The following is a 57671-nucleotide window of genomic DNA, read 5'->3' on the forward strand; positions in this document are numbered from 1 at the left end:
TTCAAAAAGGGGGATTTTTATGAATTTATTTGAAAAAATACTATTATATATTCTTAGTTTTATATTTTCCCCAATCGGGATTATCACTTGGATCATCTCGCTCTTCAGTAAAGATCCCGAAAAAAAGCAAGTTGGACGTATTTGTCTCTATATCGCTTTAATCTCATTTATCCTTTTAGCTGGTCTCGGTATTCTTAGTTTCTTCACGATGACTACCACCACTACTATACAATAGTTACAGAAAGGATGATTATTTTGGGAGAACATCCTATAAGTAAAGAACTTCGCTATATACGAATATGTTTAGTTGTTTTAGTAATCGTTCTTTTATTTTTCAACGGTGAAAGAGTTGTTGAAATTTCTACAAATCATGATGCCGTAGAAAACGTTTCAACCAGTAATATGACACAGATTGCTGAAAATACATTTGCTATTCAAGAATATAATCCATCACTAAGTAGCGAACGTACGGTCAAAATTTTCAAATATAATCCGGATACAAATCAACTTACTCTAGTCAAAGAGTTTAGCACTAACGATACTGAGTCTTATACGTATCAACTTAATAAGAGTGAATAAAGATAAGAGCGCTATATAGCTCTTATCTTTTTATTAGCATCTCTTTAAACAATGACTTATACGTTAATAATTCTCTAGGATCCCCGCATTCCACAATAATTCCATTCTTCATGACCACAATCCGATCCGCTATCATCGCCCTCTCGACATCATGTGTCGTCACAATTCTCGTTACATTCCCCTCTAGCCCTCTAAGCATATTCCAAACCACTTCTTGATTGCTCAGATCTAATCCCGCAGTCGGTTCATCTAGAATAATGAGATTCGGATTTGATACAATCGCTCGCAATAACGCAAGACGCTTTCTCTCTCCTCCTGAAAACTCTTCACCGCTTTTATGTAGTACAGTCTGAATCCCTTTAGATAAACTCCTAATAATTGACTTCGCATTTACAAGTTCAATATTTTTTTCTAACTGTTTTTCTAAGACCCCTTCCCCGAAATACATATTCTCTTTTACTGTCGTCCGAAAGAAACGAGGTTCTTGCCACACTGTAGTCATACGAGCCCCATTACCATAATAAACAATGCTACCGTTAGATGGTTTATACAAACCCGTTATTAATTTTAAAAGCGTTGTTTTTCCTGCCCCACTTTCCCCCACAATAATAACGAGTTCGCCAGGATTAATTTGTAAATGTATATTTTTAATTCTACATCTCTCTTCACCGTTCTCTTGAAATGAAACGTTTGTTAATTTCATTCCCATCGCTCTTTCTACATTTCTGTCGTCAGCTCCTATATTTAAAAAACAAAAAACTCGATTTGCCGAAGCAATAGCAACTTGTGTCATCATCAATAAATCACTCGCATAACGAACGGGGAAAAATAACATCTCAATTGTAGCTAATACCGCCACAAGCGAACCGACTTCCATATCCCCTTTTATTATTTTTTTTGCTCCTACAATAAGAACAACTATATATGCTCCTGTTTCTATTACCGTTCCAACTATCCCAATACAATGTTGTATCATCGTCTTCTTTACTTCCGTTTTATAAGATTGTGCCGTCACTCCTTTAAACAAATGAATTGCCCATTTTTCTTTTTGTAAACTACGTAAATCTTGTATACCTTTTACAAACTGTGACATCATCTCTACAACACTTGATTGATTTTTTTGAGCAATACTTGCAATATTTCTTACTTTCCCCCCCATAATCATTGGAACAATTGCACTTAAAAATAAAAACGGGGTTATCCACCATATGAACTGTACATCGATATGTTGTAGAGCTATGAACGCACCAATAAATTGTGCAATGGCGTGGATGTATTCTATTAATATAGATCCATATAACCTTACCCAATTCGGAATATCAGAAACGACTAATGTTTCTAACTCCCCTTGTTTTACCTTCTCACTTTCTTCAAACGGTAATAAGAAAAAATGACGTAATACATCTATACGCTTCTCTCGTAATATTCGCTGACTTACTTTTGAGCTTACATAATCAAATAACAGATTGTTCACCCACATCAAAAAGCGGCTCCCCGCAAACAAAGCAATATATACATACGTACCTTTTAAGTCCCGCTGAATAAGGTTATCTACAATTAGCCCCATAAATAGCGGACGGGATAAATTTAAAATGGCAGCTACTATTCCGCTACAAATCGCACTAATTAGCAATAGCTTTTCTTGCAACAGCGGCAACATTATTCTTCTATACTCATTCATTGTCATTCCTCCAATTTTGCATAATAAAAGGAAAGGGATGAAACCAAGTGGTTTCATCCCTTTCCCTCTGTACATAAAGTAAGAAAGCTAACAAATGTTAGCTTCCTTATCATTCATTTCAATTATTTAGTTTGATACTTTAGACTCTTCGATTTTCGAACGAAGAACCATTTGCAAGATACCACCGTGACGGTAGTAGTCAATTTCAACTTCACTATCAAAACGAGCCACTACTTCAAATTGCTTCTCTTTGCCTTCTGCATCGATTGCAACTACTTTTACAAGATCGCGTGGTCTAACCGTTTTGTCAATTTGAATTTCAAATGACTCATCACCAACAAGACCTAATGTTTCAGCACTGTCGCCATCTTTAAATTGTAATGGTAATACGCCCATTAATACTAAGTTACTGCGGTGAATACGCTCGAAGCTTTCTGCGATTACTGCTTTAATACCTAATAAGTTTGTACCTTTCGCAGCCCAGTCACGAGAACTTCCCATACCGTAGTCTTTACCAGCAACAACTAGAAGGCCTGTGCCATCTTCTTTATATTTCATAGCAGCATCATAGATAGATGTTACTTCACCAGTTGGCCAATATGTTGTATATCCGCCTTCTGTTCCTGGTGCGATTTGGTTTTTAATACGGATGTTTGCGAATGTACCACGCATCATAACTTCATGGTTACCACGACGAGAACCGTAAGAGTTAAAGTCAACTGGTTGTACGCCGTTTTCTAGTAAATAACGTCCAGCTGGCGTGTGCTTACCAATTGAACCTGCTGGTGAAATGTGGTCTGTTGTTACAGAATCACCAAATTTACCAACTATGCGTAAACCTGATAACGTTTCAACTTCACCCGGCTCTTTAGATAATCCTTCGAAGAACGGTGGGTTTTGAATGTATGTTGAATCATTATCCCAAGTATATAAAGCTTCATTTGAAGTTTGGATTTCATTCCAGCGTTCATTGCTGTTAAATACTTGTGCATATTCTTTTTTGAACAATTCAGATGTAACAACACTTTGAACTACATCTTCAATTTCTTTAGCTGATGGCCAAATATCATTAAAGTAAACAGCATTACCATTTACATCTTTACCGATTTCATCATTTTTCAGGTCAATATCAACAGTACCTGCAAGTGCATATGCCACAACAAGTGGTGGTGATGCTAAGTAGTTTGCCTTTACAAGTGGGTGAATACGACCTTCAAAGTTACGGTTACCAGATAAAACAGATGTTACTAATAAATCATTTGCTGCGATTGCTTCTTCTAATTCCTCTGCTAATGGACCAGAGTTACCGATACAAGTCGTACAGCCGTAACCAACTGTTTGGAAACCTAATTGATCTAAATACGTTGTTAAACCAGACTTATCTAGGTACTCTGTAACAACTTTAGATCCTGGTGCTAACGATGTTTTTACGTAACCAGGTACTTTAAGTCCTTTTTCAATTGCTTTCTTCGCAACTAACCCTGCTCCAATTAACACGTACGGATTTGACGTATTTGTACAGCTTGTAATTGCAGCGATTGCAATTCCACCTGTTTTCATCGTTACTTCTTGATCTTTCAATGTAACTTTCACTTCTTTATCGAACTCTTGCTCATTGAATCCAAGTCCTTGTGTTCCAACTGGTGCTACAACAGCTTTATGGAACTCCTCTTTCATATTTGAAAGTGGGATTAAATCTTGCGGACGTTTCGGTCCAGAAAGATTAGATTCAATTGTATTTAAATCAATTTCAACAAGATCAGTATAGATTGGATCTTTGCTGTCTGCTGTATAGAATAAGCCATTTGCTTTACAATATTCTTCAACAACGCGAATTTGCTCTTCATCTCTACCTGTTAAACGTAAGTATTCTAATGAAATGTCGTCGATTGGGAAGAATCCACAAGTTGCACCGTATTCTGGTGCCATATTTGAAATTGTTGCGCGGTCAGCTAAAGGCATGCTCTTTAGTCCATTACCGAAGAACTCAACAAATTTACCAACTACACCTTTTTGACGTAATACTTGTGTTACTTTTAATGCAACGTCAGTTGCTGTTGTACCACTTGGAAGTGTACCAGTTAATTTCACACCAATTACTTCAGGTACTGGGAAATATGAAGGCTGTCCAAGCATTCCTGCTTCTGCTTCAATACCACCAACGCCCCATCCAAGAACACCGATACCATTAATCATTGTTGTATGTGAGTCTGTTCCAACTAATGAATCTGGGTATGCAACTAAGTCACCTTCAGCATTTTTCACCGCATGAACAACCGGTGCTAAATATTCAAGATTTACTTGGTGTACAATACCTGTTGCTGGTGGAACTGCACGGTAGTTATCAAATGATTTCTGTGCCCAGCTTAAAAATTTATAACGTTCTTCATTACGTTTAAACTCTAAGTCCATGTTGAATGCAAGCGAGTCTGCCGTACCCGCTCTATCAACCTGTACAGAGTGGTCAATTACAAGGTCTACAGTAATTTCAGGATTAATTTTGTCAGGATCCCCACCCATGTCTGCCATTGCTTTACGAAGCGAAGCCAAATCTACAACAGCTGGAACACCTGTGAAGTCTTGTAAGATTACGCGAGATGGTTTAAACGGAACATCGATATCTTGAACATCTTTCGTTCCCCATTTCGCTAAATTTGTAACGTGTTCTTCTGTAATTACGCGTCCGTCTACTTGACGAAGTACAGATTCAAGTAAAACTTTCACGGAATATGGTAATTGAGATACGTTGCCAACCCCTGCGTTTTCAAGCGCTTTCAATTGATAATAATGATACGTCTTTCCATCTAGTTCAAAAGTTGCACGTGATTGAAATGGATTATGTTTGACCATTATGTTTCCCCCCTGTTAAACGTGACTAATTTGTCTGAATATAAAATGTAGACAAACTTTTCAATACCTTACGATAATATCTTATTACAACTTTCTAAATAAGTAAATAATAAGAAACTTATGGATTATAATAAGTTTTCTTTATCTTTCTAAATTTGAATAGTGTCCATGCTCCTTATAAATACTATTATTGTAAAGTAAAGCACTCTACTTTACGTTCATATATGTTATGAACAACTCATGATTCATCTATAAAAAATATTATAGAGGTGAGAAAAAATGGGTAAACGAAAAGCAAATCATACTATTTCAGGAATGAATGCTGCATCCGCACAAGGACAAGGAACTGGTTATAACGAAGAGTTCGCAAATGAACCTTTAACTCCGGCAGAGCGACAAAATAATAAAAAACGAAAAAAGAATCAGTAACGAAAAATCCCAAAAGGTATACCTTTTGGGATTTTCTCTAATGTTTATAACGTAACAACTCCGAAACTGTTACAAATCGATACCCCTGCTTTTTCAGCTCAGGTAAAATTTTTGCTAATGCCGCCACTGTTTGACTACGATCACTTCCTCCATCGTGCAACAGTACAATATCTCCACTTTTAGCATTTTTCACAACATGATTTACTATGGATTCTGTACCTGGATTCGCCCAATCACGAGGGTCTTGATGCCATGACCATAGAACAATTTGATACCCAGCTTTTTTTGCCGTAGTAAATACAGCATCATTAATATATCCACCTGGCGGACGGAACAATAAAGGTTCTTTCACCCATTTTTCAAAATATTTCTTTCCATTTAAAATATCATGTTCTAATTTTTCATCTGATGAATTACTCGCATACAAATGATTCATCGTATGATTTCCGATTTCATGCCCTTCTTTCAACACTTGCTTTACTAAGTACGGATTACGCTGAACTCGAAAGCCAATCATAAAAAAAGTCGCTTCCGCTTTATATTGACGTAATAACTCTAATACTTGCGGTGTATAAGTTGGGTCCGGTCCATCATCAAATGTAATTGCGATAATTTTTTCATTATTTGGTACTTCCCATGTTACATAGCCAGTTGGCTCTAGCTCTTTTCTTAACAACATTTTAGCTTCCACTTTGTCCACTTGAAATATATGTACTGCACAAATTAAAGAAAAAATTGATAGAATAATTTTTCGTTTCAGCATAGTAGCACTAAAAGTAATGAGATTGTTGAATTCACAACAACCTTTTCACTTTTCTATTTGATCTACATTTCGCATAATATTTTGGAGATTACTTTCATATTGCTCAAGTTGTGGACGCTGCGTTTCTGATGCTACTTCAAGTGCATTTTGAATTTGTTCGTACGCCTCTTGCACTTCTTGGCGTAACTCTTTTAAATCATGGCCGTAATTCGGGTCATTTTTCACAATATTATTGAATATATTTTCCGCTTGAACAACCCCTTGCTGCGCGGCCTGAAAAGCCTGTTGCTTATCTTTATGATATGGCATAACACTTTCCCCTTCCTATATGAGTTAGTCCTACTTATCTTTACCCGTTTCTCAAAAAACATTCTCGTATAAATTCGCAAACTTCTCTCATTCTAAATAGGGAGAGGAGGTGTAAAATACAATGGGTAAAAACAATAATCAATCTAATCGTCAAAACGAGAAAAAAGGGCAATCTTCTGGACAGCCCGAACCTTTAAGTGGATCTCACAAAGTTAAAAATCGTAATCATTCACGTCAAAAAAATCATGCACATCATGATATGTAAAGCAAAAGCATTCACACACACTGTATCTTTCACATAAAATGTTTATATTTTTCTATTTGTTCTTCACCTCTATTTCATTCATGCATAACATAGTATGAATTGAGATTTTACGGAGGGTGTCTTTCATGGGCAAGAAAAAGAAGGATTGTCTTTTTCATGTTGATGGTTTCGAAGAATGGATGGATCAATTTTGTTCTGATTCTTGTAGCAACTTTAGTTTTCCAAATCAAATTCATATTGACCTTTGTGAAACAGAACAAGAATACATTTTGGAAACAGATGTACCAAATGCAATTGCACAAAATGTACTCATTAAAAAGATGGAGACAGGCCTAAACATTTGTATACTTTATAAAAACACTTCTTTACAGCGGATTGTTCCTTTACCTACTAATATCATTTATAACAAGATGCTAGCCTGTTTAGAGAATGGATGTTTAGCCATTCATATTTCCAAAAACGAAGTTGCCAATAAACATGAAGAGAAAGTCTTTTTTCGAATTAATGATTGATATAAATATAAGCCCGAGCAACCTTTTAGTTTGCTCGGGCTCATGTTATTTCGCATGTATTTCTATTTTAGAATTTCTAATATATCTTTTTTTCATTAAACCTTTTGTCACTAAAAGAACTGGGAACGCTATGCTTGAAAATATAGCTAATATTAAAAATACTATAAAGCCATTTTGATATCCATAATGATCGAGAAGTATCCCGCCAAACCAAGGACCAATTACTACTCCAATTCCTGAAAATCCCATAGCTCCAAAATATGTCCCTTTCAAATGTGGAACAGCTATCTCATCAATAAATACATCTGTCATTGAAAACATTAATACTTCTCCGAATGTAAAAATAATTGTACATATAGCAGCCCCTAACATAGATTCTACTAGTCCAAATCCAAACAATCCCCCGCTCACAAATAACGTTCCAACCATAATAGATGCTAACGGCGTATACTTTTTACACATTTGAATAACAGGGTATTGAATAACTACTACTGTAATCGCATTTAAAGTTAGCATATATGAGAACAACTTTACTCCATCTTGAAATATATGTGCGTTTGCAAAATATTGAGATAGTGTCGTCGTTAAATGTGAAAAACCACTATTACTCAAAATGATTCCGACTAAAGCAACTAAAAATACTATGTCTTTTCGCAAAATCCGAACCGCACTTAACATTGTGACCGGATTTTCTGTAGCTACTTTCTTTTTATCAAGTGGATATTTCTTAAATTGAAACGCTAATATAACTGTATATAAAATGTACACTCCAGCGGCTACTAAAAAAGGAATCGTTGATTTTGCACTTCCAATCTGTAATCCAACAAGTGGACCCATCGCTACTCCAACATTTATCGCACCGTAACGCAAATTATATACGAGTAAACGATACTCTGGTTTCGTTAAATCTGATAATAAAGCTCTTGATGTCGGTTCAAAAAAAGAACGACATAAGCCATTCAAAGCGTTTAATAGAAAGAAACTCAAAACATGCTCTGCAACTGAAAATCCTATAAATACAAACACCCAAACAATCATGGACCATATTATAATCATCTTTCGACCAAATCGATCCGATAAATTGCCCCCAATAAAACTAGCAAACACTCCAACAAGCGCACTCGTTCCAATGATAGCACCGGTCATTCCAGCCGATACGTCTTTAACAGTCGTTAAATAAATCGCTAAAAAAGGAATGCTCATTGAAGTTGCAAACCTAGCAAATAATGTCCCTATAATGATACTCATTCCAAGTGGATGAATATTTTGTAACTTCCCCTTCATCTTTAAACCTACTCTCCCTTTTCCTACATAAAAAAAGAAAGCAAAGGATCTGCTTTCTTTTTCCTTTTTCTATACTTGAGATGTTTATACCCGAGCTGTTCTCGTTATTTCCATATCAATTCCATATGTAAACTGTAGTTCTTTACAAACATCTTTAATCAAAATAGCTACGTTATACTTTTCATTAAATTCTAAAACAATGCTTTCTACTTCTTCATATGTATACTTATATTCGCCAGTAATTACACTTTTTAAATCAAAGCATTCATTAATACAAAGCTGGACGAGTAATTGTTCATACTTCTCTATGACATCTTCTTTTTTCCAAAGTAACTCCTTTACATATAACCGATCAAATTTCACACTTTCTCGATTACAATCCGTTAAAATCCGGGTCATCTCATTTAATTCTCGATATAATTCGGAAATATTTCTGCTTAAACTAAGCAATTTATCTACGCCGTTTTCATATGGCATTTTCATTCCCCCCCGCATTTTCTTCTTATTATAGCAAGAAAATTCTAAAAATAGTTTCTTTCTTCTGAAATATTAGGAAACTAATTTCAATTGCTTTACAATGAAACTAGCTAACACGAAAGGGGAAAGAAAATTGGAGAAAAAATTATATTACATCGATGCTTATCAGCAAACCTTTACAACTAAAGTTATAAAACAAGCGCATGATACAGAAGGAAACTTATATGTTGTCTTAAATGAAACTGCATTTTATCCAACAGGCGGTGGGCAACCACACGACACTGGAACCTTAAATGGTATTCCGGTAAGTAACGTTGAAGAAGTAAATGGAGAAATTCGTCATTTCATAATAGAACAATTACATACAGAAGAAGTAGAGGGTAAAATAGATTGGGAGCGCCGTTTTGATCATATGCAGCAACATACGGCTCAGCACATTTTATCTGCTGCTTTTTGGGATTATTTTAACATACCGACGATCGGATTCCATCTTGGAAAAGAAACTATAACCATTGATTTAGAAACTGCTAACCTTTCTACAGAAACTGTTGAGAAGGCCGCACAAATTGCTAATCAAATTGTTTTTGAAAACCACCCTATTCGTATTAAATGGATGAACTTAGAAGAGGCCAAAGCATTACCCCTTCGCAAAGAACCGACTATGACAGAAAATATACGGGTTGTTATCATCGAAAACTATGACTACAACGGTTGTGGTGGAACACACCCGAAACATACAGGTGAAGTAGGCCCTATTCAAGTACTAGGATGGGAGCGCAATAAAGGTGGTATACGCTTAACATTTATTGCTGGTTGGCGTTCTCTTAAATTAATGGGACAACATCAACAAATATTAACAGATGTTTCTAAGCAATTGAACAGTAGCGAAACTGATATTCCAGTAAAAGTGGCACAACTTCTTACCTCTCAAAAAGAAAACGAAAAGGCAGTACAAGCAATGAATGAAAAACTATTATTTGTAGAAGCAAATGAACTATTGCAACAGCCTTTAGAAATACACGGTGGAATACTTATTTCTAAAGTATTTACAAACCGCCCTATGCAAGAAATTGCAAAACTGTCTGCTATTATTACAGAACAACAAGAACACGCAATTACATATTTCGTTATTGAAAATGAGGGGAAATTACAATGTATTCTTGCTTGTGGTAAAGCAGTGACACTCGATATGAATACACTTTTAAAAGATGCCCTCCCTTCTATTGAAGGAAAAGGCGGAGGAAATAAAAAGAGTGCTCGCGGCGGAGGAAAAGCGGTTATGACTGGGAACGAGTTTTTAAATCAACTTGTTTCTTCTTTACAGTCAGCAGTGTAAATTATTTTATGAATGGGATGTCATTGAACTGGATGATATCCTCTTTGCTGCTTTGCTTCATACATAGTAATACAGTAAATGAAATTATATTAACGATTTTTCAAATATATCTATCATAAATCAAAATATATCAACGATTCTATAAGAAATATCGATTTTCCAACAAAATACGAGAATAAACACAACTTATAGAGTAAGAGGAGGCTGTTCTAAAGTAACAGCCTCCTCTTATGTTTACAAACCAATATTTTGTTTTAATCCTTGATAACTTCCTGCGTTCAAGAACTTTTCAGATGCAAGTTTAATGAACTTCTCAGAAAAACCATATCTACTCAATTCTTCTATCGCTACCATTTGTACATCATGAATTGGATTAAGATCAAATTCATTAGACGGAAGCTTGATTTCACCTGCAATCCTTTCAAGCAGAAATGTAATATGCAATAAAGATGGGGTAGCATCTGGTTTATCACAAACATAGAGTAGTCTCTTAATCTTAACTTCTAATCCGGTTTCTTCTCTCATTTCTCGAATCATCGCTTCTTCTAACGTTTCACCGTTCTCTACTCTTCCCCCAGGTAAAGACCAATTCCGATTCACAACTTTTTGTTTTACTAGCAATACCTTTTCACCTTCAATTAAAATCCCAGTAACACGAACTTGCATTACATTTTCCATATGTAATCTCCTCTTCCTATTAAATTTATAAATTAATCCTTCCACAAAAAGAACATACGTTTTATAATTAAAGGAAATTATGGAAGAAAGAAGTTGTTATATGCATGCGCCCACCTTTAACAAAGCCTATATCCCTTGAAGATTTCCAAAACTATTATTGGTTAAAAACAGAACTGCAAACATTTTGTCGTGAGCATGATTTACCAGCTAGTGGCTCTAAAATCGAAATAACCGAGCGTATCTCACACTATTTAACTACAGGTAAAATATTAAAAAACTGTTCTCATCAAAAGGTAAGTAAAGCTTCCCTCTCTTATAAAGATCTTTCTCTTCAAACAATTATTACTGAAAATCACCGCTGTAGTGAAGATGTGCGTGCTTTTTTCAAAGAAAAAATTGGAGCAAACTTCCGCTTTACAGTAGCCCTTCAAAAATTTTTTAAAAAGAATACCGGAAAAACGTATGAAGACGCGATAACGTTTTGGTACGAAGAAAACGAACGTAAAAAAGAACCATCCTATAAAACAACTATCGGTACACAGTTTGAATACAATCGTTTTACTCGCGCTTTTTTCGAAGACCCATACAACAAAGGAAAATCAAAAACAGATGCTATCGCTGCTTGGAACAAAATAAAAGCAAAACCTGGTAACAACGTCTATATTCCTGAAAAAGTAGAAAACTAGTTATCTTGCTAGTTTTCTACTTTCTCAAATAATAGAGCAAGCCCTATCCCTCCCCCAATTCCTAATGTAGCAATTCCATATTTCATATACTCTCTTTTAGCCTGATAAAACAAGCGCGTTACAAGCATAGCTCCAGACGCACCGTACGGATGACCAAGTGCTATTGCACCACCATTTACATTTAACTTTTCATACGGAATTTGTAACGTTTGCGCACATGCAACAACTTTAGCGGCGAACGCTTCATTCATCTCAATACAATCAATATCTTCTATTACTAAATTCATTTCTCTAAGTAGTTTTTGTACGGCAAATATCGGACCAGTTCCTGGAAGATTTGGGTCAACTCCAACTACAGCACTATGAACGAAACGAAGAACTGGCTTGTACCCTAATTTCCGAGCTTGCCCCTCTTCCATTACAAGAACAGCACATGCCCCGTCATTTACACCACACGAATTCCCTGCTGTTACCGTTCCATTTTGTAAAAATACAGGTTTCGTTCTCTTAATCATTCTTTCATAATTCATTTCTCGCTTTATAGATTCATCTAATAATCCATTAAAATAATGAGGTAATATCTCTTCTTGTATATATCCTTTTTCTAATGCTTGCAGCGTTCTTTTATAGCTAAGACAAGCATATTCATCTTGCATCTCTTTTGTTATGTTATATTGCTCTGCAACATACTCAGCTGCCACTCCCATATCAGGATCCCCAATTGTTTCAGGCGAAAACCGCGCTCTATTTTGAAAAGGTGACGTACTTGTACTCTCTACGCCCCCAGCAATATAACAATTACCTGCATCCCCTTGAATAAAATGACACGCAGTACGAATTGCTTCCAATCCAGCGCCGCATTGCCGGTCAATCGTTACACCAGGAATATGATAACCAAGCCCAGCTTCTAAAGCAGATAATCTTGCAACATTACCTCCCGGTCCAACAACATTCCCTAATATAACATCGTCTATTTCTCTCTCAATTCCTTTACTTAAAAACGTAAGAAGTGTTGCTGCTAATTGCTGAACTTCATAATCTTTCAACATCCCATTTTTTTTACCAATAGGTGTTCTCTTCGCTTCTACAATAACCGCCCTATTCATATATCTTCTCCCGGTTTTCAATCATACTTTTTGCTGCATTGCGAGCTATTTTCCCGCTATTTGTATAAGGTATTTCATCAACAAAGTACCATTCTTTCGGTATTTTAAAAGATGATAATCGTTGTAAGCAAAAACTCTTTAATTGTTGCTTTGTAGCACTTCCTTTTACGATAGCGACAGGCTTTTCACCCCAGTAACTATCTTCTACACCAACCACAACTATTTCTTCAACAGCTGGATGCGTATATAACACACTTTCTATCTCTTCTGGGTAAATATTGATTCCTCCAAATAAAATCATATTCTTCTCTCTACCAACAATATATATAAAGCCTTCTTCATCTTGGTAGCCCACATCCTGCACTGTCATCCAGCCACCTTCGGACAATTGCGGGATTATAGCTCCATCCGATACATAGCCCATAAAAAACTGATCACTTTTCACATACACAGTTCCTACCTCACCTGTCTGTACTTCTTCTCCTGCTTCATTACATATTCGAACTTGTACATTATGACAAGGTTTCCCTACTGAATTCGGTTTTCTTTCACTCTCTTCATCAACCAATGCCGTTACAAAGCTTAGCTCAGACGCACCATAAAACTCATATCTTTTTGCATAAGGAAGCACATTCTTCATCTTCTCTTTTGCTTCAACTTCCCATTTCGCTCCTGACGAAATAATTTTCATTTCACTTTCAATTACTTTATTTTCTTTATACAAAGACTCAAGCATTGTAGGAACTGTATACATTACAGAAATATTCTCTATCTTTATACTAGATAGCACTTGAACTGGTACAAACTTTCTCATTATGTGTACCGTTTGTCCTAGAAATAATGCACTTATTGCCCCGTATAAGAAAAGAGAATGAACAAGCGTCCCAGCTATTAAAATAGAATCTTCCTTTTTCATATAAAAATCATGTACATTACAATCAAAACTATGTACCCACGACTGTTGAGCACGTAAAAACGCTTTTGCTTTTCCAGTCGATCCTGATGTAAATCCCATATAAAAAGGAGCGTTTTGTACATTTTCTACAGAATGATATGCAGGAAGATAGTTCTCAATCATTTCTTTCCATTCTTCAATCTCAATAATCCTTCCTTCTTCGCACGATATATCACTAAGCCTATACTGCTCCGCCACAATAATATCCGGTCTACTAATCGCTATTCTTTCTTTAAGTTCATCTCGTTTCCATTTTATATCTAGCGGCACACAAACCCATCCAGCCATTGCGGAACCTGCAAATATTTGTAAAAATCCCATACTATTCTCTAATAAAATTGCTATCGTTTTATTCTGCGATTCTTTTTCATTCAACCAGTTTGCTACTTTACAAACTGACTCAAACCATTCTTTATATGTTAAAACTCGATCATTTTCCTTTAGCGCTATTTTATTTGGTTGTAAAGAGGCATGTTTTTTATATTCTTTCGTAATTCCCATATGAGATGTCCTTTCTCTACAAAATAATAAAAAGAAACACGCAATGAACGTGTTTCTTCTCTTTCTTATCTCGCATTTGTATATTTCCCACTCTTTAGAGCAGGCGTAATAATATGTTTCAATGAGCGATGTAATCTTGTCACAAGAATCGCTGCTATAATTGCTTTTATGCAATCCCCCGGTAAGAACACAGCACTTACTTTCATCGTTTCCCATACGGAAACCCCCATTAAGAAAGCTTGTACAGTAATACCAAATACATAAACTACGAAAATACCACCAATTATATTAATGCATAGTACTTTTATAATAGAAACTTCACGTAAACGCTCAATTAAATATCCAATGACAAACGCTCCAACGATATAACCAAGTAAATATCCTGCACTTGGTCCAACAAATACACCTGGCCCCCCGCGTCCACCAGCAAGTAATGGTGCTCCCACTCCAACTATAAGTAAGAAAATAAGCTGACTTAACGCACCGAGACGTGAGCCTAACAACCCACCAGCAAGCATAACACCGAGTGATTGTAATGTAATTGGAACTGGTGTAATAGCAAGAGCAATTGGAGGTATTAACCCTAACACTCCCATAATAGAACTAAATAAAGCGACGAAAACTAAGTTTTTTGTATTCATATTTGCTTCTCCTATTTGTAAACTTAAATTAGATTTTAGATAACATATTATAGGAGTTATATTATCTTTCCCTTCGACATTTGTCAACCGTAACTAAAAATAAGTTTACAAATAAAAGTTCGGTTATTTCTCTTTATGCAAATGCTCAAGTTCTTTTCGAAGTGCCTGTTTTAAAAACTTCCCAACAGATGTTTTCGGTATTTCTTCCATAAATACAATATCGTCTGGTAACCACCACTTCGCAAACTGTGGTTTTAAAAATTCATATAGTTCTTCTTTTGTAACAGTACTATTTTTCTTTTGTACAACGCAGGCAACTGGACGCTCTTGCCACTGCGGGTGTGGAATTGCAACGACAGCCGCTTCAAATATAGCATCATGTGCCATTAAAGCATTTTCAAGATCCACTGAAGAAATCCATTCTCCTCCGCTTTTAATAACATCTTTCGTACGATCAACAATTTTCACGCAGCCTTCCTCATCAACTGTAACAACATCACCAGTATATAACCAACCGTCTCGGAATCCTTCGACAGTACGATCATCGTTATAATAGCTTTCAGCGATCCAAGGTGCTCGTAAACATAACTCTCCCATCTCAGTACCATCCCACTTCACTTCACCGTTTGTACCTACTACTTTCATCTCTACACCAGGGACAAGATATCCTTGTTTTGAGCGGATTTCTAATTGCTCTTCATATGATAATTCTGTTTCATAACTTTTTAAACGTGCAAGTGTTACGAGCGGGCTTGTTTCAGTCATACCATATGCATGTACGAAAGGAACATTATATTTTTGCTCAAATGCTTTAATAACGCTTTTCGGTGCAGCAGCACCACCGCATAATATTCTCGTTATACTAGATAAATCGTAACTATTATTTTCTAACTCTTGTAATACACCGAGCCAAATTGTCGGCACACCTGCTGCTATCGTTACTTTTTCAGCTTGAATCATCTCTAATAAAATTTTCGGAGTAAACATTGGTCCTGGCAGAACTTGTTTAGTTCCAAACCAAGTAGCTGCAAAAGGAAGCCCCCAAGCATTCACGTGGAACATTGGTACAATTGCCATAGCCGCATCACTTTCCGATAAAGCAGCTGTATCGGCTAAACCGAGTGCCATACAATGCAAAACCGTACTACGATGCGTATAAACAACGCCTTTTGGATTCCCTGTAGTCGCTGACGTATAACACATACCAGCAGGTGTATTTTCATCAATATCTTTTACAAATTGGAAATTGGGATCGCCTTCTTCTAATAGCTTTTCATAATGATATACAGGCTCCAGTGTAGTTTTGGGAAGTTCGTCTTTATCAGTCATAATAATGTAGGCTTGTACAGTTGATAATTGCGATTGAATATTTTCAACAAGTGGTACGAGATCTTCATCAATGAGTAAAATGCGATCTTCTGCGTGCTGAATAATGTATGAAATATGTTGAGGAGATAAACGAATATTAATTGTGTGTAAAACGGAAGCAACACCTGGAATAGCAAAATATGCTTCTACATGTCGATGATGATTCCACGCTAACGTTCCTATGCGCTCGCCTTCTTTAATCCCAAGCTTTGTTAACGCACTGGAAAGTCTTCTTGTCCTTTCCCCTAGCTGCTTATACGTTAAGGTCGTAACTGTATCATGCGTCCGTGAAATGATTTCTTTCTTCGGGAATAGTTTTTCTGCCCTTTCCATCATAGAACTAATTGTTAGAGGTACATTCATCATCATATTGTTTACATCCTCCCTTTAAAGCGTTTTCATTTCTGTATATTATAACAGACTTCTACAAAAAATTACGATATTTTTCTGTATTTTCTGAATTATTTCTTTGGAAATAATTCTAATAAATAAAAACCATGTTTTGAATACATACGATACAAAACATGGTTCTCTCCTATTTAAAAACTATCTACCTTTTTTCTTACTTTCTTTTTTAATTTAAAAATGACACGATTACTATATTCTTTATTTTCTACTAAAATCCGATACATCTCCCACACTCCTACAACACGAACAAAAAGATAGACTCCAATAGCAATAAGTACAACACAGTACGGATAATACTGCACTAATTCGCCTGAAGTGATATGCTTTTTCTCAAATAAAAATGGTATCGCTCCTGCTGCAATAAAACAAAATCCAACAATCATCACTGCAGCATACCTCTTCTTAATTACTTCATATCTTTTTGTCAATTCTTTTAAAAAGTTTTGATCAAATAGTAATTCTTCTTTTTTTAATACATTGTATCGACTCTCTTCTATCGTTGCAGGTACCATCATTGCTCCAATTCCAAGGACAGCAATAATAATGACAAGAAATGTCGACATTGTTACATCTTCTTTGAATAATAAATACGGTATTGTAGATAAAATAAGCAAACTAAACCCTAACGCGATATATTTTGAAATCTTTTGTCCGTACACTATATACCCTTCTGCCATTTCCGTACTTACATAATAACCATGTTCAGTTTCATTAATTTGTTCAGCAGTTTCTTTTAATAAGTAATCAAGAGATACTTCAAATACATTTCCAATCATTATTAACTTTTCAGTTTCAGGAAATCCTTGACCGTTTTCCCATTTACTAACTGCTTGCCTTGTTGTGTTTAATTTCTCAGCTAATGCTTCTTGAGAAAGGCCCTTTTCCTTTCTTAATTTAAAAAGCTTTTCACCAAATCCCATATGTGTGTCCCCCTTTGTTTTCTTAACTAAATTGTATGCAAACATTGCCCCTATCTCTATCTTCCTGCGGTTGCACTTTGTCAACTTACGGTTGCGATTGTGTTATATAGCGGTTTTCTATACGATTTAGCTAGTTTTCTTCTATGATTGTGGTATTAAGAAAAACAATATTCCTCAATAACCAATTATAACAATTAAAGGTAATTATCGTTATATATAAAACAAAAACCCCCTTATTCAATTAAAGGAGTTTTCAATATAAAATATTTCATTGATTCATATATCTTTTCCTAGATATACAATACCTCTTCGTATCACGATACTTACCTTTAATGAACAGATCCTTTTGAATTGTACAATCGTATTCCATATTCAAACGTTTCATTAATTTTTCAGATGCTTCATTTTCTGAATTACATCCTGCTTCAATACTATTAAGACGTAACTCATTAAAACCATAGCTAAAAAAAGCTGAAGCCGCCTCGGTAGCTAATCCTCTACCCCAATATTTTCGTGATAAGGCGTATGCAATTTCCGCTTTATGTTCAGTTACATCATATTTTATAAATCCACAAGTCCCTATGAGTTTTTGTTCCTCTCTTAATACAATTCCAAGGGGAGCTACTTTTTCTTTCTCATATTGACTCACAATTTCTTCTATATATTTTTGTGTGTCATGTAACGATTGATGAGCATCCCATACTGTATACGTTGACATTTCTTTATCTGAGGCATACTCATATATATGTAAAATATCACTCATATTAATTCCCCTTAATATAAGACGTTTCGTATACAACGCTGGATATGACCACTTCTCAACAATCATAGCGGCTTCTGCTTAAACCTTTCATAATTCCGTACCTTTAATGAAAGGATATTCCCGCAATCTGTACAAATATAAGCATCCACTGGTGAAGATGTGAACATCGTTTCCTTTTTCCGTATTTGTGCATAACCGATAAACTCACCTTCTCCTATGTTTTGAGAACCGCAATGAGAGCATGTCTGCACGTCTTTCTGTTTCATGAGAGCACCACCTTTAATCTGTTTCCACTCCCTTCGACAGTTCGCTTCCATTTCCCTTCCAAAAATCTTCTTATTCTCTTACATTTCAACAGGAATCTCAGAACAAACATCGTATATGTACTATGAAATATATTTATTGACGGAGGAATCGTATGAGTACAATTATGACAGTCAATACAGCACAAGAAATCGAGAACGCAGAAATACATATGCTTTCTTCTAGATTAGAGGCACTACAAGAAATAAGCGGAAATCCAATGCAAGTACAAATGAAAAAGTTCGGGAGTGCCACTGCCTTTTCATCAAAAATAATTGCTGGTCCTGCTTTTAATACGGTAAAAGGCATTACATTTACAAATACAGATGAGATAGATGAAATCATCGCTTATTATCAATCACTACAAATCCCTTGCCGTTTTGAAATTACACCGGCTCAAGGTACAACTGAACTATTTCAATACTTATCTCAACAAGGCTTTTACCAATCGAGCTTCCATACCACTTTATATAGCATACCGGGACAAGATTTTCCGCTTCCCCCTTCTAACATTTCAGTACGCAAACTGAAAGAAAATGAGTTTCATACTTTTGCAGATATTTATATACGTGGATTTAATATGCCGTCCTTTACAAAAAATGGTGTTCATCAAAATAATGAAATTCTTTACAATAAACCAGGATGGCATTTTTTCATAGCCGAAGTTCAAAACACTCCTGCTAGTATAGGGGTACTTTATATAAATAAAGGTGTTGCTTCATTAGCTGCTTCTGCTACTTTGCCAGAATTTCAACGTAAAGGGTGTCATACCGTATTAATTCAAAAACGAATTGAGACCGCTCTTGAATCCAATTGTAATTTAATAGTTGGACAAGCAAGATTCGGTAGCGGCAGTCAAAATAATATGGAACGTACCCATATGAAAATTGCTTATACAAAATCAATATGGACTGCGAAAGACATATAATTAACTTTCTTTTTCTTTCCATTACGAATGTATACATTTTATGACAATTACCTTTCTATCCTGTTACTCATTTGAATATTCAAACTAAATTTGTTACGCTATTACTAGATACATCATTCAACTTGCAATATGAAAAGAGAATTCTACTCAAACTACAAGGAGGAGAAATGTATGACTAAACATGATCATGGTTTAAAAGAAAAAGTAGAAGGTGCCATTGATAAGGTAAAGGGTGAAGTAAAGGAAGTTGTCGGGAAAGTAACTGACAATAAAAAATTACAAGCCGAGGGAAAATGGGATAAGGTGAAAGGCACTGCTAAAGATACGGTTGGTAATATAAAAGAAAAAGCACATGAATATAAGGAACATAAATAATAAAAAACACGTTAGATGCATTTTCATCTAGCGTGTTTTTCATTTCAGTTTATATACATAATTAACTAAATATTACACGGTATATTTTTATTTCTCTATACTCTTTGTAAGTGGTTCTTTAAATGCATTTCTATTCCATACAGCAAAAACAATAAGAGAAATAATAAAGAATACAACAAGACATATACCCAAATAATCAAAATTAACTACCTGAATGAGATTCCAAAACGGTCCCTGTAAATTATAGCTTTCAATAAGTAAAGATAATAGTTGATAACCCCCTATTAAAAAAGCCGTTATAACAGATATTGAGGTAATTAATACGTTATATGAATTTCTAATTCGACTATTTTCCATTGCCCACTTATAATTCGTATTCATGAATGTACTATCTAATGTATCCATCAACGACATTCCTGCAGCAAACAAAATGGGAAAAGCAAATATACTTACAAGCGGGATAGATTGACTTGTTGCAGTTACTGTAGAAAGAGCAATTAATCCGATTTCACTTGCTGTATCAAAACCAAGCCCAAATAAAAAACCGATCATATACAATTGCTTTTGACTATCAATAAACCTAAATAAGCGCTGCGTGAAACGATATATAAATCCTAAGTTTTCTGGTTGCTTATCCTCTTGGCTTCGTAACACTTTAATAAGGTACAACAGATTGGTAAGCCCAATAATAATAAGAAATGTACTAGAAACAATTGTGCCGATAATACCGCCTATAGTAGAAAAACTCTCCATTCCATGTTTTGCTGTTTTTCCAATTAAAGCAATTAATACGATCATCACAAATACTACAGTAGAGTGTCCTAATGAGAAGTAAAACCCCACCCCCTGTGAGTTTTTACCTTTTTCAATTAATTTCCGAACAGTATTATCAATTGCGACAATATGATCACTATCAAACGCATGACGCAATCCTAAAGAATATGCAATAATAGCCATTCCAATTATGCTATTGCCTTTATACAGTGCAGGTAATAATAAGAGAATTCCAAGCACATGAAGAAATATAATAATAACAAAAAAATTAGTTGCTTTTTTCAGTTCACTTTTCCACATAGTTACTAACCCTTTCTACTTTAGATTGAATACTCTTGAAAAAGAAAAGTGCCATAATAAAAACTACAATCGTTATAATAGTCACTAAAATAATTACAAAATCATTTAACATGCCTGTATGATTTGTAAGTGTTAACAGGGCTGGTATCGTTGCAGTAATCCAGGATTCAATGAAGCAAACAATCCCTACATAAATATGAATCTTCTTTTTCAACCCATCTTGCAAGAAAAATAAAAACCAAAGGAACGCCCAAAAGAACCAAATTATTGTACTTTGTAGACTTCCACTCTCATGTAATTGATTCGCTATTCCCATAACCGTTGCAATAATAGCAACCCAAAGAGAATAGTAGCCTACACCTGAAGAATCAAGTTCTAATATATTCGTAAGGCCAACATATAAATAAGTAAAACCAAATAAAAAAATAGTTCCATTAGATAGGATAGTCCACTCATTAGATTGACTTCCTGTAAATAATAAATATAGTGGTGTCAAAGTTTGTAATGCCCCTACAAATAAATTGAAGTACCCTACACTTTTGCTATCAATGAGTTTAAAAGCTGCTAGTGCATTCATAAATAGAACTGCACCGACAAATAATAATCCCACATTAGTCATAGTATCCCCTTCTCCTACTTAATATTTTCGATAGGATGTTAATTCTTCATGCAGACAATTCTTTCTAACAAAACGATGACACTGAAAAAATATAGACTCCATATCCTCTGTATTATGACTAAGTATGCGTATGACAAAGCCTTTACATGGCATAGAAGATATTCCAATCTTCATATTGTTAGTGTTAGAAAGCGAAGTTTTCAATGCTGCAATTAAATCATTTGTAATGTTCTCATTAATAACCATGAAAGTACCATAATGGGAATATTGATTTAATATTCCCATTTGATCTAGCGGCTCTTTGAAAGGGTTTAACAATAGATGATCGTAAACTACAAGTTTGTTTTCCATATATATTTTTGTTAGCGAATCAAAATACTGGTATGTGAACTTCTCCATATTTGGAGACCAACCAGGCGTAACTGAATCGCATAAAATCAATGTAGAATTATTTTGCATATATATATTTGTTTTTTGCTTATATGCTGCATCCTTGTACATAATCAACGGATCTGGTAAATACTCCATAACAGCATTTTCACCAATATAAACATTCAATTCTTGCAAAGCATAACTATTTGGAGTCTTGTAAATTTTCGTTGCTGATTGGCTTGTTATATATGTTTTCGCATCTTCATGAACATTTATATTTATAGAATAGAAGTCTCCTTTTAAATAACCTCCACCAGAATTCATGATATAGTAATATGCTCTACCATAATCATCCAAATATATTGGCTGCGTTACTTTTAAGGCATCTTTATGATAAACCTTAATAGGTACCGTTTTATGTCTCTTTTCCATCACATCAATGTTTAAGACACCTGTAGGGGCTTTCATTTCTTCAATCCTTCTAACATGATGTTTTGTCGCATCCAATTTATTAATCCCTGTAAGCCTTCCTCATCCTTCAAATTTGTAAAAAAATATGGTTTATTATGTCGGTAATTTTTCGTATCCTGCTCCATAACTCCAAGATCAGCCCCTACATAAGGTGCCAAATCCGTTTTATTAATCACAAATACATCAGATTTGATCATTCCTTGTCCACCTTTACGAGGAATCTTTTCTCCTTGTGCTACATCAATAATATAAATTGAAAAATCCACTAGCTCTGGACTAAATGTGGCAGCTAAATTATCACCCCCACTTTCAATAAAAATAATATCTAAATTACTATGTCTAATCATGAGCTCTTCAATTGCTTCAAAATTCATAGAAGCATCCTCTCGAATTGCTGTATGTGGACACCCTCCTGTCTCTACACCAATAATTCTATCTTCTGGTAAAACACCCGTTTTCAATAAAATCTTTGCATCTTCTTTCGTATAAATATCGTTTGTAATTGCTGCAATTTCATAATCTGTATTTAAATATTTTGTTAACTTTTCAACTAACATTGTTTTCCCAGCACCTACGGGGCCACCAATACCAATTTTAATAGGTTTTATCATTTTATTTTTCCTCCCTATGACATGAAGACTCTTACATTTACATCTTCATGTTGCATTTGATTTATTTCGAATTCAGGATCATTCAATCCAAAATTATCTAATGAAAGTATTTGAATTCTATCAATAGATTCACAGATCAATTCATGGCATTCTTGTAATAGTTTTTGACCATCTGTTTGTCCAAGAGGAATGGCTCTCACACCATTTTGAATTATGCTTCCAACACTTGAATATAAGAAAACTAAGAGCGTTTCTTCTACTGTCATTTTCAATTCCGCCCCTAATATTCCGTATACGATACTCGGATGACCTTCTAATTTATTACCCATAACATCTTCTTTGTATATATTTAAATTTGCAAATGAGAACAGTTCACACAATAGTTTAGAAGTACTTTTACTAATCATTCTATTTGCTCTTCTACATTCAAAAGGCAATGTTTGTGCTGTTATTAAATCATCTAAAAATGTAATTTGTTTTCCATCATTATTCTTAGTGGCTTCGTAAGTATATTTGCAAATTAAGCCGTCCGTGTGTGTTAATTGCACTTTTACATATCGATTAATCCATTTGAAAAATTCTCCTTTATTTGTAACTTGTCCCTCTTGAATAAATGTTTCTAATCCAAAAGAGTGACTAAAACTTCCTGTTGGGAAGTTCGAATCACTAATTTGGAGTAGGTTAAGTAGGTTAAATATGTTTGTGTGAAGCATGCTTGAACGGTTTGGGTAATACTCTATTTTCTTTTTGATAAGGAACACCTTCCTTTTTGAGTAAATCTTCTACTAAGTAGTCGTTCGCCAAAATCATACACCCTTCATCGAATTGTGCTGGCAAATGTCTATTTCCTAAGTTATGCGCAATAATTCCCATTTCTTTTATTGACGTTGGAGTAATTACAATTACCTCTTCTGGTAACACTTCAATATATACAATACGATGTTCATCTTCATATAAAATATCACCGTTCTTTAATGTTTCTCCATTATCTAAAGACACCCCAATTTCAAAACCAGATTCTGAATATAATTTCTGAACCCTCTTTAGTAAAAGCTCACTAGAAATCAATATTCTATCAAGATGCTTTTTTGTATTTGCAAAATCATTCATATTGCATACGTTGTTATTAATTTTTTCAATAATCATTTTATCTCCTCCGTTATATCAAAATAAAAAATATCTTTGAGCCATAGGTAATACATCTACTGCTTCACACGTAATAACTTGTCCATCAACTTTAACTTCATATGTCTGCGGATCTACTTCAATTTCTGGTGTTGCATTATTCAGCTTCATATCTTGCTTAGAAATCTCTCTCGTATTTCTAACAGGTAATACAACTTTATTTAAACCTAATTTTTCTTTAATATTATTCTCATAAGCTACTTTAGATACGAATGTAATCGAACTTGACTGTACCGCTTTTCCATATGCACCAAACATCTTTTTTTCATAATATGGTTGTGGTGTGGGGATCGAAGCATTCTCGTCTCCCATTAATGCCATCACTACCATCCCGTTTTTCAAAACCATATCTGGCTTAACACCGAAAAATTGTGGATCCCATATTACAAGGTCTGCATATTTCCCAGCTTCAATAGAGCCGACATATTCTGAAATCCCATGTGTAATAGCTGGATTAATTGTATACTTAGCTATATAGCGTTGAATTCTATTATTATCGTTATACTCTTTATCTCCCTCTAAACTACCAATCTGCTTTTTCATTTTATCGGCGGTTTGCCAATTGCGAATAATAACCTCTCCAACCCTTCCCATCGCCTGCGAGTCAGAGCTAATCATGCTGAAAACCCCTAAATCTTGCAAAATATCCTCTGCCGCAATTGTTTCTTTTCGAATCCTTGAATCCGCAAACATTACATCTTCTGGAATATTTGCTTTTAAATGATGACATACCATGAGCATATCTAAATGTTCATCCAACGTATTCACTGTATATGGCAAGGTCGGGTTCGTTGAAGAAGGTAAAATATTATTCAGTGCAGCAATCTTTATAATATCTGGTGCATGCCCACCACCAGCCCCTTCAGTGTGGTACGTATGAATAACACGATTATCAATAGCCTTTATCGTTTCTTCCACAAAACCACATTCATTTAACGTATCAGTATGAATAGCAACTTGAATATCATATTTATCAGCAATCTGTAACGAGTGATTAATTGCTGAAGAAGTCGCTCCCCAATCTTCATGAATTTTTAATCCAATAGCTCCTGCAAATATTTGTTCTTCCAGGGCAGGTAAACTTGAACTATTTCCTTTCCCTAAAAACCCAAGATTTATAGGAAAAGCTTCTGCTGCCTCTAGCATTTTTCTTAAATTCCAAGATCCAGGCGTTATTGTAGTTGCCTTAGTACCCTCTGCCGGTCCTGTTCCTCCCCCAATTAAAGTTGTTATACCTGAAGCTAATGCTGTATCAATTTGTTGTGGGGATATGAAATGCACGTGTGTATCAATACCTCCAGCTGTAACGATTTTTCGTTCACCAGAAATTACTTCCGTTGATGTTCCAATGATGATATCAATATTATCCATAACTGAAGGATTACCACTCTTACCAATTGCTGAAATCTTTCCATCTTTTATACCAATATCCGCTTTATATACTCCTGTATAATCAATAATAATTGCATTCGTAATAACAACATCCACAACACCTTGTTCCCTTGTAAGTTGCGAATTTTGTCCCATACCATCCCTAATTGATTTTCCTCCACCAAAGACAGCTTCATCACCATATACCGTGTAATTTCGATCAATATGTGCGAATAATTGTGTATCCGCTAAACGAATAGAATCTCCTGTAGTTGGACCATATAAATCAGCATATTGTTTACGTGACATCTTAAAACTCATGCTATCTCCCTCTTTTTTTGTAAGATTGAATATCGCCATCCACTTTATTTTTAAATCCATATACTTCTTGCTTCCCTGAGTATGGAACTAATTCAATCGTTTTTTCATCCCCAGGCTCGAATCTTACCGCTGTACCCGCTGGAATATTTAAATGTTGTCCAATTGCTACACTACGATTGAACTTTAACGCCTCATTCACTTCATAAAAGTGGTAATGAGATCCAATTTGAATCGGCCTATCTCCCTGATTTAACACCTTAACTTTCGTTGCTTTTTTATTTCCATTACATACTATGTCTTCTTTCGCAAGGATATATTGCCCTGGAATCATAACATTCACTTCCTTTAATGAATTGGTTGATGAATAGTTACTAATTTTGTTCCATCAGGAAAAGTTGCCTCAACTTGAATATCTGATATCATGTCTGCAATACCATCCATAACATCTTCAGCACTTAAAATATTTTTTCCAAGCTCCATTAATTCCGCTACATTTTTACCATCTCTTGCTCCTTCCAAAATTTCATACGTAATAATAGCGATACTTTCCGGATAGTTTAACTTAAGCCCTCTCTCCTTTCGTCGATACGCTAAATCAGCCGCAACAACTACCAGCAGTTTATCAATTTCTCTTGGAGTTAATCTCATTACAATCTTCCTTTCTAAAGTATTTTAAAACTAAGAATATTCTAAAAATAAAAGATGTATTTCCAATGTCCTTTCCGTGTTTTCTCCATGTTTTTTTCTGCTAATCAAATAAAAAAAGACTAGAATTTCTAGTCTTTTTTTATTTCCCTTCATTCTTCTCTAACACATATAAATCTTCTTCAATATTCGTTAATTTCTCACTTACAAGTTTTCTTGCATCTCCAATTGCTTGATTGTATGCAAATGGCCCTACTAACTTTATCATTTCTTCTATTAAACGTTCTGCTTGGAAACGTCCAATTTCATCTAAATCTTCTTCAACGAAAAATTGCTGAATTTGTGCTACAAGCTCTTCTTTTTTATCATTCGTTATTTTTATGTTCATCATCATTCGTTACTCCTCTATATTTAAGATAATACTTTTCTTAACTCTACCATAGAAAATCGATTTCCTGGACAAGTTTTTGTAACCCCTTCTAACTCCCTATGGCCGAGTATATTTCCTTTCTCTATGGCAAACTGCTTCACAAACATTTTACATAAAGAATATAATGAATTCATTTGTGCAGTAGTTGGATCATATTTATCAAAATTTCCCGTCATACATATTCCAATTGTGTCACTATTATTATCTTTCGCATGTGCTCCAATATGTAAACCTCGCCCTTCGACTACAGTTCCATCTTCTTCAATAAAATAATTGTAACCAATCCCGCTCCATCCTCTTACCTTTTGATGAAATTCGTGAGTTTTATACACATCCCATCCATCTTCTGACGTATGGTGGACAATCAGTTTATTTACTTTCTCTAAAGGAACTAATTCATCTTGAAATGTTAAATTTACACATTTAATTTCCATTTGAACTTCCTCCCCTTAAAAATCAATTATAATAATTGTTTTATCATCTGGTCTTATTCTATTTTCTCCTTCTAGCCTTTCAATGATTGCTACATATTCTTTTATACTATTCTTTCTTATATATATCACAATTTGTTCTAACGACCACTCCGGATGGAACAATCCGTCCGAACAAATAAAGATCCCACTTACATCAGCTACATGTAATTCCCCATGTTGTAAATAAGTCATTGCTTCTTTCATCCCATTTGCAACTGCGTAACCGTTTGGCACATTCGCAAGATAGCGGTTGTATTTCAACTGCTCCCGAACATCTTGAAAAACATGTTCTTCCGGGACTGGTAATCCTTTTTTACGATCCTCTTCTCTCTTCTTTTTTGCGCGTTTACTAATTCCCTTAACTGTATCTTTCGTTAATACTCTTATCGCTCCATCCTGAAGTATTGCAACGATCATACAATCACCTAATTGTGCATATTCAAGTTTATCGCCTTCTATTTGAACTGCTGCAATACATGTACACCACAGATGGTCTTTTTTTCTCGTATCAACCTTGTACTCTAGCATCTTGCTTTGCAATAATTCATTCGCCTTTGCAACTTCATCTTGTAAACTATTGATCTCTCGTAGCGAAGTAAAATGACTTGCAAATAAATGTGAAGCGATGTATGCTCCATTATGTCCTTCTTCATCACAAAATGGAACTAACGGTGTTGCTCCATCGCATACACCGTAAATCATTTTATCTTCATTACAAAAAAATGAATCCTCACACTCTTGTTTTAAAGGACTCTTCTGTTGATACGTCGTTATCTTCATATCTGTATCCCCTCCCAATTTATCAAACACTCGAACTATTTAGATTAATCTAATTTTCCAAAATAAACTGTTTTCCCCAAAAACTTTCAATTTCATATATAATCTTGAAATAATATGATTATTTAGTGAAGGACGGGAAAGAGATGGTCAGATTTCTTGGTGTTATTTTTGGTTCTATTATTATCGCAATTGCCTTTAATCTTTTCCTTATCCCCCATAAAATTTTAAGTAGTGGAATTGGCGGAATTGCTATTATTTTAGGGATTGTAACCCCTGTAAACACAGGTATTATTAACTTTGTATTGAACTTACCTATCCTTATTTTAGGATACATAGGTCTTGGAAAAAAAGTAATTTTTAACACGGTTGTTTCTGTAATTGTATTATCTGTTGCATTATACTATGTTCCAGTAAAAGTCGTAGCAACAGACCCACTTTTATCATCTGTATTTGGCGGTGTCATCGCCGGTGCTGGTATTGGTCTTGTCTTTAACTGCCATGGTTCAACTGGTGGCTTTGATATTATCGGTATGTTGTTATCTCGCAAGCGAGATATTAAACTTGGTGGATTCCTTATTGCATTAAATACAGTTGTTGTTGTCATTGCAGGATTTTTCTTCACTTGGGATGTTGCCCTTACAAGCTTACTTTCAATTTATGTAACTGGTAAAGTAATTGATGCCGTTCATACAAAACATCGTAAAGTTACACTTATGATTGTAACAAATCAAGCGGAAGAAATGAAAAAAAAGCTTCTTTCAACTGTAGTACGTGGCATTACGTTACTTGATGGTGAAGGTGCTTATTCAAACGAGAAAAAACGTGTACTTATGACAGTCGTTTCACGTGAAGAATTAGCAAGTATGAAACTAACGATTTCGGAAATTGATCCTCATGCATTCGTTAATATTACGGAGACTGTTGAAGTATTAGGATTGTTTAGAAAAGTGTAAAAAACTAGGTGGATCTCCACCTAGTTTTTATTTTCCATAAATTCAATTCGATTTCCAAACGGATCTGACACGTAAAATCTGATTACATCTGGTCGCGCATGATCATCTATTACTTCAATACCTCGCTTTATTAACCCTTGTTTAAATTCATTAATTTTCAAAACATAAAAAGCTGGATGCGCTTTTTTAGCTGGATTAAAATTTTGCTCAACTCCGATATGAATCTCTTGATTTCCACACTTAAACCAACACCCACCACGCTTCTTTAATTCCTCTGGCTTTGGGATTTCCTCCATACCAATTTTATTACCATAAAATTCTCGTGCTTCTTCTTCACATCCTACTGGCGCCGCTACTTGTACATGATCAATTCCTTGAATATAATTTTTCATATTCCTTCCCCCTCTTCTATTCTAATGTTATAACGAAAATACATTCATGTAACTTAGAAAATATTAATAAAGCAATATAAGATTCTCTTATTACTACCTTTTTTTACCTTCCACTAAAAATAAAAAAGAAAATTTATTATATAATTTCCATTTTTTATAGAAATACACATTGCACCTATATTATAGTTAGTACTAGATTCATCTTTTTTAGATGCTAGTTGTACGGAGGAAATATTATGAGTCGTAAAAAACATTCATCTACTCAAAAAAAGCGTCACCCAAACGTCTCGGAGCGCTTGCGAAACCATATACAAAATCGTTCTTTAGCAGAAATGTATGCATCTCTTTTTGAACATAACCCTGATAGTATTATTTCATTGAATTTAGAAGGAGTTATTTTACATATTAACCCCTCTGCGGAAAGAATATTAGGTTATACTTCTAACGAATTAGAGCGGAAAACAATCACTTCTATTTTAGAAGCACATATTTCTGATCAAGTGCTACAATACATAAAAAATGCTGCAGCTGACAATCAAAAAGAGTATATTGTCTCTATTTATCATAAAGACGGATATTTACTAGATGTCGTAACAAAATTAGTTCCTATTTTTGTTAAAAACCGTTTAACAGGTGTATACGCCATTATGAAACCCCTTGAAAAATCAGAAAGAATTGAGAAAGTATTACAAGAGAGTGAGAAACGATTACGCACATTAATGAATTCAATGCCTGCATTTGTTATTTTTAAGGATCATGAAGGACGCTGGCTTGAAGCGAATGACTATGCGCTTTCTTGTTTCAATTTCCATAACGTTCCTTATCATGGAAAAAGAGATAATGAACTCATTCAATATAACGAAGCATACCGCGAATCTTTTTTGCATTGTGAAGAAATCGATGAACTAACATGGCAAAAAGGACAAATTCTTCACGGAGAGGAATTTATTATACATAGAAATGATTTCGACCTAGTTTTAAGCATTTCAAAAGTCCCACTCTTCCATCCTGATGGCTCACGCAAAGGTCTTATAGTGATGGGAAGAGACGTTACCGAACTAAAAGAAACTGAAAAGTTATTACGGAAATCCGAAAAACTTGCAGTAGTAGGACAACTGACAGCTGGAATTGCCCATGAAATTAGAAACCCGCTCACTTCATTAAAAGGGTTTTTAACGTTATTACATCCAGAAATAAATGAGGAAAACAAATGGTATGTGGACGTTATGTTGAGTGAAATTTCACAAATGGAATCTATAACAAGCCAATTTATGGCGATGTCTAAACCACAAGTATTATCTATTCATACATGCAACGTACAAACATTAATTGAAGAAGTTGTAACTTTTATTTTACCAACAGCAATTATGCATAGCGTTCATATCATCATGGATCATTTCGATTATATTTCTGACATTCAATGTGACAGTAATCAATTAAAACAAGTTTTGATTAACATATTAAAAAATGCAATCGAGGCGATGCCTGATGGTGGTAACATTTTCATTCAAACAACTTCGTTAGAAAATGATTTTGTTTCAATACGCATTATGGATGAAGGTTGTGGGATTCCTGAAGAGCGCATGGCTCGTCTTGGCGAACCTTTTTATAGCTTGAAAGAAAAAGGAACTGGCCTTGGCTTAATGATGTGCTATAAAATCATTCAAGAGCATCACGGGAAATTATTCATTTCCAGTGAATTAAACATAGGAACAACTGTCGATATCCAATTACCGATTGCTACAGCTCATCCTGTAACAAACTCTTAACTATACATCTACAAGATATTATAAGTAGTTCAGTTATTGTGGAAAACATCTACACTAAAAAGCTCAAAGTCCCTATATGACTCTGAGCTTTATTTTTGTATACGATTTATTTTATTAAATCCACTCTTTTCCATGTTTACGAATAAACTGAATATCATTTTCATAATGCTCAAAATGCCCTTCATCTATCATCTTTTGGAAGTTCATATCGCCTTCTAGTGCTTTTCTTTTCATGTATTTACATAATCCTTCTAATCGTAGAAGTACCATCTCCAAATAATCCTCGGCGATGCCATCACTTTTATAGGACTCAAAAAACAATTTAACTCTTTGCTTTATGCGGTCTGCATGCTGTAATGAACTATAATAAACTGCCTCACCTGTTTCCTTATAATAAACTCTACTTAATGGGACACAAGTGTAAAGAGTATAGGCTATGTCCCAAAGTCTTGGTCCAGGACCAGCAACATCAAAATCGATAATACCTACTGGTTTTTCGTTATTAAAAATAATGTTGTATATTGCAAAATCATTATGGCATACAACCTCTATTTTATTTGGAGTATTATCCATCGGTTTCCAATCATCTGATAACGGGAAGTCACTCACAGCATCATGATAAAGACGGAGCATCTTCGCTATTTCTTTTAAAACATCATTAGACCACATATACTTTTTTAAAGGATAATTACCAGCTTCTCCTTCAATAAATGATAATATCTCTCTATCTTTATCATCAATACCTAAAAACTTTGGTGCATAACTAAAACCTTTGTTTTCCAAATGATTTAATAGCTTATGAATTTTGGTACTGCCTTGCTTTAATTCTCGTCGAACAGTATCTTCCGAACGATATACGTTTGAGACATTCCCTCCCGTTAACATTTCTTCATTTTCGTAGTTTGACATCTAATAGTTCCCCTCCATTATTCTACATTTTCTTTATATTTTAACATAACTTTCCTATTCTCTTTTAACCCCTTAAATTGCAACAAAAAAATCGAGTATAAAGTCTTTATGATTTTACACTCGATTTAGTCTACTATTTATGCATGTGAAAATATTTTTTCATACCATTCTGTTGCCTTCTCTACTTCATTCATCGTTAATTGATGTCCTCTATTTTCCCAATGCATTGTTACATTAGCATCTACATTTTCTAATAACATCTTCAATTCCTCTGACTCAGAAGGTGAACAAATTGGATCATTTGTTCCAGCAGCGATAAATACGAATTTCTCTGCTAAATTAGGTAATTCTATTCCTCTTCTAGGCACCATTGGGTGATGAAGGACTGCACCTTTTAATGCATTTTCGTAATGGAATAATAAGCTCGCCGCAATATTTGCTCCATTTGAATACCCAACAGCTACGATATTATCTCTATCAAATTCATATGTTTTTGCTGCTTCATTTAAAAATTCATTTAATTCCTTCGTACGGAAAACAAGATCCTCTTCATCAAAAATACCTTCTGCTAATCGGCGGAAGAAACGAGGCATCCCATTTTCTAATACATTTCCACGAACACTTAATACAGAAGCTTCCCGATCAATTCTTTCTGCAAGCGGTAATAAATCTAATTCATTTCCTCCTGTACCATGAAGCAATAACAACACTGGTTTTGACGTATCTTTTCCTTTTTGAAAAACATGTTTCATCATATTCCTTTTCCCCTTTCAATCACTTTAATCTAGATTTCTCACTTCAAATGGTAAGAGTGTCTGTTCAATTTGTTTTCTATGTTGTTCATATCGATCCGGTAATTTTAACTCCTCACCCATCGTCTCTAAAGATTCGTCATGGGCAAAACCAGGAGGGTCTGTTGCAATTTCAAATAAGATTTCGCCGTTTTCTCTAAAATAAATTGCGTTAAAATAGTTTCGATCTTGTACAGGGGTTACACCATATCCAAAGCGAGACACATGCTCTTTCCAGTCTAATTGATCAGCATCATCATTCGCTCTCCAAGCAATATGATGAACTGTACCAACACCCATTTGCCCACGTCCAATTGTTGATAATCTCAAATCGATAATATTTCCAATATCAGCAGAAGAACGGAACCGCATAAACTCTCCCTCTTCTCCTACTTTCTCAAGACCCATAACATGCTCTAGCAATTCAGCAGTTTTTTGAGGTTGTGCAGATAAAAGAACAGCACCGCCAAATCCTTTAATTGCTACTTCTGGCGTAACTTCCCCAAAAGTCCAATTATTTAATTCGCCCTCTTCTCTTTCAACTAATTCTATATGCAAACCATGTGGATCATCAAATTCTATATACTGTTCTCCAAACCGAGTCATTTTTGTATACGGTACGTCGAATTTTTCTAATCTATTTTCCCAAAACTCCATTGTGCCTTTTGGTACGACATAAGACGTAATGCCTACTTGACCGTCCCCAATAATACCTTGACGAGCACCTGCCCATGGGAAAAACGTAATAATTGTTCCAGGCTTTCCTCCTGCATTACCAAAGTAAAGATGATACGTACCTGGATCATCAAAATTCACTGTTTGTTTTACTAAACGCAATCCTAATACACCTGCATAAAAATCTACATTTTCTTGTGGGTGACCTACGATTGCTGTAATGTGATGAATTCCCATCGTTTTCTTTTCCACTTTCTCCACCCCTTTTTTTATTTCATTACAAAAAACGTTTATTCGCTAAAATTCATTATTCATTTTGTCCATATGATAAAGTTCAATCCGCAATACCATCTTTTTCAAAATTGAGGTATTTCTCTAAAAAACTAACACATTTCATTTAGTTCAAAAATTATCTCGAATTCGAGATATTTTACAAAAAAACTACAGTTCTTATGATTATATTTTAAATATTGATTTTATGATTTTGACTATCCTTCAAAAAATATCTTGAATTCGAGATTTATTATAGTCTAATTAGTTTTTATTGTCAATGCGGATATCATTTCATTTTTTCATCAAAAACAATATTCTGATAACTCATCTCCATCAAACAATTTGTTTGAAAAAGAGCAACCGAAAAGCGGGAACATTCATGTAATAAATTTCTACTTTTCCCATAACCAAAAAAGCCATACAAATGTATGACTTTTTTGATTTTTTTTGTTCAGCTACATATTTACTTCCCAATTACGGAAGGAAACAATTCCGAAAGTGGAACTACTCTCCCCATCTCATCTTTAAACACAATATGCTCTCTCGTTAAATGGCGTGGGCTCTTTACCCCTGCTGCTGCCGCTAATGAAAACAAACTATATCTCATACTAATAACATAGTTCATTACTCGCCATTTTTTCTCATACGGATCTAATGCTTTTTGGTAGTGTGGATTCGTAGTTGCAACCCCCGATGGGCATTGCCCTGAATTACATTGAAGTGCCATAATACAACCACTTGCCATCATAAATCCGCGTGCTGAATTTACGGCATCTGCACCGATAGCTAAAGCAATCGCTACTTTATCTGGCGTGATTAATTTCCCGGAGGCAAACACCTTTAATTTATCCCTGACACCGTAATGATTTGCTGTATCAATAAATGTAAGTAGTGCCGGTATAAGCGGAAGCCCCATACTATCCGCCATCGATTTATATGTTGCCCCTGATCCACCTTCTGAACCGTCGATTGTAATAAAATCTGGATAGATGTTTAATTCTTTCATTGCTTTTAATAAATCTTCCAAAGGCTTCTGTTGACCAATTACAATTTTCATACCCACTGGTTTACCACCGTTTTCTTGTAAATCTTGAATAAAATATAAAGCCTCTGCGGCACTACTAATAAATGAAAAACGATTTGGCGAATTAATCGTTTCTCCTTCTCGTACTTTCCGAACGGAAGCGATTTTCTCATTTACCTTCTGTCCTTCTAAATGACCACCACGTATTTTTGCTCCTTGCCCAAATTTCAATTCAAACGCTTTAATATTACTTTCTTTCGCCTTCTCCATAAATTCCTTCATCGAAAAATCCCCGTCCTCGTCACGGTATCCAAATAATCCCGGACCAATTTGGGCAATGATATTTGCACCCGTATGTAAATGTTCTGGAATGACACCCCCTTCCCCAGTATTAATCCACGAACCACCTGCCATTTTTGCACCAAAACCAGCTGATAAAATATAATTTTCTCCAATCGCACCGTAAGATGTCGCTGACGCTCCAAACATCCCATACAGTTTCCATGGATATTTACGATTTTCGCCGACTATAATTGCATCATCTTCTTCATACAACCAAAGGTTTGTTGTATCCGCTGTCAATTTTTCTCTTCTTGAAAATAACCCTTCTTTATGAATCATATATTTTTTCCCCTCACGTTCTTGCGTGAGATTCACACTTAATTCATCTGTTAATGTGGGGAATAATGTATTAGCAATATAATAGCCAGATTCCTCAAAATCTCGTTTTGATCCAAAACCAAGTATTTCAGAACGGTATTTTGCTAGAAACATAACACTTTGAAAATCGTAGCGCGAAAAGGGCTTTCCGTCAGTATCATGATCAAACCAATATTGCCGAAATTCCGGGCCTATTTTTTCGAGCAAATAGCGCATTCTACCTAAGTATGGATGCAGTTTTAATATAGAATGATGCGTCCGTTTTTTAATAAAAAATGTAATGATAAAAAAGACAATTAAAAGTAGCATCAAAAAGAGCAATATACTAATAATAATGAGTAGCGCTTCACTCATTCCGCTTCCCCCTATATATGAAATTCCATAATAAAAAGAGAACACTCCATGTGTTCTCTTTTTATCCTTATTCACACTAACGTAACAAGATGCTCTTTCGCGTCATATTCAACCAAACTTTCAGCATTTTTAATTCGCTGAACAAAATCTGGATTAGCGATTAATGGTCTTCCGAACGCCGCTACATCAATTGTTCCTTCTTGCAGTGCTTCTTCTGCCTCTTTCGGATTCAAATTACCTACTCCTACGATAGTACTATCCCAATACTTTCTTACTAATTGATGAAAATTCTTGCCGTCAGCAATAACTTGCGTATAATTCATCGTTGAAGGGTGAATCATCGTTAATCCAACTTCTTTAAACATATTTACAAACGTTTCAATTGCAAGTTCAGGATGTTCCCACATATAAGTAGGATTATCACCTTTAAAGGCAGAGAAGCGAAGAAGCGTTTTATCAGCTCCAACTGCTTCAATTACAGCCTGAACAACTTCTTTCATAAACGTTAACCTTTGTTTTAAGTCACCGCCGTATTTATCAGTACGCTTATTCGCAAATTCATAAGTAAATTGGTCAATTAAATATCCATGTGCACCGTGAATTTCTACACCATCAAATCCAGCTTCTATCGCATTCTTTGCTGCTTGTGCATATTGACCGATAACTTCTTTTATTTCTTCTATTGTCATTGCTTCTGGTGTATCAAATGGTTTACGAAAACGCGGAACATTCCCCTCCGCAGCAATAGCAGAAGGTGCTTGCGGCATTTGACCACCAATTATTTCGTGATGACTCATACGTCCAACATGCCATATTTGAGCAATAATCGTTCCGCCTTCTTTATGTACTGCCTCTGTAACAGGTTTCCAAGAATCAATTTGCGCTTGTGTATAAATACCTGGTACTCCCGGATTCCCTTTTGCTCTCGGGCTAATGACAATTCCTTCTGTAATAATTAATCCAATCCCATCAGCAGCACGTTTTTGATAATACTCTACTACATCAGTACCAACTACCCCAGTCTCATTATTTGCAAAACATCTCGTCATCGGTGCCATCGCTATGCGATTACGAAGAGACCAAGATCCAATTTGAATCGGATGAAATAACTTCGTTTCTTCAATATTTTTAAAAGACCCCCAAGCGTTTATATTTGTTCCTTCATAAATACTTGCCGCTTTATTATTTGAACTTGTCATTTTTCTTCCCCCTAAAAAAATCTAACTATAATCGCATCATACTTACTTTTAGATAGTAACGTCAATTTATACGTCTTTACCATTAAAGATTCGAATATTAAACAAATAAAATGATAAAAACAAAAATTAAAAAGGTTTCCTAATTAGGAAACCTTTTTTAGTTGACCATATAAGGCTAACAATTCTTTTATCTCTTTTAAATAAAGAAAATAAACAATTATTATCTCCTCACATATGGAAAATCTCTTAACAATAGAAGTGGGAGTGGTTCAGTATTCTTCTAAAAATAATAACTTATATACCTAAAACAATGAAAGCCCTACCTCTCTTTCATCCTTACGGCTCCTCGTCCGTGCCAGTGTGAATCAGGATTGCAAAAATCAAGTAACTATTTTATCGAGTTATTTAATTAAACTTCGAACATTCGTAAAAGAAATTAAAAAATAAAAATGGATTAAATTGTAGTAATAACAAAAGAGGTTAATGCTCTAAAAGTGGTTTGAAAGAGTTGAATGTCTTTGAAATGATTGATTTTCTATAATTATATTCCCAAAAAATTCAAGATCTTTTTTGGGATGTAATACATTATCTACAATGAATCTTAACAAAAGCTTTTTATTTGATTTTCTGTGATACCTTCAATTAATCCCAGCTCACTAATCAAAAATTCATGTGCGTTATCTAACATTTTCTTTTCGCTTGCATTAAGTGCTTTTTCTTTCTGCATACGTAATAAATCACGTACAACTTCAGCACCTTCTTGTATTTTACCCGTTTTTATTTTATCAGTGTTCAATTTATACCTTTGTTTCCACGTAAGTAATCTATCTGATTCCCCATGCTGAAAAATATCTATTATGTTTGTTAATGCCTTTATATCTGTAACTGGTCGTATATTTGAACTCAATATTTTCCCCATAGGAATCATTACTTCCATATTACTAGCCGACATTTTTATAACATAATACTGTCTTTTTTCTCCTGAGATTTCCTTTTCTTCTATGGCTTTAATTATACCTGCTCCGTGCATTGGATAAACGATGTTATCGCCAATTTGAAACAAATAATCCACCTCCATATATGGTAACCTTCTCAATCTTAACACACATTTATTTTTTTAGCAAAATTTTTATAATATCACAAAATTATTTTCTATGTCAATTTATTTACACATAAAAATTCAAGCTGTACAGAAACACTAAAAAACCCGCGATTTTGTTACATTTCTACACCCATTTTCTCCAATTTTATATACCTTGTAAAACAAAAAAACACATCACTACATATAAGTAGCGATGTATTTTTATATAATGACAAAAACGGTTGCTTCAAAACTTCACACACGATCCTTCGCTTATATACTAACCTGTTTACTAATCGTTTCTCGCGCTAAAAGAAAACTCATAATCACTTGCGCAGCTACTCTACTCGTCATATCCCTAAAATCAAGAGTTGGATCAATTTCTACTATATCCATCCCTTGAACGAGTGGCTCTTTACCAAGGAATTCAATTGCATCAAGTAAAGTTGTACTATCCATCCCACCAGGGCCAATTGCTGGACAGCCTGGCGCAAACGCTTGGTCTAGTACGTCCATATCAAGGGAAATATAAATAGAAGTCACATCTTGTTTTCTTAATACTTCAATACTTTCTGAAATAAGATCTTTTATTTTTCGCTCTCTTACATCTTTCATTGTATACACTGTCACGCCATGCTCTTTTGCATATTCATGGTACGCTCGTGCATTTGAAAAATTACGAATCCCAATTTGAACGAGTTGTTTTCCTGTAATCACATCATTTTCTAGCAAACTACGGAACGGTGTACCATTTGATGGACCACCATCATCTAAATTACGTAAATCATGATGAGCATCAAATTGAATAATACCGACCTTCCCTTTACTATTTGCAAAACCAGTTATACTCGGAAAACTAATCGAGTGATCACCACCAAGAACGATTGGTATCATTTTCGGATTTACTTTCGTCAAGTGACCAACTGTTTTCGCAATTCGGTTATGACTCTCTTTTATATCTGTCACATGCATCGTAATATCACCGCAATCATGAAGAACACTTTCTTTCATATCGTGTTCTTCTGTAATTGCGTACGTGCTATATGCATCTAACATCGCACGAATTGTTTTTGGCGCAAAACATGCTCCCGAATGACTAATAGATGGTTTAGAAAGGGGCGCTCCAATTAAGGCAGCACCGAATATTTCTACGCCTTCCTCCCAATCTTTAATCATTTCGCTCCATTTCGTCACTTCCTGATCGATAAATTTTGCATTTTTCTTTAAATAGTGGCCGTGCTCCACGATTGTTCACCTCTTGTATATGCGATATTCCCATTCTTCCATACTGTATTTACATGACTTACGCCGTAATGATACGGTACGTAAGCGTAATTATAAGCATCCCATAAAACTAAATCCGCCTTACGACCAACTCTAATTTTCCCAGCTACATCGCCTCGATTAATGGCATAAGATGAGTTCACTGTTACCGCATTCCAGACTTCTTCTGGTGTCATTTTCAGTTTCAACATCGCAATGCTCATAATAAGCTGAATGTTTTCAGTTGGACAGCTACCTGGGTTAAAATCTGTAGCTAAAGCAACCGCAACACCTTCATCAATCATTTTGCGACCGCGTGCGAAACTTTCTTTATTTAAATAGAAAGTTGTTCCTGGTAATAAAGTCGCTACTGTATTAGAGTTTGCAAGCATTTCAATTCCTTTATCAGAAGCGCCAACTAAATGGTCCGCTGATGCTGCACCAATTTCAGCCGCTGCTTCCGCACCACCAAGAGGGTCGATTTCATCTGCATGAATTTTCACGTCAAAGCCAAGCTCTTTCGCTTTTAATAAAAATTCTTTTGATTCTTCTACAGAGAACACACCTGTTTCGCAGAAAATATCAATGAACTCAGCTAATTGCTTCTCTTTCATTTCTGGTAATAGATCTAGCATCCATTGTAAAAATTCTTTCGATCTTCCTTTATACTCTTTCGGAACTGCATGAGCACCTAAAAATGTTGAAACTAAATCAATTGGATGCTCTTTTTGTAATTGTGCAGTTGCCTCTAATTGTTTCCATTCCGTCTCATCATCCAATCCGTAACCACTCTTCGCTTCTACAGTTGTAACTCCGAAAGATAGCATACGGTCTAAATGGAATTTAGCTTTTTGAACAAGTTCTTCTTTCGACGCTTGTTTCGTTGCATTTACAGTTGAAAGAATACCTCCACCTTGTTCTAAAATTTCCAAGTACGGAACTCCTTGTAGTTTTAGCGCGATTTCATTTTCACGAGATCCACCAAATACAAGATGAGTATGCGGATCAACAAGACCAGGAGACACCATTTTCCCGCCGCAATCAATAACCTCTTTAGCTTGTAATCCTTTAGCTTCTTCCGCTGTTCCAACGAAAGTAATTACACCATTTTCAATTCCAACCGCACCATTTTCAATAACAGGAAGCGTATTCATCGCTTCCCGTCTTAACAAGCCATCTTCTTGATCCATTGTTAGTAATTGACCGATATTTATTAGTAAAGTGTCCAGCATGTTTCTTCCTCCTTATTTCATCATTGGGATGTTAACGCCTTTTTCTTTCGCAGTTTGAACCGCTAAATCATAGCCAGCATCAACGTGACGAACAACACCCATACCAGGGTCAGAAGTTAATACGCGTTCAATACGTTTTGCCGCTGCTTCTGTTCCATCTGCAACGATAACCATTCCAGCGTGAAGTGAATAACCCATACCAACGCCACCACCGTGATGAACAGACACCCAGCTTGCACCGTTTACACTGTTAATTAATGCATTTAAAATTGGCCAGTCTGCTACTGCATCACTACCGTCTTTCATAGATTCTGTTTCACGGTTTGGAGATGCTACTGATCCACAATCTAAATGGTCACGGCCGATAACGATCGGTGCTGATAATTCACCATTAGCCACCATTTCATTAATAATGCGGCCAAATTTCGCACGCTCGCCATAACCAAGCCAACAAATACGTGATGGAAGACCTTGGAACTCAACTTGCTGACGTGCCATACGAATCCAATTACATAAATGCTCATTATCCGCGAACTCGCGTAAAATAACTTCGTCTGTTTTATAAATATCTTCTGGATCACCAGAAAGTGCTACCCAGCGGAATGGTCCTTTTCCTTCACAGAATAATGGACGGATAAATGCTGGAACGAATCCCGGGAAATCGAAAGCATTTTTTAATCCTTCATCGAAAGCAACTTGGCGAATGTTATTTCCGTAATCAAATGTAATCGCGCCTTTTTCTTGCATTGCAAGCATTGCTTCTACATGTTTTTTCATACTTTCTTTTGATAATTGTACGTAACGTTCTGGATCTTCTTCACGAAGCTTCGCTGCTTCTTCTACTGTGTAACCTACTGGAATATAACCGTTTAATGGATCATGGGCAGAAGTTTGATCCGTAACTAAGTCAGGGATAATATTACGGTTTACTAACTCAGGTAAAATTTCTGCTGCATTACCTAATAATCCAATTGAAATAGGCTCTTTCTTCTCTTTATATTCGTTTGCAATAGCCAATGCTTCTTCTAATGATTCTGTATACTTATCGCAATATCTCTTTTCAATACGACGATCGATACTACGCTTATCTACATCAATAGCAATTACAACACCGCCGTTCATCGTTACAGCAAGCGGTTGTGCGCCACCCATGCCACCTAAACCAGCAGTAATCGTTACAGTACCTTTTAATGAACCATCGAAATGTTGACGTGCCGCTTCACCAAATGTTTCATATGTTCCTTGTAAAATCCCTTGTGTCCCAATGTAAATCCAGCTACCCGCTGTCATTTGTCCGTACATCATAAGACCTTTTTTCTCTAATTCACGGAAGTGATCCCAGTTCGCCCACTTCGGTACTAAGTTTGAGTTCGCTAAAAGAACGCGAGGCGCATCTTCATGTGATTTAAAAATTGCAACTGGTTTCCCTGATTGAACAAGTAACGTTTCATCGTTTTCTAACGTTTTTAATGAATCAACAATTGCATGGTAGCTTTCCCAATTACGAGCTGCACGGCCAATTCCGCCATATACAACTAATTCTTCTGGTTTTTCAGCTACTTCAGGATCTAAATTGTTCATTAACATTCGAAGTGCAGCTTCTTGAACCCATCCTTTCGTTTGTAACTCAGTACCTCTTGCCGCACGAATTGTTTGTTGTACTTTTTCCATTTCAATCTCTCCCTTTTCTCGTTTTATAGTGCTGCATTTACATCCAATCTTTCCTTTATTGAATAATTCGTTTTTAACCAATGCGCGATATTTTCAATATCCGTTGAGAATATACGGTCATTTGTAATAGATGGCACTTGCTGACGACCTTGATGATAGAACGTTTTTGTAACTGTACTCATGTTTTCAATTCCGCGATATTCTGCTGCTTGCATCGCACAGATCATCTCAATTGCAAGAACGCGTCTTGCATTTTGAATAATTTGATGCGCATGACGTGAAGCGATTGTTCCCATACTTACGTGATCTTCTTGGTTAGCTGAAGACGGAATTGAATCTACACTCGCTGGATGAGCTAACGTTTTATTTTCTGAAACGAGTGAAGCCGCTGCATATTGCATAATCATGGCACCTGATTGAAGTCCTGGTTCTGGACTTAAAAATGGTGGTAAGTCATTTAATTGCGGATTTACTAGGCGTTCAATACGGCGCTCTGAAATATTTGCAAGCTCCGCCATCCCTACTTTTAAGAAGTCCATTGCAAATGCAATCGGTTGTCCGTGGAAATTACCACCAGAGATTACTTTTTCCCCGCCATCAAAAATAAGTGGATTATCTGTTGCTGCATTCATTTCAATTTCTAATTTTTCTTTCACATAATTTAAAACTTGCCAAGAAGCACCGTGAACTTGCGGGATACAACGAAGTGAATATGCATCTTGTACACGAAGTTCTCCTTGTTTTGTCACAAGTTTACTATCATGAAGAATATCACGAATTCTGCTTGCCACTTCGACTTGCTCTTTATAACCACGCGCTTTATGAACATTTTCATCGAATGCATCAATAATGCCTCGTAATCCTTCCATTGTCATCGATGCAATTAATTCTGATTGATAAGCACTTGCTTCAGCTTCTATATAAGAAAGAACCCCTTGCGCTGTCATTGCCTGCGTACCATTGATTAACGCAAGACCTTCTTTTGCTTCAAGTTCAATAGGTTCAAGTCCTTCTTCTGTAAGAGCAACCATCGCATGAACTCGTTTTCCTTTGTAGAACACTTCACCTTCACCTAATAAAACGAGAGCAAGATGAGATAAAGGTGCTAAATCGCCACTCGCACCAAGTGATCCTTGTTGCGGAACGACTGGATGAATTTTACGATTTACAAACTCAAGAAGCATGTTTACAACAAGTGGTCTAACACCCGATACTCCTTTTAACATCGTATTAGCTCGTAAAATCAACATACCGCGTGATACTTCTTCAGGGAATGGATCGCCTATTCCGCACGCATGTGACTGAATTAAGTTGTGCTGAAGTGCTTTTACATCATCTTTTTGAATAAGCACATCACTAAACTTTCCAAATCCAGTTGTAATACCGTAAACGACTTTTCCGTCCTCTACGATTTTCTCAACTACTTCGCGGCACTCTGCTACCTGTTGCATACTATTTGGACAAGCTGTTACACCTTCACCTTCAAGTAACAACCTCTTCATTTCTTCAACTGTCAATGTGTGTCCTGTTAACGTAATCATTCTTTTTCCTCCTTATAAAGGCAAAAGGGGGCCTTATCTTTTTAAGACAGACTCCTGTCCTAAAAAATAAGGCCCCCTTCTAACTAATAGACTATGGGCAAATCATATGTGATTAATTCCTAAACCAATCGCCTCATGCTCAGATCCTTTTACAGGTGCACCAATCGTTCCATAAAGTGCAACAGCAACCCATTCGCCTTCTTTTTTTCCGTCGTATGGTGTACCGCGCACAATCGCAAAGCGAAGTCCTACTGTACGAAGAACGTCTGCTAACTGAATTTGACCTCTCGTCACTCCGTACAAAGCTTCCATAATTGCATGATAAAGTGCATGTGTTTCTCTGTAAACATCTGTTTCAATAACTCGGTTGCTCTTAGCCGCTGTTTCCATTGCTGCTACTACTTTTTGCGAATTCATAGAACCAACTTTCCCAGTACAATATTTCCAACCTTTCGGAATAGATAATACGGGACTTTCATTCTCATCCGCAAGTGCCAACAGCATGGCCATACGACCAATTCGATGTGTTCCTTGAAGAAGCATGTGACTCTCTCATTTCTTTTGAATTATTTGAATATTACTTAATTTAAGAATATATGAAAACGGTTAAATCGTCAATAGTTTAAAATATTATTCAAGCAATTTTTTATCCCTCTCATACTTGTACTTGTGTACACAATTTATTTACAGATTTTTTTCAGACGTGCTATAGTCTCACTAACAGATACAAAGGGGCGAAATTTCAGTGGCGAAGCGAAAAGATATTCATTTTCGAATTGAAGAAAAATTACTTACAAGGTTTGAAGACGTACTCCATTACGAAGGTTTAAATAAAACAGACGTATTAACACATGCGATTCAGCAATTTTGCATAAAGGTGGAATGTGAAAAAATGAATGATGTAAAACGTCAATACAACGTTAGTGACCATTTACAAACACGTATCGATACGCATAAACATTACGAAGAAAAACAAGTGAATGTAGATGAAGTCGTCATTGAACATTTACAACTCAAAGGGGAAGAAAAAATATTAGAGGTCGGGTGTGCTAATGGAAAATTTCTTTCCCTTTTGCAAACTAATGGTCATAAAGGCCAGTTAACCGGCTTTGATCAATCGAAAACCATGATTTCTGAAGCCGCTATAACGAATAATACGATTGAATGGAAACTCGGTGATGCTAGTAAGCTTCCTTTCGAAGCTAATTGTTATGACCTGATAATCGCAAGGCATATGTTATACCACATGAAAGATGTCGAAAAAACAATTCAAGGATTCCATAAAGTAATTCGTCCTGGCGGCGCCCTTTTAGCTACAACAAATTCTAAAGTTTCAATGCCTCGTATAGTTGAAATGTGTAACAGTATGCTAGACGCATTTGACTTACCGAAAACATCACCAGCTGTAGCTCCATTTTGTTTAGAAAATGGTAAAGAGATACTACAATCTATTTTTTCAACTGTTGAAGAAACAATTATTCATAATGCACTCGTTTTTCATCATGCCACTCCAATCGTTAACTATATTTCTAGCATGTTCCCGTCGCTGAATATACCTGATAATATGTCCCTTCACACCGAAATGAAGGAATGGCTAAAAGAAAAAATAGAAAATGATTTATCACTTCACAACGGTATATGGCGCGATCCGAAAACGTTAGTGATTTATCGATGTAAAAAAGAAAAGAGCTAGCATTCGCTAGCTTTTACACGTTTTCCGGTAAAAGATTCTCCATCATTATATTGCCCTTTCCACTATAAAAATTTGTATTATGTTCATTCACTACTCCAAAATAGGAGGCAATCGCTAGTCCAAATGGCACAAATGCATGTCCTTGTGCTGTAATAATATTTGCGTGCTGTACAACTTCTGTATACACAAAATTTTCTACTGGAAAACAATCTAATTTTTGATAATCTATAGTCACTGTATAAGAGATTTCTTTAAATAAACCTGCTCTTGCTAACGCATACGGTCCAGCACAAATCGCTGCCACTAATTTTCCTTGCTCAGAAAATTGACGAATAACTGAAAAAAGCGGTTTCGCCTCTTTCATATGTATTTCATCTCCGCCCGGAATGATAATCCCCTCATATTCTTCTACACGCACTTCACTTAATTCTATATGCGGCTGTACTTGTAAGCCTGTTTCACTTATAATCATTTCTTTTGTTAAACCCGCTGTAATGATTTCATATTTCGTTTTCAGCAATGCTGTTGCTACCGTTATTTCAAACTCTGCAAATGTCGGGTATACGAATAATAATATTTTTTTCATAGCCTTTTCTCCCTTAGCCACCCTATAAAATATGCCTCTAATTCGTCCACTGATAATATATTAGTGTCCACATAAGTTACGGGAAATTGTTTATACCATTCTTTTTCAACTTCTACTAATTTAAATTGTTCCTCAAATGTACTTCGATTTCTTGTCCTGTCATTATTTTTTCTATCATATAAATTTTCTTTCGAAACATCTAAATAAAAAATTGCATCCGAACGGCATTCTCTTAATTTATACAATTCATCTTTTAATTCTGTTTCTATATCCCACTCTTTCCCTATCATCTTCGGATAAAAGAGTGTATAAAATTCAATATCTTCTGGTCCGCGGTCAAAAATCATGACTGATTTCACATTTTGAAACTCTTTTATTTTTGCTTCAATAAACATTTTTTGATTTGTAATAAACCCCTCTTTTGTGTAAATATCCAAATTTAATTCTTTCCGCTTTTCTACAATTGGATAAGGGTTTTCATATATAACTGAAAGCCCACATCGCTCTAAGCTTTTGGCCAATGTTGTTTTTCCACTTGCCATCGGTCCTTGGAGTGAAATTACGTATGTCATCTCTCTCATTCCCTTGTACTGTAATACATAAATAATAAACAGAATTTTGAAAACTATCAACAAGATATATATCATCTTGTTTCTTATTCTTATCTAACTTATAATAAAAAATAGAGATTATGACGGACGCATCAATAATGTAAGCTTGGAAATCCAAGCTTACATTATTTTTTGCTTTCCCTTTTCTTATAAAAAGAGTATACTAGATTAGAACGTATGTTCTTAATAATTACATACAGTAAGGAGATAGAACAATGGTATACGACACAAAAGCAATTTCTTGGAATGCATCTTTAAAACAACTTCAACGCCGCTATACAAACAAACAAGTTGACCGAAAAGAATTTGAAGATATTGAACTAATGGAATTCTTCCGCGATAACGACTACATTCCTTTACCTACACATATAAGCGGCCTATCAACAGCACGTTTTACTTCTTACTCTATTTTCACAACTGAAGATAAAGATCGTAAAGTTGGCACACTCATCATTGAATATGTAGAAAATGACAATGATATTTTATGTGTTGAACAACTATACTTCGTTTAAACTACAACGCTTGGTCAAATTGACCAAGCGTTCTTGCTTTCTATGAATCTCACTGTTTATAATATGAATAAAAGAAAACCGCAATCATTAAGGGGGGATACACTTGCTCGAAGGATGGTTCAGTTGGTTTATTGTATTATGGACTGTTATTTTATTAGGACTTATGTCTATCGGTGGATACTTTATGTTCAGAAAATTTTTAAAACGATTACCGAAAGAAGACGGTATGTCCATTTTAGATTGGGAAGAGCATTACATAAATAAAACGAGACATTTATGGGCTGACGAACAAAAACAATTGTTAGAAGAACTAGTAAGTCCCGTTCCGGAATTATTTCGCGATGTTGCTAAGTCAAAAATTGCTGGCAAAATCGGAGAACTAGCATTACAAGAAAATGCCTCTAAAATTACACAAGATTTAATTATTAAAGGATATATCATCGCCACACCAAAGCGTGATCATAAATTTTTAGTTAAAAAACTACAAGAAAAAAAGATTGATTATTCTCATTATCAATCTTTACTAACAAAATACCCTTCGTAAAAAAAGATTGCTATTTTATAGCAATCTTTTTTATAAGCTCAACTTACAGTTACTGATTTTGTAGCAATTAATCTCGCTTTCGCTAAATCTATCTGTAACCCTACAGCACTCGTATAAATCGTATCACCAGTACCTGTAATATTTACAGAGGTATATGTTGTATTCGCAGCAATTCATCCTGTTGCATTTATATTTGCAATATTAGATTCGGCTCAAGACACTTAAGCTAAGTGAAATTTCGTCATTAACATTCCACTTTCATGTTGTATCAGTACCATCAAGTGGAGTAATTGTTAATGAAGGAACGTCTCCTATACGATCCAACCTAATCTAACTTAGCCATCAATTACCGGTGATAAAACTTCAAACCAAATAGTATTCCTTATATCGGTCCATTCGTAACGTCAAACTTAAATTCCTTCTTCGATGGTCGACAATTTATACATCACAACTAGAATTGAGGAAGTTACCTTTCAGTGATTAACAAAAAACAACGTCTAATCAGACGTTGTTTCTTTATACATATAACACTCTTTACGTTAACTTCATATCTTTTTCATTATAAAAACCATCTTCTTTTTCCATTTCCTTCTGTAATTTCGTAAAGGAACGGTACATTGCAATTCTCCATGAAACGATCATTGCAAACGCAAGTAAGAAGAACATGCCACTAAGTTGTCCTAAATCAAGAGATTGGCTTAAGTATGTTTTAAATACAATCCGCACGACAAGTAATCCAATTAGTATAAAAACAAATGCTTTTGAACGCTTCAAATAAATCTCTTGTCCTCTAATTTCAAATTTAGATGTTTTAATAAGAAAAATAGAGAAAAACAAACCGACGCCAATTGCTTCTAACATTTCTGCTGGAGTTAATCGAAATTCAGGAAAAACAAACATCAACGCTCCCGTGCTCATAAAAAATGGGGGAAGTATAATTTTTTTCAATGTTGCAGGTTTCTTAGCTGCTTTTAAACGAATAAACATCGCACCGACAGCCATACAAACAGCAACGATACTTGATAACAGAACTATGTTCATATTTTCTCATCCTTTTTTGTGGCTATATGCAAAATATAATTTTATTATATGCTTTTCCGTTAGTATTTCCAACATTTTCACAGAATAATACTAAAAACCGGTAAAACCACCAAATAAACTTGAGAAATATACGATAATTTTCGTCATCCAGTTAAAATATAGGAAGATACCCATGACAATCATAACGTATCCTCCAATCTTCATGAATTTCATACTATTTCTTTTAATCCAAGACATTTTCGTAATAAAGAATGAAAGTACGAAAAACGGGATAGCAAATCCAAGTATGTAAGCAATCATATAAATCATTGCCGATTCTGGATTTGTTGCTGCTAATCCAATGACAGACACTAATATAGGCCCAGTACAAGGTGTCCATCCAGCAGCAAAGGCCAACCCAATTAGAACGGATCCAAAATAGCCACTCGGACGATTTTTAAACGTAAATTTACGGTCTTGCATTAAAAACTTCGGCTTAAATACACCGACAATAATAAGACCGAACACGATGATAAATATACCGCCTAACTGTCTAATTAAATCTTTATAATTTGTAAAGATGCCTCCAATAAAACTTGTACCAAATCCAATTGCAATAAAAATAATTGAAAAACCAAGTAAGAAAAACGCTGTATGTATCATACTTCTTTTGCGAAGCATTGCATTTTCTTCTTTCAATTCAGAAACCGACATACCTGTTATGTATGATAAAAATGCCGGATAAAGCGGTAAGCAACATGGGGATATAAATGATAAGAACCCAGCTCCAAACGCTAAAAAAATACTAATATCTTGCATTATTCCACTCCTCTCCTCTTCAATATTGTAGCAAAAACAATTGAAAATACTATGGACATTTCATGAATTCACTTTTCCAACATGACAATAAGAAAAACTACCCTTTCACACATTTTCTAATAAAACGTTTTCATTCCCTTCTATTATATAGAAAAATCTCAATTGAATTATGAAACTCTTTCTAATTGTTACTAACATAACAAAGGTTCCACAGTTTCTCAAATGATTAGCACATTACAATTGACTTCACACCTATTGGCCTTAAATTTTTTTTTCAAATGTTGTCTTTATACAACATAAAGCTGATTTTACAATACTTTAATTATTATTAATTTCAAGATTATGCATAAATATCATACTTTTATTATTATTCTATAAAATTTTGCACTTTTCTTTCATTTGACCCTTCATTTTTAATTTTGTATACTTCCCTCTAGTTATATATGTCCGTCACGGAACAATTTCATATAGATGGGAGGAATTTTTCATGCTTCGTTATTCTCTTTTAGTTTTATTAGGAGCGTGTAGTTATGGGGTTTTAGCTATTTTTGTTAAACTTGCATATGCAGAAGGGTTTTCACTTGGAGAGGTAATTGGTAGCCAGTATTTGTTCGGTTGGATTATTTTACTTGCTATTACACTTCTATTTTCTAGACATCGTGTTCCACTAAAACAAATGTTAATTTTATTCGTCGCAGGAACGTCTGCAAGTTTTACTGGAATTTTTTATTACGCTTCTTTAAAAACTGTACCAGCTTCTATTGCAATTATACTTTTATTCCAGTTCGTTTGGGTTGGGATTATCATTGAAGCAGTCGCAACAAAAACATTACCTTCAAGAGAAAAAGTTATTTCAGTAATCTTCTTACTTGCAGGTACATTTTTATCAAGTGGGTTATTAGAAACATCAGCTGGTGATTTCGATACGACTGGAATCATTTTAGGCTTATTATCTGCTGTTACATTTGCAACATACATTTTCGTAAGCGGGAAAGTTGCCGTTGAAGTACCTTCATTAACACGCGGTGTCCTTTTAATGGCTGGCGCTTTAACTTTAGTCATGATCGTATTCCCGCCAACATTTATTTTTAATGGGGCGATCTCTCAAGGCCTTTGGAAATACGGCTTAGGATTAGGAATATTTAGTATCGTTATTCCATCTATTGCCTTTACAATTGGCATTCCAAAAATCGGTTCTGGATTAGCAACTATTCTTGGTGCAGCAGAACTGCCAGTTACAACAATTATGTCTGTATTCGTTTTAAAAGAAGCTGTACTATCTTCACAATGGATCGGTGTATCACTTATTTTAATCGGTATCGCAATTCCGCAAATTGCATACGCAATGCGTGGACGTTATAAAAAACAGCATACTCATAAAAAAGTTGCAGCATAAAACGAGAGAGGATTTTCATTTGAGAATCCTCTCTTTTATTATTGTATAATTAATACAAATATTTCACTTAAGAAAGAGGGCATAATAAGTGGCATCTATTCCTGATCAATTAACAGAAAAACTTATTTCCATTCGCCGGCATTTACATGAAAATCCAGAACTATCATACGAAGAATTTGAAACGACAAAAGCGATAAAAAATTGGTTAGACGAGGCCAATATCACTATTATTGATTCCAATTTAGAAACAGGAGTTATCGCTGAAATTTCTGGTAATAAAAACGGACCGGTTGTAGCGCTTCGTGCTGATATCGATGCCCTTCCTATCCAGGAAGAAACAGACCTTCCATACACTTCAAAAATACAAGGTAAAATGCATGCTTGTGGGCATGATTTTCATACAGCTGCTATTATTGGTGCAGCCTATTTATTAAAGGAAAAAGAATCTTCTCTTAACGGAACTGTCCGCCTTATATTCCAGCCAGCTGAAGAAAGTAGTAATGGCGCTTGCAAAGTTATTGAAGCTGGGCATTTACGTGGCGTGCAAGCTATTTTCGGTATGCATAATAAACCTGATTTACCAGTAGGTACAATCGGCATTAAAGATGGGCCACTAATGGCCGGAGTTGATCGATTTGAAATTGAAATCCATGGTGTTGGTACACATGCAGCTGTGCCTGATGCCGGCGTCGATCCTATCGTTGCATCATCTCAAATCGTTATGGCACTTCAAACGATTGTAAGCCGAAATATTAGTTCTTCTCATAACGCTGTCGTAAGTGTAACAAACATTCATTCAGGGAATACGTGGAACGTTATTCCCGAAAAAGCAATATTAGAAGGAACTGTCCGTACATTCCAAGCTGAAACACGTGAAAAGATTCCGGCATTAATGAAACGTATCATTAAAGGCGTTTCTGATGCACTAGGTGTAAAAACAGAATTCCGATTTTATCCAGGTCCTCCTGCCGTTCAAAACGATAAAGTACTCACTGATTTTTCTATTCATATTGCAGAGAAAATGAATCTAAACGTTATCTCTCCTACACCATCAATGGCAGGAGAAGACTTTTCTTTTTACCAACAAGAAATACCAGGTTCATTCGTCTTTATGGGAACAAGTGGTACACATGAATGGCATCATCCAGCTTTTACAGTAGATGAAAAAGCATTGCCTATTAGCGCAGAGTATTTCGCCCTATTAGCCGAAGAAGCTATTCATCAATTATTACAAACAAAAAGCCGTTAAGTTACCCTTAACGGCTTTTGCTTATGCTGTTAAATCTCGTTTTATAAATACAGTATAGGAAATCCCTAAAAATACAGCTAAGTATAGAAGAAGCATACAAGAAGCAAATGGGAATGTTACTCCATCAATAAAGCTTCCACCCTTTAAAAGCCCATATAAATCTGTATTCGCTGGTAATAAATATTTCGCCCATTCATATCTTGCTGCCGGAATTAGCGCTATTCCCCCTGATAATGCAAGAAATAAAGAAATCCCGATTGCACCTCCGCTCGATCTCGTTAAAATGGAAATCATAAAGGCAAATGCAGCATACACAAGAGTTGGTAACCAAGATAAAATATAATATTTACTTGCTTCTACGAAAATATTTTGTTTTATTATATTTCCATTTTGAACGACAAATTCAGCCCAAGCTGGTTGTTGGAATTTATAAATAATCAACCCGCATAATACGGAAAAAATCATATTAAATATAAATAATAATGCCGCAAATATAACGATTGCCAAAAACTTAGATGTTAAAATTTTAAATCGGCTCGCTGGACGAATTGTTAAAAATTTATATGTTCCCCAGCTATATTCATTCGCAAAAATCGTACTCGCATATACGAGAATAAACGGAAGTAAAATTGGAAATACGATAAAACCTGTATCTCTCATAAATGAAAGCGGAGAACTACTTGCTGGCGCTGTATTCGTATCTAAATGCTTCATTTTAAGCTGGTATTCCTTTACAAGCTCGTCTCCTGACTTTTCTGTTAAAATATCCTCTTTTTTCATGCCGAGCTTTTTCTCAATTTCTACAGTGCGTTCTGTATAATCCGCTTTCCACCCTTTTGTTTCTGGCTCTAAATATTTTACCGTAACCCATCCTAATCCAATAATTAATACCGCAATAACTGCAAAAGGAATAATCGTTCGCTTTCGCTTAAATATTTTATACAGCTCGTTATAAACTAAATTAAACAATATCTTTTCCTCCTGTTAATTCTAAAAACTGCTCTTCTAGCGTTTTTCTTTCTTCATATACACGATAAACTTGAATGTTTTTCTCCATCAATGTACGAAGAATATTTGGAACTTCTTCATCTTTCACGTTTATAATTAATTCGTTTTCTTTTACTAAAACATCGTATTCTAAAACCTCTGCCGCTTTATTCGCATCATCTACACGTATATGTATTTCTTCTGTTTCTTCCTTTTTATCACTTTGAATATTTTGTGTTGCGACATATTCTCCATGCTGAATAATAATAACCCTGTCACACATTAATTCAACTTCTGAGAGTAAGTGACTAGAAACAAGGACAGCTTTTCCTTGTTCATGCGCAATTTTCTTTATGTACATCCGCATTTCATGTATACCACTAGGATCTAATCCGTTCGTCGGTTCGTCTAGTATTAATACATCTGGATTATGTATAAGTGCCTGAGCAATTCCTAAACGCTGTCTCATACCGAGTGAATATGCTTTTACTTTACGGTCAATTACTTGTCCCATTCCTAACAATTGCACTACTTCATCGATACGCTCTTCAGTCACATTCCCATTCATTCGTCCGAAATATGTTAAATTTTCATAGCCGCTTAAGAAAGGATAAAATTCTGGTGTCTCAATTACAGCACCAATTTTCGCAGCAGTTTTTTCAAATTGCTGTTTTACAGATTGACCATCAATCCATACTTCCCCTTCTGTCATACGGATCATTCCGACCATCATTCGCATTAATGTCGTTTTTCCAGCACCATTTGGTCCTAATAAGCCAACTACTTCACCTTTTTTCACTTCAAAACTAATATTTTCTACTAACGTCTTTGAACCAATTCGCTTTGTTAATCGATCAACTTTTACGATCGCTTGCTCATTTATCATTCCATACAACCTTTCTTCTTAACTCTTTTTTTCAGTTCTTCCCACTGTATCATGATTAATAACATGTGTAAAATGAAGAAAAAGCCATGATTTCTCATGCCTTTCTCCTCGTTTCATATGACTTTTCACCCTTTAACCTTTGTGTAAACCTACAACATTGCCACATTGATATTATAATGACGGTTATCATAACAACTGCTGTTATCACTACCGCATACATCGTAATCGGTGCATTGGTTATCCCTTGGATTCCTACTGCTTTCATAAAAATAATAATAAATAATTTCAAAAATAACATACCATGAATTAATCCGAAAACAAAAGCTCCTCCGTAAGTTAATAATTGCTCCTGACATAATAAACATGACATTTCTTTTCTTGTCATCTTCACTACTTCATACGATTTAAACTCCTCTCTTCTTACCTGTAAAAGAGAGGTTGTCATTTTATATGTAACGAAAATACACACAAAAACTATAAATAGAAACATAGCATAAAACCACTTTACAAACATAGGTGTATATTCCGCTTTACTTATTACAGCTTCATTAAATCGGAATGATATCATAAAAAAACAAATCATTGTATTCATAGCAATCCACATAAATTGTTTTAACCTTTTGGTAGCAAATATTTGTATATTTTTTCTCGCTAACCGAAATAAAGACATAATTTCCCCCTACCTTACTTCATAACATACGCATTCTATACTACTAGTGTATAAGAATATGACATTTTAAACATCGCACTTCAATCGGAATCTTTACTAAGCCTTTAGTCCTAGAAACCAAGCATATTTACCTCTTTAGCATTGAACAAAAAAACAAAAAACGGAAATGCACTTTAGTTACATTTCCGTTTTTTGTTTAACGAGGTGAATCTTTATATAACTTAATTATCATGACTACCTTGTAACTTCATCAACTATTCAGCCTTCGCATCTTCCACTTCAATCCTTTTTTTCTCTCTTGCAATTTTCAAAAACTCTAACAACTCTGGATTGTTATTCATTTTTTTATAAGCCACTGACATTTCTGCAACAAAATTAGAATCACATAACTCTTTATATACAACTTCTGTTTTATACAATTTATTTGCGGATACAGGTATTACCGTAATTCCAATACCTGCCGCTACAAGCCCCATAACAGTTTGATACTCCGTTGCTTCTTGTACAATGTGCGGACTAAAACCTACATCACGGCAAAGCGATAAAATTGTATCATATAACGCTGGCCATACTGGTCTCGTAATAAATACGAACGGTTCATCCCTTAAATCTTCGATATGTATTTCGTCCTTTTCAGCAAGAGGATGTGCCTTCGGTAAACATAACGTACATGAAAGTTTTTGAATTGGTTCTAACTCAAGTAATTGCGTTGGAATTGGCGGACGTAAAAATCCAATATCAATTCGATTATCATGAAGTGCATGCACCTGATCCGGTGTGGACAATTCATGTAATGCTACAGAAACTCTCGGAAATTTCTTTCTATACTCTCTGACGATTGATGGTAAAATATCATATATCGCCGCACCTACAAAACCAATTGAAAGTGATCCAACTTCTCCCCTTTGAGCACTTTGTGCAACTTCTACTGCTTTTTCAATTTGTTCAAACGCTTTTTTTACTTCTTTTAAAAACATTTCTCCTGCTTCTGTTAATTCAACCTTTCTCTTCGTTCTTGAAAATAACATAACTCCCATTTCTTTTTCTAATTGCTGAATTTGTTGACTAAGCGGTGGTTGTGTCATTTGTAAACGAGCAGCTGCTCGTCCAAAGTGTAATTCCTCTGCCACTACAACAAAATATTGCAAATGCCGTAATTCCATTTTGGACACCCTTTTCACTTTCGATTAATACATCTAATATATTAATAACATATAATTTATATATTAGACAAATATTTCGAATGAACGTATAGTAGAAATTATTAATTCTTTTTTACAATTTTTATGTAAAAAACAAAGAGGTGGTTACTGTATGAAATGGTGGAAGTTAAGCGGACAAATTTTATTATTATTTTGTTTCGCTTGGACAGGTGAATGGATTGCAAAACAGGCACACCTCCCAGTTCCAGGAAGTATAATCGGTATTTTTTTATTGTTAATCTCATTAAAATTTAATATAGTGAAAAAAGAATGGATACAAGACGGTGCAGACTTTTTATTAAAAGAACTTATTTTATTTTTCATCCCTTCTGCAGTCGCTGTCATTCGTTACAAAGATACATTATCACAGTATGGAATCGATCTCATTTTAATTATCGTGATTAGTACACTTTGTGTCACTCTCGTAACAGGACTTTTAACAGAATTGCTATTAAAGCGGAAAGGATCAACACAATGATCGGCTTTCTTTGTTTACTATTAACACTATTCACATATTGGGTATCTAAAAAAATGTATCAACGCTGGAATTGGAGTTTGCTTTCTCCCCTTCTTGTATGCCCAATCATTTTAATCGCTTTATTACTTGGATTAGATACACCATACGAAACCTACGAATCTGGTAGTCATTGGCTAACAGAATTATTAAAACCTGCAACAGTTGCTTTCGCATGGCCAATCTATAAACATTTTGATCTATTAAAAAAACACGGCACTGCTATTTTAATTAATGTCATTGTCGGTTCTTTTCTATCTGTTATTACTTCCGCACTACTAGCTAATTTTTTTCAAATTGACTCTACAATAGAACAAAGTTTAGCACCGCACATTGTAACAACACCTATTGCAATGGCTATTTCAGAAATGATTGGCGGCATGTCACAATTAACAGCAGTTTTCGTTGTATTAACTGCCTTAACTGGAGCGTTATTCGGCCCTACACTCATACGCATATGCCGTATTAAAACAGCACTCGCAAAAGGTATAATGCTAGGTACTAGCGCGAATGGGACCGGAACATCAAAAGCATTTGAAATCGGTCCTGTAGAAGGTACAATTGCAAGTTTATCAATGCTTTTAACAGCTGGAGCTAGTTTAGTTATCGTTCCACTTTTCTTATCTTGGATACACTAAAAAAGCAAGTATTTACACACTTGCTTTTTTATTTATATATCGGTATATTAGCTCGTAATCCTCCGGAAAAGCTAACGATAATTTTCCA

At 35.2% G+C, this 57671-nt stretch carries 65 protein-coding genes (1 of these 65 cut by a window edge); 18 read left to right on the forward strand and 47 right to left on the reverse strand.

Annotated features, from left to right (window positions below):
* Positions 1 to 19: 19 nt before the first annotated feature.
* Together MR155_RS15325 and MR155_RS15330 are read left to right on the forward strand one after the other, a co-directional pair.
* A complete protein-coding gene (locus MR155_RS15325; protein WP_002121369.1) occupies positions 20 to 235 on the forward strand; it encodes a hypothetical protein in 216 nt (71 codons plus the stop codon).
* A gap of 11 nt (positions 236 to 246) precedes the next feature.
* The gene (locus MR155_RS15330; RefSeq protein WP_002033552.1) at positions 247 to 579 is read left to right on the forward strand and encodes a YmzC family protein; all 333 of its coding nucleotides are present in this window, start codon (positions 247 to 249) and stop codon (positions 577 to 579) included.
* A gap of 22 nt (positions 580 to 601) precedes the next feature.
* Here MR155_RS15330 and MR155_RS15335 read toward each other — a convergent pair whose 3' ends face one another.
* Positions 602 to 2317: an ABC transporter ATP-binding protein gene (locus tag MR155_RS15335; RefSeq protein WP_242310437.1), complete on the reverse strand. Its 1716-nt coding sequence runs from the start codon at positions 2315 to 2317 to the stop codon at positions 602 to 604.
* Positions 2318 to 2386: 69 nt separating this feature from the next.
* Positions 2387 to 5110, reverse strand: a complete 2724-nt coding sequence (gene acnA, locus MR155_RS15340) for an aconitate hydratase AcnA (protein WP_002014285.1) — start codon at positions 5108 to 5110, stop codon at positions 2387 to 2389.
* Between the two features lie 279 nt (positions 5111 to 5389).
* Between acnA and sspO the strand changes: the two genes are divergently transcribed.
* Positions 5390 to 5539 (forward strand): acid-soluble spore protein SspO, encoded by a 150-nt coding sequence (gene sspO / locus MR155_RS15345; protein WP_000518057.1) that lies wholly within the window; start codon positions 5390 to 5392, stop codon positions 5537 to 5539.
* Between the two features lie 37 nt (positions 5540 to 5576).
* Here the strand turns inward: sspO and pdaB are convergent, their stop codons facing one another.
* Together pdaB and MR155_RS15355 are read right to left on the reverse strand one after the other, a co-directional pair.
* Positions 5577 to 6302, reverse strand: coding sequence for a polysaccharide deacetylase family sporulation protein PdaB (gene pdaB, locus MR155_RS15350; RefSeq protein WP_002066634.1), 726 nt, complete (start codon positions 6300 to 6302; stop codon positions 5577 to 5579).
* Positions 6303 to 6347: 45 nt separating this feature from the next.
* Entirely contained in the window at positions 6348 to 6611 is a 264-nt protein-coding gene (locus MR155_RS15355) for a hypothetical protein (protein ID WP_002014282.1), read from the reverse strand.
* Between the two features lie 121 nt (positions 6612 to 6732).
* On the opposite strand from MR155_RS15355, the gene MR155_RS15360 reads away from it, so the two are divergent.
* Positions 6733 to 6876: a small acid-soluble spore protein P gene (locus MR155_RS15360; RefSeq protein ID WP_002014281.1), complete on the forward strand. Its 144-nt coding sequence runs from the start codon at positions 6733 to 6735 to the stop codon at positions 6874 to 6876.
* Between the two features lie 125 nt (positions 6877 to 7001).
* The gene (locus MR155_RS15365) at positions 7002 to 7388 is read left to right on the forward strand and encodes an Hsp20/alpha crystallin family protein (RefSeq protein WP_219303300.1); all 387 of its coding nucleotides are present in this window, start codon (positions 7002 to 7004) and stop codon (positions 7386 to 7388) included.
* A gap of 45 nt (positions 7389 to 7433) precedes the next feature.
* Here the strand turns inward: MR155_RS15365 and MR155_RS15370 are convergent, their stop codons facing one another.
* Positions 7434 to 8672 (reverse strand): MDR family MFS transporter, encoded by a 1239-nt coding sequence (locus MR155_RS15370; protein ID WP_002014277.1) that lies wholly within the window; start codon positions 8670 to 8672, stop codon positions 7434 to 7436.
* Positions 8673 to 8756: 84 nt separating this feature from the next.
* Positions 8757 to 9149, reverse strand: a complete 393-nt coding sequence (locus MR155_RS15375) for a hypothetical protein (RefSeq protein ID WP_002137716.1) — start codon at positions 9147 to 9149, stop codon at positions 8757 to 8759.
* Positions 9150 to 9282: 133 nt separating this feature from the next.
* Between MR155_RS15375 and MR155_RS15380 the strand changes: the two genes are divergently transcribed.
* The gene (locus MR155_RS15380) at positions 9283 to 10485 is read left to right on the forward strand and encodes an alanyl-tRNA editing protein (RefSeq protein WP_242310439.1); all 1203 of its coding nucleotides are present in this window, start codon (positions 9283 to 9285) and stop codon (positions 10483 to 10485) included.
* Positions 10486 to 10719: 234 nt separating this feature from the next.
* Here MR155_RS15380 and MR155_RS15385 read toward each other — a convergent pair whose 3' ends face one another.
* Positions 10720 to 11163: an NUDIX hydrolase gene (locus MR155_RS15385; RefSeq protein ID WP_219303302.1), complete on the reverse strand. Its 444-nt coding sequence runs from the start codon at positions 11161 to 11163 to the stop codon at positions 10720 to 10722.
* Between the two features lie 104 nt (positions 11164 to 11267).
* On the opposite strand from MR155_RS15385, the gene MR155_RS15390 reads away from it, so the two are divergent.
* The gene (locus MR155_RS15390; RefSeq protein ID WP_113936081.1) at positions 11268 to 11849 is read left to right on the forward strand and encodes a DUF6434 domain-containing protein; all 582 of its coding nucleotides are present in this window, start codon (positions 11268 to 11270) and stop codon (positions 11847 to 11849) included.
* 8 nt (positions 11850 to 11857) lie between these two features.
* On the opposite strand, the gene MR155_RS15395 is transcribed toward MR155_RS15390, so the two are convergent.
* The 7 genes from MR155_RS15395 to MR155_RS15425 form a co-directional block, all read right to left on the reverse strand.
* Positions 11858 to 12955 carry an acetyl-CoA C-acyltransferase gene (locus MR155_RS15395; RefSeq protein WP_219303303.1) on the reverse strand — a complete coding sequence of 366 codons (1098 nt, stop codon included), beginning with the start codon at positions 12953 to 12955 and terminating at the stop codon, positions 11858 to 11860.
* Positions 12948 to 14411 (reverse strand): acyl-CoA synthetase, encoded by a 1464-nt coding sequence (locus MR155_RS15400; protein ID WP_113936083.1) that lies wholly within the window; start codon positions 14409 to 14411, stop codon positions 12948 to 12950. The genes MR155_RS15395 and MR155_RS15400 overlap by 8 nt, the downstream gene beginning before the upstream one ends.
* A 65-nt stretch (positions 14412 to 14476) precedes the next feature.
* Positions 14477 to 15052 (reverse strand): biotin transporter BioY, encoded by a 576-nt coding sequence (locus MR155_RS15405; RefSeq protein ID WP_113936084.1) that lies wholly within the window; start codon positions 15050 to 15052, stop codon positions 14477 to 14479.
* Between the two features lie 123 nt (positions 15053 to 15175).
* Entirely contained in the window at positions 15176 to 16789 is a 1614-nt protein-coding gene (locus tag MR155_RS15410; RefSeq protein ID WP_242310441.1) for a long-chain fatty acid--CoA ligase, read from the reverse strand.
* Positions 16790 to 16959: 170 nt separating this feature from the next.
* Positions 16960 to 17748 carry a helix-turn-helix domain-containing protein gene (locus tag MR155_RS15415; RefSeq protein ID WP_002165275.1) on the reverse strand — a complete coding sequence of 263 codons (789 nt, stop codon included), beginning with the start codon at positions 17746 to 17748 and terminating at the stop codon, positions 16960 to 16962.
* Positions 17749 to 18016: 268 nt separating this feature from the next.
* On the reverse strand, positions 18017 to 18577 hold the full coding sequence (locus MR155_RS15420) for a GNAT family N-acetyltransferase (RefSeq protein WP_242310443.1): 561 nt from the start codon (positions 18575 to 18577) through the stop codon (positions 18017 to 18019).
* Positions 18574 to 18777, reverse strand: a complete 204-nt coding sequence (locus MR155_RS15425; protein WP_033708017.1) for a hypothetical protein — start codon at positions 18775 to 18777, stop codon at positions 18574 to 18576. The genes MR155_RS15420 and MR155_RS15425 overlap by 4 nt, the downstream gene beginning before the upstream one ends.
* A 152-nt stretch (positions 18778 to 18929) precedes the next feature.
* On the opposite strand from MR155_RS15425, the gene MR155_RS15430 reads away from it, so the two are divergent.
* Positions 18930 to 19742, forward strand: coding sequence for a GNAT family N-acetyltransferase (locus tag MR155_RS15430; RefSeq protein ID WP_242310444.1), 813 nt, complete (start codon positions 18930 to 18932; stop codon positions 19740 to 19742).
* Positions 19743 to 19913: 171 nt separating this feature from the next.
* Positions 19914 to 20117, forward strand: coding sequence for a CsbD family protein (locus tag MR155_RS15435; protein ID WP_002137730.1), 204 nt, complete (start codon positions 19914 to 19916; stop codon positions 20115 to 20117).
* Positions 20118 to 20204: 87 nt separating this feature from the next.
* Here MR155_RS15435 and MR155_RS15440 read toward each other — a convergent pair whose 3' ends face one another.
* From MR155_RS15440 to MR155_RS15495, 12 genes are all read right to left on the reverse strand, one after another.
* On the reverse strand, positions 20205 to 21191 hold the full coding sequence (locus MR155_RS15440; protein WP_002128522.1) for a HoxN/HupN/NixA family nickel/cobalt transporter: 987 nt from the start codon (positions 21189 to 21191) through the stop codon (positions 20205 to 20207).
* The gene (locus MR155_RS15445) at positions 21178 to 21810 is read right to left on the reverse strand and encodes an AmiS/UreI family transporter (protein WP_002087808.1); all 633 of its coding nucleotides are present in this window, start codon (positions 21808 to 21810) and stop codon (positions 21178 to 21180) included. The genes MR155_RS15440 and MR155_RS15445 overlap by 14 nt, the downstream gene beginning before the upstream one ends.
* 18 nt (positions 21811 to 21828) lie before the next feature.
* Positions 21829 to 22650 (reverse strand): urease accessory protein UreD, encoded by an 822-nt coding sequence (locus MR155_RS15450; RefSeq protein WP_242310446.1) that lies wholly within the window; start codon positions 22648 to 22650, stop codon positions 21829 to 21831.
* Positions 22647 to 23264 (reverse strand): urease accessory protein UreG, encoded by a 618-nt coding sequence (ureG, locus tag MR155_RS15455; protein ID WP_000594929.1) that lies wholly within the window; start codon positions 23262 to 23264, stop codon positions 22647 to 22649. The genes MR155_RS15450 and ureG overlap by 4 nt, the downstream gene beginning before the upstream one ends.
* 14 nt (positions 23265 to 23278) lie before the next feature.
* On the reverse strand, positions 23279 to 23977 hold the full coding sequence (locus MR155_RS15460; RefSeq protein ID WP_219303743.1) for an urease accessory protein UreF: 699 nt from the start codon (positions 23975 to 23977) through the stop codon (positions 23279 to 23281).
* Positions 23955 to 24410, reverse strand: coding sequence for an urease accessory protein UreE (locus tag MR155_RS15465; protein WP_000582803.1), 456 nt, complete (start codon positions 24408 to 24410; stop codon positions 23955 to 23957). The genes MR155_RS15460 and MR155_RS15465 overlap by 23 nt, the downstream gene beginning before the upstream one ends.
* 18 nt (positions 24411 to 24428) lie before the next feature.
* Positions 24429 to 26141 (reverse strand): urease subunit alpha, encoded by a 1713-nt coding sequence (ureC, locus tag MR155_RS15470; protein ID WP_097863701.1) that lies wholly within the window; start codon positions 26139 to 26141, stop codon positions 24429 to 24431.
* Position 26142: 1 nt separating this feature from the next.
* Positions 26143 to 26472: an urease subunit beta gene (locus MR155_RS15475; protein WP_000612162.1), complete on the reverse strand. Its 330-nt coding sequence runs from the start codon at positions 26470 to 26472 to the stop codon at positions 26143 to 26145.
* 14 nt (positions 26473 to 26486) lie between these two features.
* A complete protein-coding gene (locus MR155_RS15480) occupies positions 26487 to 26789 on the reverse strand; it encodes an urease subunit gamma (protein WP_001241327.1) in 303 nt (100 codons plus the stop codon).
* A 139-nt stretch (positions 26790 to 26928) separates the two neighbouring features.
* Positions 26929 to 27180 (reverse strand): DUF2164 domain-containing protein, encoded by a 252-nt coding sequence (locus MR155_RS15485; RefSeq protein WP_002033529.1) that lies wholly within the window; start codon positions 27178 to 27180, stop codon positions 26929 to 26931.
* A gap of 17 nt (positions 27181 to 27197) precedes the next feature.
* The gene (locus MR155_RS15490; protein ID WP_242248004.1) at positions 27198 to 27650 is read right to left on the reverse strand and encodes a peptidoglycan recognition protein family protein; all 453 of its coding nucleotides are present in this window, start codon (positions 27648 to 27650) and stop codon (positions 27198 to 27200) included.
* 15 nt (positions 27651 to 27665) lie between these two features.
* The gene (locus MR155_RS15495; RefSeq protein ID WP_242310448.1) at positions 27666 to 28469 is read right to left on the reverse strand and encodes a protein phosphatase 2C domain-containing protein; all 804 of its coding nucleotides are present in this window, start codon (positions 28467 to 28469) and stop codon (positions 27666 to 27668) included.
* Positions 28470 to 28612: 143 nt separating this feature from the next.
* Between MR155_RS15495 and MR155_RS15500 the strand changes: the two genes are divergently transcribed.
* Complete coding sequence (locus MR155_RS15500; RefSeq protein ID WP_000251329.1) at positions 28613 to 29422, forward strand: YitT family protein; 810 nt, start codon at positions 28613 to 28615, stop codon at positions 29420 to 29422.
* Between the two features lie 20 nt (positions 29423 to 29442).
* Here the strand turns inward: MR155_RS15500 and MR155_RS15505 are convergent, their stop codons facing one another.
* Entirely contained in the window at positions 29443 to 29814 is a 372-nt protein-coding gene (locus tag MR155_RS15505) for a VOC family protein (protein ID WP_242310463.1), read from the reverse strand.
* 236 nt (positions 29815 to 30050) lie between these two features.
* Between MR155_RS15505 and MR155_RS15510 the strand changes: the two genes are divergently transcribed.
* The gene (locus tag MR155_RS15510; RefSeq protein WP_242310465.1) at positions 30051 to 31583 is read left to right on the forward strand and encodes a BA3702 family sensor histidine kinase; all 1533 of its coding nucleotides are present in this window, start codon (positions 30051 to 30053) and stop codon (positions 31581 to 31583) included.
* 114 nt (positions 31584 to 31697) lie between these two features.
* Here the strand turns inward: MR155_RS15510 and MR155_RS15515 are convergent, their stop codons facing one another.
* The 11 genes from MR155_RS15515 to hutP all read right to left on the reverse strand — a co-directional run bounded on the left by MR155_RS15515 (position 31698) and on the right by hutP (position 44799).
* Complete coding sequence (locus tag MR155_RS15515) at positions 31698 to 32492, reverse strand: phosphotransferase (RefSeq protein WP_242310467.1); 795 nt, start codon at positions 32490 to 32492, stop codon at positions 31698 to 31700.
* A gap of 137 nt (positions 32493 to 32629) precedes the next feature.
* On the reverse strand, positions 32630 to 33244 hold the full coding sequence (locus tag MR155_RS15520) for an alpha/beta hydrolase (RefSeq protein ID WP_002087830.1): 615 nt from the start codon (positions 33242 to 33244) through the stop codon (positions 32630 to 32632).
* Between the two features lie 27 nt (positions 33245 to 33271).
* The gene (locus MR155_RS15525; protein ID WP_242310469.1) at positions 33272 to 34210 is read right to left on the reverse strand and encodes a ring-cleaving dioxygenase; all 939 of its coding nucleotides are present in this window, start codon (positions 34208 to 34210) and stop codon (positions 33272 to 33274) included.
* A 484-nt stretch (positions 34211 to 34694) separates the two neighbouring features.
* Positions 34695 to 36269, reverse strand: a complete 1575-nt coding sequence (locus MR155_RS15530) for an FMN-binding glutamate synthase family protein (RefSeq protein WP_242310471.1) — start codon at positions 36267 to 36269, stop codon at positions 34695 to 34697.
* Between the two features lie 71 nt (positions 36270 to 36340).
* The gene (locus MR155_RS15535; RefSeq protein ID WP_242310473.1) at positions 36341 to 37468 is read right to left on the reverse strand and encodes an alkene reductase; all 1128 of its coding nucleotides are present in this window, start codon (positions 37466 to 37468) and stop codon (positions 36341 to 36343) included.
* Between the two features lie 601 nt (positions 37469 to 38069).
* Positions 38070 to 38531, reverse strand: a complete 462-nt coding sequence (locus tag MR155_RS15540; protein ID WP_170935206.1) for a CarD family transcriptional regulator — start codon at positions 38529 to 38531, stop codon at positions 38070 to 38072.
* Between the two features lie 291 nt (positions 38532 to 38822).
* The gene (hutG, locus tag MR155_RS15545; RefSeq protein WP_002137746.1) at positions 38823 to 39794 is read right to left on the reverse strand and encodes a formimidoylglutamase; all 972 of its coding nucleotides are present in this window, start codon (positions 39792 to 39794) and stop codon (positions 38823 to 38825) included.
* Positions 39773 to 41044 carry an imidazolonepropionase gene (gene hutI, locus MR155_RS15550; RefSeq protein ID WP_242310474.1) on the reverse strand — a complete coding sequence of 424 codons (1272 nt, stop codon included), beginning with the start codon at positions 41042 to 41044 and terminating at the stop codon, positions 39773 to 39775. The genes hutG and hutI overlap by 22 nt, the downstream gene beginning before the upstream one ends.
* Before the next feature lie 12 nt (positions 41045 to 41056).
* Positions 41057 to 42715: a urocanate hydratase gene (gene hutU / locus MR155_RS15555; protein ID WP_002033512.1), complete on the reverse strand. Its 1659-nt coding sequence runs from the start codon at positions 42713 to 42715 to the stop codon at positions 41057 to 41059.
* A 23-nt stretch (positions 42716 to 42738) separates the two neighbouring features.
* Positions 42739 to 44256, reverse strand: coding sequence for a histidine ammonia-lyase (gene hutH / locus MR155_RS15560; protein ID WP_063219752.1), 1518 nt, complete (start codon positions 44254 to 44256; stop codon positions 42739 to 42741).
* A gap of 102 nt (positions 44257 to 44358) precedes the next feature.
* Complete coding sequence (gene hutP / locus MR155_RS15565) at positions 44359 to 44799, reverse strand: hut operon transcriptional regulator HutP (protein ID WP_000926519.1); 441 nt, start codon at positions 44797 to 44799, stop codon at positions 44359 to 44361.
* A 202-nt stretch (positions 44800 to 45001) separates the two neighbouring features.
* On the opposite strand from hutP, the gene MR155_RS15570 reads away from it, so the two are divergent.
* The gene (locus MR155_RS15570; RefSeq protein ID WP_242310476.1) at positions 45002 to 45949 is read left to right on the forward strand and encodes a class I SAM-dependent methyltransferase; all 948 of its coding nucleotides are present in this window, start codon (positions 45002 to 45004) and stop codon (positions 45947 to 45949) included.
* Between the two features lie 13 nt (positions 45950 to 45962).
* On the opposite strand, the gene MR155_RS15575 is transcribed toward MR155_RS15570, so the two are convergent.
* Both MR155_RS15575 and MR155_RS15580 read right to left on the reverse strand, forming a co-directional pair.
* Positions 45963 to 46535, reverse strand: coding sequence for a DJ-1/PfpI family protein (locus MR155_RS15575; RefSeq protein WP_242310477.1), 573 nt, complete (start codon positions 46533 to 46535; stop codon positions 45963 to 45965).
* Positions 46532 to 47116, reverse strand: a complete 585-nt coding sequence (locus tag MR155_RS15580; protein WP_242310479.1) for an AAA family ATPase — start codon at positions 47114 to 47116, stop codon at positions 46532 to 46534. The genes MR155_RS15575 and MR155_RS15580 overlap by 4 nt, the downstream gene beginning before the upstream one ends.
* A gap of 245 nt (positions 47117 to 47361) precedes the next feature.
* Between MR155_RS15580 and MR155_RS15585 the strand changes: the two genes are divergently transcribed.
* Positions 47362 to 47658, forward strand: a complete 297-nt coding sequence (locus MR155_RS15585) for a hypothetical protein (protein WP_002014228.1) — start codon at positions 47362 to 47364, stop codon at positions 47656 to 47658.
* A gap of 103 nt (positions 47659 to 47761) precedes the next feature.
* Positions 47762 to 48202, forward strand: coding sequence for a DUF2621 domain-containing protein (locus MR155_RS15590; protein ID WP_242310481.1), 441 nt, complete (start codon positions 47762 to 47764; stop codon positions 48200 to 48202).
* A 534-nt stretch (positions 48203 to 48736) separates the two neighbouring features.
* Here MR155_RS15590 and MR155_RS15595 read toward each other — a convergent pair.
* Positions 48737 to 49243 carry a CcdC family protein gene (locus MR155_RS15595; protein ID WP_002014224.1) on the reverse strand — a complete coding sequence of 169 codons (507 nt, stop codon included), beginning with the start codon at positions 49241 to 49243 and terminating at the stop codon, positions 48737 to 48739.
* A gap of 90 nt (positions 49244 to 49333) precedes the next feature.
* Positions 49334 to 50041 (reverse strand): cytochrome c-type biogenesis protein CcdA, encoded by a 708-nt coding sequence (ccdA, locus tag MR155_RS15600; protein WP_001152684.1) that lies wholly within the window; start codon positions 50039 to 50041, stop codon positions 49334 to 49336.
* Positions 50042 to 50528: 487 nt separating this feature from the next.
* Between ccdA and MR155_RS15605 the strand changes: the two genes are divergently transcribed.
* A complete protein-coding gene (locus MR155_RS15605) occupies positions 50529 to 51437 on the forward strand; it encodes an EamA family transporter (protein WP_002033502.1) in 909 nt (302 codons plus the stop codon).
* Positions 51438 to 51525: 88 nt separating this feature from the next.
* Positions 51526 to 52686 (forward strand): M20 peptidase aminoacylase family protein, encoded by a 1161-nt coding sequence (locus MR155_RS15610; RefSeq protein ID WP_002137758.1) that lies wholly within the window; start codon positions 51526 to 51528, stop codon positions 52684 to 52686.
* 21 nt (positions 52687 to 52707) lie between these two features.
* Here MR155_RS15610 and MR155_RS15615 read toward each other — a convergent pair whose 3' ends face one another.
* The 4 genes from MR155_RS15615 to alsR form a co-directional block, all read right to left on the reverse strand.
* The gene (locus tag MR155_RS15615; protein ID WP_242310483.1) at positions 52708 to 53655 is read right to left on the reverse strand and encodes an ABC transporter permease; all 948 of its coding nucleotides are present in this window, start codon (positions 53653 to 53655) and stop codon (positions 52708 to 52710) included.
* A complete protein-coding gene (locus MR155_RS15620) occupies positions 53648 to 54559 on the reverse strand; it encodes an ABC transporter ATP-binding protein (protein WP_002014392.1) in 912 nt (303 codons plus the stop codon). The genes MR155_RS15615 and MR155_RS15620 overlap by 8 nt, the downstream gene beginning before the upstream one ends.
* Before the next feature lie 94 nt (positions 54560 to 54653).
* Entirely contained in the window at positions 54654 to 55229 is a 576-nt protein-coding gene (locus MR155_RS15625; protein ID WP_242310485.1) for an FtsX-like permease family protein, read from the reverse strand.
* A 254-nt stretch (positions 55230 to 55483) separates the two neighbouring features.
* Positions 55484 to 56392 carry an acetoin biosynthesis transcriptional regulator AlsR gene (gene alsR, locus MR155_RS15630; protein ID WP_002033496.1) on the reverse strand — a complete coding sequence of 303 codons (909 nt, stop codon included), beginning with the start codon at positions 56390 to 56392 and terminating at the stop codon, positions 55484 to 55486.
* Between the two features lie 151 nt (positions 56393 to 56543).
* Between alsR and MR155_RS15635 the strand changes: the two genes are divergently transcribed.
* Both MR155_RS15635 and MR155_RS15640 read left to right on the forward strand, forming a co-directional pair.
* Entirely contained in the window at positions 56544 to 56909 is a 366-nt protein-coding gene (locus tag MR155_RS15635; protein WP_000872360.1) for a CidA/LrgA family holin-like protein, read from the forward strand.
* On the forward strand, positions 56906 to 57583 hold the full coding sequence (locus MR155_RS15640; RefSeq protein WP_002137763.1) for an LrgB family protein: 678 nt from the start codon (positions 56906 to 56908) through the stop codon (positions 57581 to 57583). Before MR155_RS15635 ends, MR155_RS15640 begins: the two co-directional genes overlap by 4 nt.
* Before the next feature lie 12 nt (positions 57584 to 57595).
* Here the strand turns inward: MR155_RS15640 and MR155_RS15645 are convergent, their stop codons facing one another.
* A protein-coding gene (locus MR155_RS15645) for an NUDIX hydrolase (protein WP_002142750.1) crosses the window boundary here: on the reverse strand, positions 57596 to 57671 show its 3' portion. 338 nt of this gene lie beyond the right edge of the window; the window shows 76 of its 414 coding nt (coding positions 339-414); the start codon falls outside the window, past its right edge — the gene reads right to left on this strand; it ends in the stop codon at positions 57596 to 57598.

Origin of the sequence: Bacillus cereus group sp. BfR-BA-01331 (genome assembly GCF_022663915.1) — a bacterium.
GTDB classification, from domain to species: Bacteria; Bacillota; Bacilli; order Bacillales; family Bacillaceae_G; genus Bacillus_A; species Bacillus_A mycoides.

Bases quoted from the DNA above. Each gene is read 5' to 3' on its own strand.
- MR155_RS15325 (WP_002121369.1), top strand. From the start codon at position 20: ATGAATTTATTTGAAAAAATACTATTATATATTCTTAGTTTTATATTT.
- MR155_RS15330 (WP_002033552.1), top strand. From the start codon at position 247: ATGATTATTTTGGGAGAACATCCTATAAGTAAAGAACTTCGCTATATA.
- MR155_RS15335 (WP_242310437.1), bottom strand. From the start codon at position 2,317: ATGAAACCACTTGGTTTCATCCCTTTCCTTTTATTATGCAAAATTGGA.
- acnA (WP_002014285.1), bottom strand. From the start codon at position 5,110: ATGGTCAAACATAATCCATTTCAATCACGTGCAACTTTTGAACTAGAT.
- sspO (WP_000518057.1), top strand. From the start codon at position 5,390: ATGGGTAAACGAAAAGCAAATCATACTATTTCAGGAATGAATGCTGCA.
- pdaB (WP_002066634.1), bottom strand. From the start codon at position 6,302: ATGCTGAAACGAAAAATTATTCTATCAATTTTTTCTTTAATTTGTGCA.
- MR155_RS15355 (WP_002014282.1), bottom strand. From the start codon at position 6,611: ATGCCATATCATAAAGATAAGCAACAGGCTTTTCAGGCCGCGCAGCAA.
- MR155_RS15360 (WP_002014281.1), top strand. From the start codon at position 6,733: ATGGGTAAAAACAATAATCAATCTAATCGTCAAAACGAGAAAAAAGGG.
- MR155_RS15365 (WP_219303300.1), top strand. From the start codon at position 7,002: ATGGGCAAGAAAAAGAAGGATTGTCTTTTTCATGTTGATGGTTTCGAA.
- MR155_RS15370 (WP_002014277.1), bottom strand. From the start codon at position 8,672: ATGAAGGGGAAGTTACAAAATATTCATCCACTTGGAATGAGTATCATT.
- MR155_RS15375 (WP_002137716.1), bottom strand. From the start codon at position 9,149: ATGCCATATGAAAACGGCGTAGATAAATTGCTTAGTTTAAGCAGAAAT.
- MR155_RS15385 (WP_219303302.1), bottom strand. From the start codon at position 11,163: ATGGAAAATGTAATGCAAGTTCGTGTTACTGGGATTTTAATTGAAGGT.
- MR155_RS15390 (WP_113936081.1), top strand. From the start codon at position 11,268: ATGCGCCCACCTTTAACAAAGCCTATATCCCTTGAAGATTTCCAAAAC.
- MR155_RS15395 (WP_219303303.1), bottom strand. From the start codon at position 12,955: ATGAATAGGGCGGTTATTGTAGAAGCGAAGAGAACACCTATTGGTAAA.
- MR155_RS15400 (WP_113936083.1), bottom strand. From the start codon at position 14,411: ATGGGAATTACGAAAGAATATAAAAAACATGCCTCTTTACAACCAAAT.
- MR155_RS15405 (WP_113936084.1), bottom strand. From the start codon at position 15,052: ATGAATACAAAAAACTTAGTTTTCGTCGCTTTATTTAGTTCTATTATG.
- MR155_RS15410 (WP_242310441.1), bottom strand. From the start codon at position 16,789: ATGATGATGAATGTACCTCTAACAATTAGTTCTATGATGGAAAGGGCA.
- MR155_RS15415 (WP_002165275.1), bottom strand. From the start codon at position 17,748: ATGGGATTTGGTGAAAAGCTTTTTAAATTAAGAAAGGAAAAGGGCCTT.
- MR155_RS15420 (WP_242310443.1), bottom strand. From the start codon at position 18,577: ATGATTGTTGAGAAGTGGTCATATCCAGCGTTGTATACGAAACGTCTT.
- MR155_RS15425 (WP_033708017.1), bottom strand. From the start codon at position 18,777: ATGAAACAGAAAGACGTGCAGACATGCTCTCATTGCGGTTCTCAAAAC.
- MR155_RS15430 (WP_242310444.1), top strand. From the start codon at position 18,930: ATGAGTACAATTATGACAGTCAATACAGCACAAGAAATCGAGAACGCA.
- MR155_RS15435 (WP_002137730.1), top strand. From the start codon at position 19,914: ATGACTAAACATGATCATGGTTTAAAAGAAAAAGTAGAAGGTGCCATT.
- MR155_RS15440 (WP_002128522.1), bottom strand. From the start codon at position 21,191: ATGTGGAAAAGTGAACTGAAAAAAGCAACTAATTTTTTTGTTATTATT.
- MR155_RS15445 (WP_002087808.1), bottom strand. From the start codon at position 21,810: ATGACTAATGTGGGATTATTATTTGTCGGTGCAGTTCTATTTATGAAT.
- MR155_RS15450 (WP_242310446.1), bottom strand. From the start codon at position 22,650: ATGAAAGCCCCTACAGGTGTCTTAAACATTGATGTGATGGAAAAGAGA.
- ureG (WP_000594929.1), bottom strand. From the start codon at position 23,264: ATGATAAAACCTATTAAAATTGGTATTGGTGGCCCCGTAGGTGCTGGG.
- MR155_RS15460 (WP_219303743.1), bottom strand. From the start codon at position 23,977: ATGCTTCACACAAACATATTTAACCTACTTAACCTACTCCAAATTAGT.
- MR155_RS15465 (WP_000582803.1), bottom strand. From the start codon at position 24,410: ATGATTATTGAAAAAATTAATAACAACGTATGCAATATGAATGATTTT.
- ureC (WP_097863701.1), bottom strand. From the start codon at position 26,141: ATGAGTTTTAAGATGTCACGTAAACAATATGCTGATTTATATGGTCCA.
- MR155_RS15475 (WP_000612162.1), bottom strand. From the start codon at position 26,472: ATGATTCCAGGGCAATATATCCTTGCGAAAGAAGACATAGTATGTAAT.
- MR155_RS15480 (WP_001241327.1), bottom strand. From the start codon at position 26,789: ATGAGATTAACTCCAAGAGAAATTGATAAACTGCTGGTAGTTGTTGCG.
- MR155_RS15485 (WP_002033529.1), bottom strand. From the start codon at position 27,180: ATGATGATGAACATAAAAATAACGAATGATAAAAAAGAAGAGCTTGTA.
- MR155_RS15490 (WP_242248004.1), bottom strand. From the start codon at position 27,650: ATGGAAATTAAATGTGTAAATTTAACATTTCAAGATGAATTAGTTCCT.
- MR155_RS15495 (WP_242310448.1), bottom strand. From the start codon at position 28,469: ATGAAGATAACGACGTATCAACAGAAGAGTCCTTTAAAACAAGAGTGT.
- MR155_RS15500 (WP_000251329.1), top strand. From the start codon at position 28,613: ATGGTCAGATTTCTTGGTGTTATTTTTGGTTCTATTATTATCGCAATT.
- MR155_RS15505 (WP_242310463.1), bottom strand. From the start codon at position 29,814: ATGAAAAATTATATTCAAGGAATTGATCATGTACAAGTAGCGGCGCCA.
- MR155_RS15510 (WP_242310465.1), top strand. From the start codon at position 30,051: ATGAGTCGTAAAAAACATTCATCTACTCAAAAAAAGCGTCACCCAAAC.
- MR155_RS15515 (WP_242310467.1), bottom strand. From the start codon at position 32,492: ATGTCAAACTACGAAAATGAAGAAATGTTAACGGGAGGGAATGTCTCA.
- MR155_RS15520 (WP_002087830.1), bottom strand. From the start codon at position 33,244: ATGAAACATGTTTTTCAAAAAGGAAAAGATACGTCAAAACCAGTGTTG.
- MR155_RS15530 (WP_242310471.1), bottom strand. From the start codon at position 36,269: ATGAGTGAAGCGCTACTCATTATTATTAGTATATTGCTCTTTTTGATG.
- MR155_RS15535 (WP_242310473.1), bottom strand. From the start codon at position 37,468: ATGACAAGTTCAAATAATAAAGCGGCAAGTATTTATGAAGGAACAAAT.
- hutI (WP_242310474.1), bottom strand. From the start codon at position 41,044: ATGCTGGACACTTTACTAATAAATATCGGTCAATTACTAACAATGGAT.
- hutU (WP_002033512.1), bottom strand. From the start codon at position 42,715: ATGGAAAAAGTACAACAAACAATTCGTGCGGCAAGAGGTACTGAGTTA.
- hutH (WP_063219752.1), bottom strand. From the start codon at position 44,256: ATGATTACGTTAACAGGACACACATTGACAGTTGAAGAAATGAAGAGG.
- hutP (WP_000926519.1), bottom strand. From the start codon at position 44,799: ATGCTTCTTCAAGGAACACATCGAATTGGTCGTATGGCCATGCTGTTG.
- MR155_RS15575 (WP_242310477.1), bottom strand. From the start codon at position 46,535: ATGAAAAAAATATTATTATTCGTATACCCGACATTTGCAGAGTTTGAA.
- MR155_RS15580 (WP_242310479.1), bottom strand. From the start codon at position 47,116: ATGAGAGAGATGACATACGTAATTTCACTCCAAGGACCGATGGCAAGT.
- MR155_RS15585 (WP_002014228.1), top strand. From the start codon at position 47,362: ATGGTATACGACACAAAAGCAATTTCTTGGAATGCATCTTTAAAACAA.
- MR155_RS15595 (WP_002014224.1), bottom strand. From the start codon at position 49,243: ATGAACATAGTTCTGTTATCAAGTATCGTTGCTGTTTGTATGGCTGTC.
- ccdA (WP_001152684.1), bottom strand. From the start codon at position 50,041: ATGCAAGATATTAGTATTTTTTTAGCGTTTGGAGCTGGGTTCTTATCA.
- MR155_RS15605 (WP_002033502.1), top strand. From the start codon at position 50,529: ATGCTTCGTTATTCTCTTTTAGTTTTATTAGGAGCGTGTAGTTATGGG.
- MR155_RS15620 (WP_002014392.1), bottom strand. From the start codon at position 54,559: ATGATAAATGAGCAAGCGATCGTAAAAGTTGATCGATTAACAAAGCGA.
- MR155_RS15625 (WP_242310485.1), bottom strand. From the start codon at position 55,229: ATGTCTTTATTTCGGTTAGCGAGAAAAAATATACAAATATTTGCTACC.
- alsR (WP_002033496.1), bottom strand. From the start codon at position 56,392: ATGGAATTACGGCATTTGCAATATTTTGTTGTAGTGGCAGAGGAATTA.
- MR155_RS15635 (WP_000872360.1), top strand. From the start codon at position 56,544: ATGAAATGGTGGAAGTTAAGCGGACAAATTTTATTATTATTTTGTTTC.
- MR155_RS15640 (WP_002137763.1), top strand. From the start codon at position 56,906: ATGATCGGCTTTCTTTGTTTACTATTAACACTATTCACATATTGGGTA.